Annotated in this window: 45 protein-coding genes and 1 pseudogene (2 of these 46 running past the window's edge); 17 read left to right on the top strand and 29 right to left on the bottom strand. The window is 46.3% G+C overall.

What is annotated here, in order from left to right:
• Window positions 1-1,927: the 3' portion of an alpha amylase C-terminal domain-containing protein gene (locus ACJJI4_RS18300; RefSeq protein ID WP_444926057.1), read on the top strand. Its footprint begins 623 nt before the window's first position; 1,927 of the gene's 2,550 nt are visible here — the last part of the coding sequence; its start codon lies off the left edge, out of view; the stop codon is at window positions 1,925-1,927.
• Between the two features lie 86 nt (window positions 1,928-2,013).
• On the opposite strand, the gene ACJJI4_RS18295 is transcribed toward ACJJI4_RS18300, so the two are convergent.
• The 5 genes from ACJJI4_RS18295 to ACJJI4_RS18275 all read right to left on the bottom strand — a co-directional run bounded on the left by ACJJI4_RS18295 (window position 2,014) and on the right by ACJJI4_RS18275 (window position 14,648).
• Window positions 2,014-5,094, bottom strand: coding sequence for an FG-GAP repeat domain-containing protein (locus ACJJI4_RS18295; protein WP_444926056.1), 3,081 nt, complete (start codon window positions 5,092-5,094; stop codon window positions 2,014-2,016).
• Between the two features lie 712 nt (window positions 5,095-5,806).
• Window positions 5,807-8,920 (bottom strand): PQQ-binding-like beta-propeller repeat protein, encoded by a 3,114-nt coding sequence (locus ACJJI4_RS18290; RefSeq protein WP_444926055.1) that lies wholly within the window; start codon window positions 8,918-8,920, stop codon window positions 5,807-5,809.
• 467 nt (window positions 8,921-9,387) lie between these two features.
• Window positions 9,388-10,026: a hypothetical protein gene (locus ACJJI4_RS18285; RefSeq protein ID WP_444926054.1), complete on the bottom strand. Its 639-nt coding sequence runs from the start codon at window positions 10,024-10,026 to the stop codon at window positions 9,388-9,390.
• 215 nt (window positions 10,027-10,241) lie between these two features.
• Window positions 10,242-12,155: an alpha-amylase family glycosyl hydrolase gene (locus ACJJI4_RS18280; RefSeq protein WP_444926053.1), complete on the bottom strand. Its 1,914-nt coding sequence runs from the start codon at window positions 12,153-12,155 to the stop codon at window positions 10,242-10,244.
• 51 nt (window positions 12,156-12,206) lie between these two features.
• A complete protein-coding gene (locus ACJJI4_RS18275; protein ID WP_444926052.1) occupies window positions 12,207-14,648 on the bottom strand; it encodes a glycoside hydrolase family 31 protein in 2,442 nt (813 codons plus the stop codon).
• A 186-nt stretch (window positions 14,649-14,834) separates the two neighbouring features.
• Between ACJJI4_RS18275 and ACJJI4_RS18270 the strand changes: the two genes are divergently transcribed.
• Both ACJJI4_RS18270 and ACJJI4_RS18265 read left to right on the top strand, forming a co-directional pair.
• The gene (locus ACJJI4_RS18270; protein ID WP_444926051.1) at window positions 14,835-16,352 is read left to right on the top strand and encodes an MFS transporter; all 1,518 of its coding nucleotides are present in this window, start codon (window positions 14,835-14,837) and stop codon (window positions 16,350-16,352) included.
• A 177-nt stretch (window positions 16,353-16,529) separates the two neighbouring features.
• A complete protein-coding gene (locus ACJJI4_RS18265) occupies window positions 16,530-17,933 on the top strand; it encodes an alanine/glycine:cation symporter family protein (RefSeq protein WP_444926050.1) in 1,404 nt (467 codons plus the stop codon).
• Window positions 17,934-18,000: 67 nt separating this feature from the next.
• On the opposite strand, the gene ACJJI4_RS18260 is transcribed toward ACJJI4_RS18265, so the two are convergent.
• The 3 genes from ACJJI4_RS18260 to ACJJI4_RS18250 all read right to left on the bottom strand — a co-directional run bounded on the left by ACJJI4_RS18260 (window position 18,001) and on the right by ACJJI4_RS18250 (window position 19,565).
• Window positions 18,001-18,447: a L,D-transpeptidase family protein gene (locus ACJJI4_RS18260; RefSeq protein ID WP_238152069.1), complete on the bottom strand. Its 447-nt coding sequence runs from the start codon at window positions 18,445-18,447 to the stop codon at window positions 18,001-18,003.
• A complete protein-coding gene (locus ACJJI4_RS18255) occupies window positions 18,405-18,728 on the bottom strand; it encodes a hypothetical protein (protein ID WP_444926049.1) in 324 nt (107 codons plus the stop codon). Before ACJJI4_RS18255 ends, ACJJI4_RS18260 begins: the two co-directional genes overlap by 43 nt.
• 597 nt (window positions 18,729-19,325) lie before the next feature.
• The gene (locus tag ACJJI4_RS18250; RefSeq protein ID WP_444926048.1) at window positions 19,326-19,565 is read right to left on the bottom strand and encodes a hypothetical protein; all 240 of its coding nucleotides are present in this window, start codon (window positions 19,563-19,565) and stop codon (window positions 19,326-19,328) included.
• 43 nt (window positions 19,566-19,608) lie between these two features.
• On the opposite strand from ACJJI4_RS18250, the gene ACJJI4_RS18245 reads away from it, so the two are divergent.
• Entirely contained in the window at window positions 19,609-21,009 is a 1,401-nt protein-coding gene (locus tag ACJJI4_RS18245; RefSeq protein ID WP_444926047.1) for an aryl-sulfate sulfotransferase, read from the top strand.
• Between the two features lie 80 nt (window positions 21,010-21,089).
• Here ACJJI4_RS18245 and ACJJI4_RS18240 read toward each other — a convergent pair whose 3' ends face one another.
• Window positions 21,090-22,148: a hypothetical protein gene (locus ACJJI4_RS18240; protein WP_444926046.1), complete on the bottom strand. Its 1,059-nt coding sequence runs from the start codon at window positions 22,146-22,148 to the stop codon at window positions 21,090-21,092.
• A 298-nt stretch (window positions 22,149-22,446) separates the two neighbouring features.
• Between ACJJI4_RS18240 and ACJJI4_RS18235 the strand changes: the two genes are divergently transcribed.
• Together ACJJI4_RS18235 and ACJJI4_RS18230 are read left to right on the top strand one after the other, a co-directional pair.
• Window positions 22,447-22,761 carry a cupin domain-containing protein gene (locus tag ACJJI4_RS18235; protein WP_444926045.1) on the top strand — a complete coding sequence of 105 codons (315 nt, stop codon included), beginning with the start codon at window positions 22,447-22,449 and terminating at the stop codon, window positions 22,759-22,761.
• 916 nt (window positions 22,762-23,677) lie between these two features.
• Window positions 23,678-25,483 carry an Ig-like domain-containing protein gene (locus ACJJI4_RS18230; protein ID WP_444926044.1) on the top strand — a complete coding sequence of 602 codons (1,806 nt, stop codon included), beginning with the start codon at window positions 23,678-23,680 and terminating at the stop codon, window positions 25,481-25,483.
• A gap of 403 nt (window positions 25,484-25,886) precedes the next feature.
• Here ACJJI4_RS18230 and ACJJI4_RS18225 read toward each other — a convergent pair.
• Window positions 25,887-26,676 (bottom strand): annotated as a pseudogene (locus tag ACJJI4_RS18225) (helix-turn-helix domain-containing protein).
• 247 nt (window positions 26,677-26,923) lie between these two features.
• Here ACJJI4_RS18225 and ACJJI4_RS18220 point away from each other — a divergent pair.
• Window positions 26,924-28,735 (top strand): Ig-like domain-containing protein, encoded by a 1,812-nt coding sequence (locus ACJJI4_RS18220; RefSeq protein WP_444926043.1) that lies wholly within the window; start codon window positions 26,924-26,926, stop codon window positions 28,733-28,735.
• A gap of 91 nt (window positions 28,736-28,826) precedes the next feature.
• Here the strand turns inward: ACJJI4_RS18220 and ACJJI4_RS18215 are convergent, their stop codons facing one another.
• The 9 genes from ACJJI4_RS18215 to ACJJI4_RS18175 form a co-directional block, all read right to left on the bottom strand.
• Window positions 28,827-29,660: a polyphosphate kinase 2 family protein gene (locus ACJJI4_RS18215; RefSeq protein ID WP_444926042.1), complete on the bottom strand. Its 834-nt coding sequence runs from the start codon at window positions 29,658-29,660 to the stop codon at window positions 28,827-28,829.
• 39 nt (window positions 29,661-29,699) lie between these two features.
• On the bottom strand, window positions 29,700-32,225 hold the full coding sequence (locus ACJJI4_RS18210) for a plasma-membrane proton-efflux P-type ATPase (protein ID WP_444926041.1): 2,526 nt from the start codon (window positions 32,223-32,225) through the stop codon (window positions 29,700-29,702).
• A 734-nt stretch (window positions 32,226-32,959) separates the two neighbouring features.
• Complete coding sequence (locus tag ACJJI4_RS18205) at window positions 32,960-33,607, bottom strand: outer membrane beta-barrel protein (RefSeq protein ID WP_444926040.1); 648 nt, start codon at window positions 33,605-33,607, stop codon at window positions 32,960-32,962.
• 640 nt (window positions 33,608-34,247) lie between these two features.
• A complete protein-coding gene (locus ACJJI4_RS18200; RefSeq protein ID WP_444926039.1) occupies window positions 34,248-34,610 on the bottom strand; it encodes a hypothetical protein in 363 nt (120 codons plus the stop codon).
• 240 nt (window positions 34,611-34,850) lie between these two features.
• Entirely contained in the window at window positions 34,851-35,069 is a 219-nt protein-coding gene (locus ACJJI4_RS18195) for a hypothetical protein (protein WP_444926038.1), read from the bottom strand.
• Window positions 35,070-35,149: 80 nt separating this feature from the next.
• The gene (locus tag ACJJI4_RS18190) at window positions 35,150-35,434 is read right to left on the bottom strand and encodes a hypothetical protein (RefSeq protein WP_444926037.1); all 285 of its coding nucleotides are present in this window, start codon (window positions 35,432-35,434) and stop codon (window positions 35,150-35,152) included.
• Window positions 35,431-35,919 carry a hypothetical protein gene (locus ACJJI4_RS18185; protein WP_444926036.1) on the bottom strand — a complete coding sequence of 163 codons (489 nt, stop codon included), beginning with the start codon at window positions 35,917-35,919 and terminating at the stop codon, window positions 35,431-35,433. Before ACJJI4_RS18185 ends, ACJJI4_RS18190 begins: the two co-directional genes overlap by 4 nt.
• A gap of 154 nt (window positions 35,920-36,073) precedes the next feature.
• Window positions 36,074-36,457, bottom strand: a complete 384-nt coding sequence (locus tag ACJJI4_RS18180; protein ID WP_444926035.1) for a hypothetical protein — start codon at window positions 36,455-36,457, stop codon at window positions 36,074-36,076.
• An 84-nt stretch (window positions 36,458-36,541) separates the two neighbouring features.
• Entirely contained in the window at window positions 36,542-36,943 is a 402-nt protein-coding gene (locus ACJJI4_RS18175) for a hypothetical protein (protein ID WP_444926034.1), read from the bottom strand.
• A 663-nt stretch (window positions 36,944-37,606) separates the two neighbouring features.
• On the opposite strand from ACJJI4_RS18175, the gene ltrA reads away from it, so the two are divergent.
• Window positions 37,607-38,878, top strand: coding sequence for a group II intron reverse transcriptase/maturase (ltrA, locus tag ACJJI4_RS18170; RefSeq protein ID WP_444926033.1), 1,272 nt, complete (start codon window positions 37,607-37,609; stop codon window positions 38,876-38,878).
• Between the two features lie 83 nt (window positions 38,879-38,961).
• Here the strand turns inward: ltrA and ACJJI4_RS18165 are convergent, their stop codons facing one another.
• The 9 genes from ACJJI4_RS18165 to malT form a co-directional block, all read right to left on the bottom strand.
• A complete protein-coding gene (locus tag ACJJI4_RS18165; protein WP_444926032.1) occupies window positions 38,962-39,795 on the bottom strand; it encodes an acyl-CoA thioester hydrolase/BAAT C-terminal domain-containing protein in 834 nt (277 codons plus the stop codon).
• Window positions 39,796-39,913: 118 nt separating this feature from the next.
• The gene (locus ACJJI4_RS18160; protein ID WP_444926031.1) at window positions 39,914-40,291 is read right to left on the bottom strand and encodes a hypothetical protein; all 378 of its coding nucleotides are present in this window, start codon (window positions 40,289-40,291) and stop codon (window positions 39,914-39,916) included.
• A gap of 31 nt (window positions 40,292-40,322) precedes the next feature.
• Window positions 40,323-41,165: an IS3 family transposase gene (locus ACJJI4_RS18155; RefSeq protein ID WP_444928245.1), complete on the bottom strand. Its 843-nt coding sequence runs from the start codon at window positions 41,163-41,165 to the stop codon at window positions 40,323-40,325.
• An 11-nt stretch (window positions 41,166-41,176) separates the two neighbouring features.
• Window positions 41,177-41,485 (bottom strand): transposase, encoded by a 309-nt coding sequence (locus ACJJI4_RS18150; RefSeq protein WP_444926030.1) that lies wholly within the window; start codon window positions 41,483-41,485, stop codon window positions 41,177-41,179.
• 1,264 nt (window positions 41,486-42,749) lie between these two features.
• Entirely contained in the window at window positions 42,750-43,064 is a 315-nt protein-coding gene (locus ACJJI4_RS18145; RefSeq protein ID WP_444926029.1) for a hypothetical protein, read from the bottom strand.
• A 118-nt stretch (window positions 43,065-43,182) separates the two neighbouring features.
• A complete protein-coding gene (locus tag ACJJI4_RS18140) occupies window positions 43,183-43,482 on the bottom strand; it encodes a hypothetical protein (RefSeq protein ID WP_444926028.1) in 300 nt (99 codons plus the stop codon).
• A gap of 546 nt (window positions 43,483-44,028) precedes the next feature.
• Window positions 44,029-44,979 carry an IS5 family transposase gene (locus ACJJI4_RS18135; protein ID WP_444926027.1) on the bottom strand — a complete coding sequence of 317 codons (951 nt, stop codon included), beginning with the start codon at window positions 44,977-44,979 and terminating at the stop codon, window positions 44,029-44,031.
• A 641-nt stretch (window positions 44,980-45,620) separates the two neighbouring features.
• Window positions 45,621-47,264 carry an alpha-amylase family glycosyl hydrolase gene (locus ACJJI4_RS18130; protein WP_444926026.1) on the bottom strand — a complete coding sequence of 548 codons (1,644 nt, stop codon included), beginning with the start codon at window positions 47,262-47,264 and terminating at the stop codon, window positions 45,621-45,623.
• A gap of 209 nt (window positions 47,265-47,473) precedes the next feature.
• A complete protein-coding gene (gene malT / locus ACJJI4_RS18125; protein WP_444926025.1) occupies window positions 47,474-50,188 on the bottom strand; it encodes an HTH-type transcriptional regulator MalT in 2,715 nt (904 codons plus the stop codon).
• Window positions 50,189-50,622: 434 nt separating this feature from the next.
• Here malT and ACJJI4_RS18120 point away from each other — a divergent pair, with 434 nt between their 5' ends.
• The 9 genes from ACJJI4_RS18120 to ACJJI4_RS18080 all read left to right on the top strand — a co-directional run bounded on the left by ACJJI4_RS18120 (window position 50,623) and on the right by ACJJI4_RS18080 (window position 57,355).
• The gene (locus ACJJI4_RS18120) at window positions 50,623-51,516 is read left to right on the top strand and encodes a hypothetical protein (protein WP_444926024.1); all 894 of its coding nucleotides are present in this window, start codon (window positions 50,623-50,625) and stop codon (window positions 51,514-51,516) included.
• Window positions 51,517-51,566: 50 nt separating this feature from the next.
• On the top strand, window positions 51,567-52,217 hold the full coding sequence (locus ACJJI4_RS18115) for an MBL fold metallo-hydrolase (RefSeq protein WP_444926023.1): 651 nt from the start codon (window positions 51,567-51,569) through the stop codon (window positions 52,215-52,217).
• Between the two features lie 55 nt (window positions 52,218-52,272).
• Entirely contained in the window at window positions 52,273-52,887 is a 615-nt protein-coding gene (locus tag ACJJI4_RS18110) for a DUF2799 domain-containing protein (RefSeq protein ID WP_108734663.1), read from the top strand.
• 82 nt (window positions 52,888-52,969) lie between these two features.
• The gene (locus ACJJI4_RS18105; protein ID WP_444892114.1) at window positions 52,970-53,398 is read left to right on the top strand and encodes a hotdog fold thioesterase; all 429 of its coding nucleotides are present in this window, start codon (window positions 52,970-52,972) and stop codon (window positions 53,396-53,398) included.
• A 33-nt stretch (window positions 53,399-53,431) separates the two neighbouring features.
• Entirely contained in the window at window positions 53,432-54,139 is a 708-nt protein-coding gene (locus tag ACJJI4_RS18100) for a M48 family metallopeptidase (protein ID WP_444926022.1), read from the top strand.
• A gap of 41 nt (window positions 54,140-54,180) precedes the next feature.
• A complete protein-coding gene (gene rlmD, locus ACJJI4_RS18095; protein WP_444926021.1) occupies window positions 54,181-55,542 on the top strand; it encodes a 23S rRNA (uracil(1939)-C(5))-methyltransferase RlmD in 1,362 nt (453 codons plus the stop codon).
• A gap of 61 nt (window positions 55,543-55,603) precedes the next feature.
• Entirely contained in the window at window positions 55,604-55,972 is a 369-nt protein-coding gene (locus ACJJI4_RS18090; protein WP_108734659.1) for a DUF2750 domain-containing protein, read from the top strand.
• 55 nt (window positions 55,973-56,027) lie between these two features.
• The gene (locus tag ACJJI4_RS18085; RefSeq protein ID WP_108734658.1) at window positions 56,028-56,402 is read left to right on the top strand and encodes a VOC family protein; all 375 of its coding nucleotides are present in this window, start codon (window positions 56,028-56,030) and stop codon (window positions 56,400-56,402) included.
• A 23-nt stretch (window positions 56,403-56,425) separates the two neighbouring features.
• The gene (locus ACJJI4_RS18080) at window positions 56,426-57,355 is read left to right on the top strand and encodes an SDR family oxidoreductase (protein WP_413663457.1); all 930 of its coding nucleotides are present in this window, start codon (window positions 56,426-56,428) and stop codon (window positions 57,353-57,355) included.
• Between the two features lie 6 nt (window positions 57,356-57,361).
• Here the strand turns inward: ACJJI4_RS18080 and mnmH are convergent, their stop codons facing one another.
• Window positions 57,362-57,671 carry the end of a tRNA 2-selenouridine(34) synthase MnmH gene (gene mnmH, locus ACJJI4_RS18075; RefSeq protein ID WP_444926020.1) on the bottom strand. It continues 794 nt past the right edge of the window, so 310 of the gene's 1,104 nt are visible here — the last part of the coding sequence; its start codon lies beyond the right edge, outside the window — the gene reads right to left on this strand; its stop codon occupies window positions 57,362-57,364.

Here is a 57,671-nt window from a genome sequence, read left to right as displayed (position 1 = left end):
CAGCGACATGTACGGAATAATGAGCAAGGCCGGCAATCCGTGGATTTTTTCTGAGGTAATCGGCGCAGCTGGCGAAGCTTCTGAGATCCAGCCGTACAATTACACTTTCCTGGGCCATGTGACTGAATTTAAGTATGGCACTGATGTGGCCAGTAATTTTAATGGACAGATAAAGAATCTCTCCAGTCTCGGTGAAAGTTGGGGGCTGCTTAACTCTGGCGAGGCCGTTACTTTTATTGATAATCATGATCGTGAGCGCGGTCATGGTGGTGGGGGCAACCTTACTTATAAGGACGGGGCGAAATACAATTTGGCTAATGTATTTATGTTGGCACACCCTTACGGCTATCCCAAAGTGATGTCTGGTTACGAATTTACCGATGAAAATGCCGGGCCACCGAGTAATGGTCCCGATAGTTGTGAAAATGATGAGTGGGTCTGCCAACACCGATGGGGCAATATTGCCAATATGGTGGGTTTCCGTAACTATACCGATGGCACCAGTATGGAAAATTGGTGGGATAACGGAGATAACCAGATTGCCTTTGGACGCGGTGATAAAGGCTATGTCGTTATCAATAACGAGGGTAATTCTTTCAGCCAGACACTGTATACAGGCCTTCCTGCAGGGGACTACTGCAATGTCCTGGCGGGAGATGATGAGTGCAGTGGCGATGTTATTTCCGTAGGCAGCAATGGCTATGCCACCTTCAATGTTGCAGCTTATTCCGCTGCTGCCATTCACGGTGGGCAGCTATCTGGTTCCTGTGGTGAAGAATGTTCTGGGACGGGTTTCCCCAGCCTTTATTTCCGTGGCACAGCTAATAATTGGGAAGCAACAGCTTTTGAATTGGTAGCAGATAATACCTGGCAATTGGTGGTTAATTTTGATGGCCAGGCAGACCAACGCTTTAAGTTGGATATCTATGGTGACTGGGCCGAAAATTACGGTGACGATGGTGCTGATGGCACGTTGGATCAAACCGGAGAAGATATTTATACCTCTGTAACCGGTAACTACCTCATTGAAGTAAATGATGAGACTCTGGCCTATTCGATCACCGAGGTCTCTTCCCAGCAGGCACCCACTGCAACTGTGACTCCAGTATCCAGCACAGTAGAAGTCAATCAGAGTGTCACCCTGGATGCCAGCAGCTCTACTGATAGCGACGGTAGTGTGATTTCCTATAGCTGGAGCAGTGGTGGTAGTTCTTCCTCGACGACTTTGAGCTTCGCCAGTGCGGGCACTTATACCGAGACAGTCACTGTTACTGACAATGATGGCCTGACCGATAGTGTTACGGCAACCATTACCGTGACTGATCCCAATGCTGGTTATGCTCAAAACTTTACGGCATTAAATTTCCGCGGTACGCCCAATAGCTGGAGCACCCAGGCGATGACCCTGGTTGCAGACAATACCTGGCGTGCCACTGTAGTGTTTGATGGCAGCAGTAACCAGCGCTTTAAGTTTGATGTCAGCAGTGACTGGGCTGAAAACTACGGGGATAACAATGCGGACGGCTCTCTGGAGGAGGGTGGGGATGATATCTACACCGATGTATCAGGTACCTATATTGTTGAGGTAAATGATGAAACCCTGAGCTACAGCCTGACCTGTGCAGACTGCGGTAGTTACGCATCCAACTTTTCCTCACTTTATTTCCGTGGCACACCAAATAGTTGGGGTGCTGAGGCTATGGAATTAGTTGCCGACAATACCTGGGAAATCCAGGTAAATTTTGATGGTCAATCTCAGCAGCGTTTCAAGTTTGATGTTAATGCTGACTGGAGTGAAAACTATGGCAATAACGACTCCGATGGCGACTTGGAGCAGGGTGGATCTGATATCTACACTTCTGTAAGCGGAAGCTACAAGGTGCAGGTGAATGATCAAACTATGATGTACACACTGATCACTTTATAGCTTCTGGAGCCAAGCAAGTTGGAATTACGACCTGCTTGGCTTGTAGTATTTAAAGTGTGGAGGCTGGTTAATTAAGAAGTAGAATTCTATCGTGTGATATTTATCGAGCCCTCTTCAGTGAGCCAGCCTAACTCATAAATACCATCATTGTTGCTATCGACAAATCTTAAGCTATTTTCGATCATCATAGGGCCTAGTTCCGGCGATGTGGAAATGATTTTTCCGGTCCATGGGTCCATTTCGACAATATGATGCCTCTCGTTTTTTTCGATATTCAGAATTATATTTCGGTGTGAAACACCGTAATTTTGTACGGCAATAGAACGAACTTCATATCCGTCTAGATAAGTTAGTCTCATAAACTCCAGTTTATTATTGAGTAACATAATCCATGTCTCGGATCTATATGATATTACGGCAAAAATTTCATCGATGAAATCTCCATCTAAATCCCCTGTGCTTATTTTAGTAATACCTGCATATTCACTAAGGGAGGGAGTTTGATTTTCAGGAATGTCAGTAAAAATATTGAACTGTGCAGAAATTGATTGGTAATCATCATCGCTAGTGAGGAGGCTGAGAATTTCCTCATCAGCCACTACAATGTCTAAATACCCATTGTTGCTAGCATCAAATAGCTTTATATCGACACCACCACCAGACTCATGATTCCAGAGTAATTCGTAGTTTTCCATATCGTAAGCGTAGATATGAGCGTCTTTAGTGGTTGCTATCATACTGGTATTTTCATTGCTACCAAGCTTGCCTGCTGTGAGAGCAACTATTTTTTCACTCATGGGGCTGCCGGACCAAATAATAGATTCCGAAAAAATGTCATAAAGCCCGGGGGTTTTCTCATTAACAAAAGCAATTTCTTTAGTGTTGTCCTTTTGAAGGTCTAGCGTAATACCTGCTGTTGTTTCATTTTCAATCTCCGGTATTGCAGCGCTAAAAGTGATAATATTTGTTTTGGGGTTTAAAGACATTATGTGAGAGTTTTCCCAAGGGATCATCCCTAAACTTAAAGAAGATATTTCAGAGTTATCTGCGGATATTGATTGTATATCAACAAGTTCATCTTCGAGGAATCTGGGATTAATTCCAATTTCCCACTCTAGTTCTAAATTATCGTCACCAGATAGATTTGAATAGATTTTTAATTCATGGCGATTGTTAAAGAAATATTCTAGTTCCGGATCATTGTCCAGATTGGCCACTCTCATATTGTCCCCCCAAACTGAGGGCGATGAAGTCCAGTTAGGGATAAGTTTATTGGAATCCATATCAAAAGAATAGAGTTGCGGTCTACTAGCACTATTCTCCGTTGCAAGAATCCTTGGAGTTGCATCATCTGGAGATAAAAAAGTCGTGAAGTAATAAGAATTGACTTCATTTTCAATTTTAATTGTCTGAGTATTGGCGTCGAAAAGAGTTAAGAAACCTGAGGTTGGGTGGACGCTGATTATTTCACCGATCCCATCCATGTTGATATCTACAATATCAAGATTTGGATTGTCCTTATCAGCATCTGTAAATCCATCTTCATAGCGCCAGCTTAAAGCATAATTGCCATCGATGTAGTCAAACACATAACCGCCGCCAAGTACAATTTCTAACTCGCTGTCACTATCTAGATTACCAACAGCAAATATTTGGCCTAACTCGAGAATTTCAGATTTCCATTCTACCGAATAGTTATCAGTGTTAAGAATAACCAGTTGCATTTTATCTTTCATTACATTGTACATTCTGATTAGGACAATAACTTCTAGATCCTGATCGTTATCTATATCTGTAACGAATATTTGTTCTACTCCATTACCTGTGAGAGTAGCTACTCTTTTTGGTTTTAAGTTATCATCAAATAGAAATAGCCCTGTCGTATCATGGGCGGTATAATTGTCTCCAATAAGGCCAGCAAAAAGATCATCTTTCCCGTCGTTATTCATGTCTGCAAGGGTTAGGCTAGATATATATAAATTATTATCATCTTCTTCTGAGTTAGTGCTTTCACCATTAATTAAAACATAGGGGTGCTCCCACTTAATGGAATATTCGCTCCCATTATAGCCAAAGGCAAACAATCTACGTTTACTATTAGTAGCTACAATTTCCTTGACTCCATCGCCATCAATGTCTCCAATTGCCACATGCTGTGGTCTGGCCGTAGTTATAATATAACCATTTGATAAAGGTATTTTTCGTTCTTCATCTACGACTTTTAATGTTCTACTTTCATTGTGAATGTAATCATTTTGTGACAATGAAATTTCCCAATGAACATCCATTTCTGTATCAAACATCGGCCCAGTAGGCGTCCAATCAACATTACCCTCTTCATCAATTTCCATGCCATTTGGACGAGCTAGAAACTCTAAGTTATAGGGATCGTTATCGAGGTCCTCTACTATCACCTGAAAGGCTGTTGGAATTCCATACTGGACAACGTCCGGCATATTGACAATAGACATTACAGGTAGTGTATCTTGAATCTCCGTACTAGTCGTTGCTTCACTTGTAAGCTCTCCATCCGAAACAATCACTTTTACTGCTACTTCATCATTCTTCAAGAAATGAGTAGAGGATAAAAGATTAGTTGTGATATCAGAAACTTCCTCATTGTTGACAGTCCAATAATATTCAATATTTAAGGGGTCGTTATCTATATCTGAAATACTGATTATGGCTTCAATATCAGTATTCGTGAAAGCAGGTAAGTCTGAGAAACTTAAACTTTCAATTATGGGGGCTCTATTTTGAATAATGATGGAAGTAGTTTGCGAAACAGAATCTTCACCGTCAGTGATATAAGCTTCTATACTAATTGTATCCCCGTGATTAAAATGGGATGCAGCTAGTTTAGATTCTGTTACTTCACTGATAGTTTGATTGTTATTTTTCCAGGTATATGTAACTTCCAGTTGATCTCCGTCTTCGTCTGAGGCGTCAAGTTGAACAGACAGAACACTATCGTTATAGGCTGGGTTTGGAGTGATAGATAAACTGTTTATAACCGGAGGTGCATTACTAGCTCCACCGCCTTGTCCCGATCCTCCACTATTTGAATCACTACTGGATGATCCTCCGCCTCCACATGCGGTAAGTATGGAAGAAATTAGCATGATGCCTACGGTGTTAGTAATAAGTTTATCATGAAAAATACACACATCACTCTCCATATGTAAGTGTCAAGTTTAGTTCTTTGAGCTGATAAAGAATTGGTATTTTAGTTCCGGTTCTGATGGGCTTGGAAGTACACATTATGAACAGATAACAATTTAATTTATATGCGTGTTGATTGGATAATTGTGGGACTTATCACACTTTATTAATGAGTTTAATTTTGGGTGATGTTTATTGGTACGTTTGCCTTATATATTTGCGTAGTGAATTAAACTAATCTGAGCGTAATCTGGATAAGTTAAGTGACTGATTTTTACCTAAGTGTTGCTTTTTAATAATTGTTCTGTGCTTTTCTAAATCGTTAAATTCATCAGTCTTATTTATTATTAGCTGTCTCATTTAGATGTGTAATTCTATAAATATTGAAGCTGCCCGGAAGTATAGTTGGCGGAATGATATTCTTGAGTTTGTGACGGCAGCACTAAGGATTGATGGATTGAGGTTAGCGGTTAATATCAGTATAAGTTTAAATCTGAAGTGGGTTATGACTGAGATTAAACTATTGTGATAAGGACACCGACGCTGACTTAAACTAGGGCTTGATATCTGCGCTTCTATAAGCATGAATTGCAAAGTGTGGGTAAATGATTCAACCATCTATTAATTATGTAGCTCGTTCTGAAATCAAGCAGACCTGAATTATGATCTGCTTGGCTTTTGAAATGTATAGAATTTTATTAGTTTAGCAATTGCATTCTACCGCGTTATAGTTACCGATCCTTCTTCCGTCAACCAGCCTAATTCATATTGTCCATCATTGTTGCTGTCGATAAAGCGTAAACTATCATGAACCATTCTGGGGCCTAGCTCAGGTGAGGTCGAAATTACTTTTCCGGTCCATGGATCAATTTCTATAATATAGCGCCGGCCATCATTTTCAGAACTGAATAGTATATTTCGATGTTGGGTGCCGTAAGTTTGCACTACAAAAGAGCGAACATCATGCTCTCCTAGATAAATTAGATTCTCGAACTTTAGGTTGCCGTCTAGCACCATAAGCCATGACTTGTAAACTCTTTTTATTAAAACAATAATTTCATCCACAGAATCTCCATCTAAATCAGCTATGTTTATTTGGGAATTCTTTGAGAATTCATAAATGGGTGTTTCTTGACCTTCAGGGATATCATTGAAAATGTTGAACTTTGTTGAAAATGATTGGTAATTATCATCGCTGGTTAGCAGCCTGATGTTTTCATTGTCAGCCGCGACTACATTGAATTGTTCTGTGTTTTTTGTGTCAATTAGTTTTATATCGACACCGCCACCAGTATTATGGCTCCAGAGTAATTCGTAGTTATCAATGTCATAAGCATATATGCCATTATCTTTAGTAGTTGCAATCATGCTGGTTTTTCTATCATTGCCGAGTTGGCCAGTGGTGAGGGAAACTATTTCTTCATTTATAGGGTTGCCAGACCAAATAATAGACTCTGAAAAAATATCGTAAAGGCCTGGGGTTTTTCCGGTTACAAAAGCAATTTCATTAGTGTTATCTTTTTGAAGGTCTAATAAAACAGCAGCTGTTGTCTCATTTGTAATCCCCGGTATTGTGGGGCTAAAAGAAAAGCTATTCGTAACAGGATTAAAGGCCATTAAATGCGAGTTGCCCGAGGAAATTGTTGCTAGACCTAAGGCGTACAAGTTGGAAGTGTTTGTAAGTGTAGATTTCACATCAACAAGTGTGTCTTTCAAATTTGTTGTATGTTGTTTAGGTTGCCACTCTATTTCTAGCTCACCATCATCTGAAGAGTTTGAGTAAATTATAACGTCGTTTCTATTGGTAAAGTAAAATTCCAGTTCTGGATCATCATCCAGATTGCCTACTCTCATATTCTCACTAAAGACCGAAGGTGATGAAATCCACTTAGGGATCAATTTTTGTGAGTCTATGTCAAATGAGTAGAGTTGTAGCTTTATAGGAGAGGTCTCTCTTACGAGGATTCTTGGTGTTGCGTCCTCAGGAGAAAGAAAAGTTACAAAATTACTATGTTTAATTTCATTCTCAAGTTTAATTTCTTGAGTGTTTGCATTGTAAAAAGTCAAAACTTTGGAAGTTGGATGAGTGCCGATGATTTCACCGATTCCATCCATGTCGATATCTGCGATATCAAGACTTGCACTATCATTATTTGATGTAAATCCTTCTTCATAATGCCAGCTTAAAGTATAACTACCATTGATATAGTCAAATACGTAACCTCCGCCAAGTACAATCTCTAGTTCACTATCGCTATCGAGATTTCCGACAGTAAATGTTGCACCTAATTGAAGAATTTCGGATTGCCATTCCACTGAGTAGTCATCAGTACTTAAGATAACCAGTTGCATTTGATCTTTAAAGTCATCTGGCTCTTCCCCTCGAAAAGAATTGTATAAATCAACAAGGGCAATAATTTCTAGAGTCTGGTCGTTATCTAGATCTGTCACATAAATTTGTTGAACTTCGTTGCCTGTGAGAGTAGCTACTCTTTTGGGTCTTAAGTTATCATCGAATAAAAATATACCTGTCGTATCATGCGACCATATAGCGTGTCCTTGCAATCCTGCTAGGATCTCTTCCCTTCCATCATCGTTGAGATCTATGAGGGTTAGGCAGGAGTAATATAAATCGTTGTAATCATGATAGGTGGGGCCTTCGCCCTCAACTAATGCATAGGGGTGCTCCCACTTAATAGCATATTCATCACCGTCAGAGCCTAGTGCAAATAATCTACGTCGACCATTGGTAGCCACAATCTCCTTGATTCCGTCTCCATCAATGTCTCCAACAGCTAAATCTGGAGAGTCAAACGTAGTTTCAATATATCCATTTGATAAAGGCACTTTTCGCTCTTCATCCAAAACTTTTATCATCCTACCTTCGCTATGTGAGTAGTCCTCTTGTAACAGTGAAAGCTCCCATTGGATATCCATCTCTTTTTCGAACATTGGTCCAGTCGGTGTCCAACTGATATTATCATCTTCATCAATCTTCATACCATTTGGGCGGGCTAGAAACTCTAGGTGATAGGGATCGTTATCTGGATCTTCTACTACTACCTGGAATCCTACAGGTTCACCATGCTGAACAGTGTCTGGCATGTTAATGACAGACATTACTGGTAGTGTATCCTGGATATGAGTGCTAGTCGTTACCTCAACGGTTAAATCTCCATCTGAAACGACTGCTTTTACAGCCACTTCATCTCCTTTCAAAAAATGATTGGAGGGCAAAATATTAGTTATGACATCGGAAACTAACTCTTGATTTACAGTCCAATGATACTCAATTGTTAGGGGGTCATTATCTACGTTTGAAATATCGATAGTGGCTTCGATATCGGTAGTGGTAAATATAGGTAAGTTTAGAAAGCTTAGGCTCTCAATAATGGGGGCTCTATTTTGAATTGTAATAGATGTGCTTTGTGATACAGAGTCTTCACCGTCTGTGATGGCTACTTCTACACTGATTGAATCGCCATGATTAAAATAGGATGGGGCTAGATAAGGTTCTGTTACTTCATTGATCACTTGATCATTGTTTTTCCAGGTATATGTAACTTCTAGCAGATCTCCGTCTTCGTCTGAGACATCCAGTAGAACAGATAAAGTGCTGTCATTATAGGCTTGGTCTGGTGTGATGGATAAATTATTAATAACTGGGAGAGTATTATTGTTAGTGCCCCCTTGACCTGGATCGCCACTAGAAGGAGTTTCGGTGCTTGAGTCATCGCTGGAGGAGCCCCCGCCTCCGCAGGCAACTAGTATCAATGAAATTAGTATAATGCAAAGGTTATTCACTATACTCTTATAGTAAGAAATAGACACATCACTCTCCATATGTAGGTGCCAATTTTAGATTTTTTCACCTATTAATAGGTGGTAAATGGGTACCAATTTTTTTGGTGTTAATTCTCTCTATTATGGATAGGTAAAAATATAAATCATATGGAAGGCAACTAGGTATTTGCGGGGTTTATCACATTTTTTAATAATTTTTACTTATTTGTAAATGTTGGTACGATCGCTTTGTGAGTATTCTGATAAGGCTGTGTCGTTTAAATCTACGGAGGGATATTGGCCGATAGGATTAATAGTATGGTCTTTAAGTGTATAATTTTTAAAAAGCTACTAACCAGTTGGTTGGGTAGCTTTGTTGGTAAGAGTTCTTTCTAATTCACGTTAATGGTTTGAATTATTTTTCAATAATATTGAATAAGCAAGTTGTGACCTTAGGTTGCTTACTCTTTTCTTGTTTAAATTTTAAGTTTTACTAAATGAATTTTATGGATAAATTACTTGCTCACTTTATCCTTAGCCAGCAGAGCTTGTTGTAGCGCCTGCAATTTTGCAATCTCTTCTTGATTTAACTTTGGGTTCGATTCACAACGAGGATCGGTTTTTTGCAACAAGGCCAGTATTTCTTTTGTCAGTGGTATGGGTTCACAGCCGTGTCCGGTCTCGCAAATTAAATCCCATTGCGGTTTGGCCTGGATATGGCAGGCAAAGCAGTTACCTCCAAAACGGTTAACTACATCAACAAAACCTCGCTTACGGATTTTGCTACCTTCTTCAGAAACATCCAGTTCAAAAAACTCCCAATCTTTAGTGGCGGGGTTAAAGCCTTTTTGGTGTTTGACCATCACTTCCCCGGGGACTAACTGGACCACTGATCCTGGAGGATAAACACCTCCAGTGCTGGAGTTTGCGACCTTTAGAGTCCCATCCAGATCTCCCAGTAAATTATCCACATAAAACCCCCGCACCTTGGTCATATCTCGGATGCAGTTAAAAGTCTCGTCTGTCACCTGGATAGGTGCTTCGCTCTGTTCGGCCTTGTCAGTTTCAGTCATTGTAGGAAGTGCTACTGATACTAAAAGTGCGGTTAAAAATAGATTTAGTGGTGAAAAATAGCGGCTATGTTGTCGGTTCATAATGTCCCCTTGCATATCAATTTCGGCTTTTATTTAAATTGTGCACAATATAATTGTGAGCAATATACATGGAGTAGTGTTTATGTCAAGCGAGTTACCTGATGAGTATGGTTAGGGATTGTCGGGAATATGTTGTGAGAAAGGGGATAAGGTGGGTATAAATTGCTGTGCTTAAGCGTTCTTGGAGGGGAGTAGTCCCCTCCAGGGCTGAGTGGCTATTTCTGGGGAACAGCGGATATTGCAAAGATATGGCTTTCGTAGGGTGCCAACTGGATCTTTGTGGAGGCTTGGTCTTTTTCCAAGATAAGGTTTGCCACCTTATTGGATATCTGGCTTTCAGCCAGGTAGCTGCCCGGTTGTAGTTTCCAGGCCTCTAGAAGTGCTGTAGGCAACTGAAAATTAAACTCCACTGCCCTGTTATCGAAGTTGGCGATTACCAACAATTTTTCATGTTCGCTCCAGCGGGCAAAGGAAAATTGTTTTTCACCATAGCCAGAGTTTTGCTTGCGGTTGTAGCTGTGCAAGTCCAGGTAATCGCCAAGTAAGGCCGGGCTCTGTTTGGAGAAATTAAGCAGGCGCTGGTAGAAGCTGCGCAGCTCTTTTTCTTCTTTTGTCAGCAGTGCAGTGTCAAAAGCGCCCTCATTGTTCCAGCGGCGCACACTGGGTACTGACCAGTAGTCGAAAATGGTGGTGCGGCTGGCTTTACCGAAGCCGGCATCTTTGTTGGCGGGCTCTCCTAACTCCTGGCCAAAGTAAACCAAAGTAGGGGCTGGAGAGAGCGCGGCAGATACCAGCATTGCAGGTTTGCCTGCCTCTGGGTTGCCAGAAAATTGTGGGCTGGCAATACGCTGCTCGTCGTGGTTCTCCATAAAGCGCAACATATGAGAGGAGATATCTACCAGGCTTGCCTGCACCTCTGCGATTTTATCTGCACCGCCCTTGTTCTCCATGACCGCACGAATAGCGTCGTAAGTGCCGACTTTATCGTAGAGATAATCCATTTTGCCCAGGTGCAGATAGTCCCGATAGCGTTCCGGAGTATAGATTTCGGCAAGTAACAGTGTGTTGGGGTTGCGTATTTTGATGGAGGAATTCAGGTAGCTCCAGAATTCTACCGGCACCATACCGGCCATATCATAGCGGAATCCGTCCACGCCAAAGTCCAGCCAGTAGTGGGCGATATCGCGGAATTTTTCCCAGGTGTCCGGGACTTTCTTGTCTGCCCAAAACTGGGCGTGGGCCCGGTAGTCGCGCTCGGCATATTCCTGGGGTAGCTCAGAAAAATTCTTGCTGTCATCGGGGCGAACGCCAAAATTAATTTTGACGGTTTCATACCAGTCGTGCATGGCAGGTTGTGCACTGCGCGCGCCATTACCGGTCCATTTAGCTGGACTCTCTACAAACTGCCCATCGACAAGATCATTGGCTTCGCCATTGAGTGGCTGATAACTGTCTTCTGCAAGGGGCACGCGGAAATCTTCGCCCACCACATAGTAGAAATTGTTGTTGCGGGCGTAGGTGACCTGGGTGTTGTCGCCAGCTCCAAAATCCTGCACGCCTTGGGGTTTATCGAGAGAATGATAGGCGCGGGCTACATGGTTGGGCACTATATCGATAATTACTTTCAGGCCGGCCGCGTGGCTGCGTTCCACCAGTGCGCGGAATTCCTGTAATCGCTCTGCTGGGTTATTGGCCAGGTCTGGGTTTACGCTGTAGTAATCCTTGATGGCATAGGGAGAGCCGGCGCGGCCTTTGACCACATCTGGATCATCGTTACTGATACCGTATTCCGTATAGTCGCCAACGAGCGCGTGGTGCAGGGCGCCGGTGTACCAGATATGGGTGGCGCCCAGCGCGTGGATTTCATTCAGTGCTTTTGGGGTAAAGTCGGAGAACTTGCCCACACCATTCTCTTCGAGTGTGCCCCAGGGTTTGTTGGTACTGTTAGTGTTGCCAAATAAGCGCGGTAGCACTTGGTAGATAACGGCTTTTTTCTCCGCAACTTTTTCAGCGGGCTGTATTTCTTCCGGGCTGCTCTCCTGGCTGCAGCCGGCAGTGCCGAATAGAGCAGCGCCCAGTAGGGAAGCCGAAAGGAGTTTGGCAATAAACAGGGAATGTAACTTCTTCATTGTTTCCTGATGACTTTAAATTTTTTTGTCAGTGAACAGCGGTTTGCTGAGTTATTGATTTTTGAGCACTAAATCCAGCGGTTCTTTGTGCCAGTCAAATTTAATCAGCAGTTGCTGCTTGCGCTTGTTGTACCAGGCCCCACGGGGTGCCTGAGCAAAGTCTTTTTCACTGTCGAAAATAGGCAGGGATTCGCCGGTAACATCAAGCTGCGCAGGCACTTGTTGCCAGTTGTGGATCTTTAAATTGACCTTGCGGGATTCCGGCATACCGGTATAACCGTCTCCTTCACGCTTAAAGGCGAAGGTTAAACCCTGCTGTTTGTTTTCAGCTGAGAAATGCAGCTTCTCGTATTTGCCTTTTTCAAAAGCCTGCGCGGTAACGCCATCATCTTCATAAACATAGCGCTCGGACTTTACTGCTGATGGGTGCGCGTAGTAGTCCAAGGTCAGGTTTTTACTGGAGTAATCACGACTGCTGTGGACATCGTCAATGGTGGGAATAATGGCGCCGGCCCGCACCAGTACAGGAATCGTTTTCAGGTTCACTTCTACCAGGGCCTGATCGCCAGAATATTGTTCATCAGTCCAGTAATCGAACCAGGTGCCGCCGGGCAGTTTTACCGCGACCTCATCCACATCTTCTTCCACGACCGGGGCAACGAGGAAGTCCTGCCCCCAAAGGTAGGCATCCTTGTAGTCCAGGAGAGATAGGTCACTTTCGTTTTCGAAAAACAGCGGGCGCATCAGCGGCATGCCGGTCTGGCTGTTTTCGAAGGCGAGGGTGTAGTTGTAGGGCAGCAGGCGATAGCGTAGTTTTACATACTCGCGCAGGATATCGCGGGTGCGACGATCGTGGAAAACCGGTTCGGAAGCAATATGCTCCTGGGCGTGCGGGCGATAAACCGGTTGGAATACGCCGTACTGTAACCAGCGGATGTAGAGTTCGCGGTCAAATTTCTCGCCGCCGGCAAAGCCTCCCAGGTCTGAATGGGTGTAGCCAAAGCCCAGCAAGCCCATACTCAGAGCCAATTCCACCTGGGGCTGTAAGCCACCCCATTCCCGAGCGACGTCGCCGGTCCAGGGGATCATTCCGTAGCGCTGGGAGCCGGCAAAACCGGCGCGCATCATAATAAAGGGGCGGCGCTCAGGGTGCTTTGCCGTTTGGCGTTCGTGCAGTAATTGCGCCCAGGCGTGGCCGAAGGCGTTGTGGATTTCATCGGCCATACCGATTGCGTGAACGGTATCGGAGGGATGAACTTCCGGTTCACCCAGGTCGCCCCACCAGCCGGCTACGCCCTGTTCCAATAACCCGTCGTAAATATTCCAGAACCAGTCGCGGCCATCTTCGGAGAAGACATCGATCAGGCCGGTATTGCCGAAGTAGAAATCAAAACGCTTGGGCTCTCCGGCCAGGTTTTTGGCCAAGGCATTATTCGCCACGGCTTCCTGCCAGCGCTCGGAGGTGGAGAGGACAAAAGGCTCGGTCACCAGGATGGTATTGATGCCGCGTTTTTTAAGGTCGGCCATCATCTTTTCTGGTTCGGGAAAGGCTTCCTTGTCCCAGGCAAGATTGCCCATATGACCTTTTATATCTGGGCCAAACCAGTAGAGGTCCAACACCAGGGCGTCCAGGGGAAAATCTTCTTCGGCAAACTTATCCACGGTTGCGCGGACTTCAGCTTCGCTGTGATAGCCAAAGCGCGAGGCGAAGTTACCCAGGGCCCAACGGGGTGGCAGGGGCTGTTTGCCGGTGGTGGATACATAATTTTCCAGCAACTGTGGATAAGTCTCACCGGCTACCACGATGTAAGCGGTGCGCCCAGCTACAGCTTCAAATTGCAGGATATCTTCTTCGTTTGCGCCCAGATCCAGGGTGCCGGTGGCAGAGTTGTCGAACAGCAGAATGTATTTGTTGCTGGACAGTACTGCTGGCAGGGAAAAATACATCTGGTTGGATTCGGTGGTGTATCCGTAATGGGCACGGTTATATAGGGGCAGGCGTTGACCGCGGCGGTCCATCCCCATAACCCGCTCTCCGCCACCCAGCAGTTTTTCCTCTGGCGACAGTGCAAAACGGAATCCGCGCATCGTCTCGGTGGCAAAGAAACCACTCTCTTCACTCAGGATTTGTTCGCTACCGCGCAAGTACTCGATTCGGAAGGGAGACTTGTGGATGACTGCAGTAAGCGAGCCAGTGCGGTAAACGAGCTTGTCCCCTTGTTGCTCCAGCGTCGCCTCGGATCGGCCAGCAGAATTGGTGGCCAACGCAAATGAGGGCAACTGCTTCAGGCCTTCGCGGCGATAGTGCACCGATAGCGCTGACGGACCAACCGGGGTGAGGGTGACCTCGCCCTCACTCGTCTGTACAGTTAGTGAGTCTTCGCTCATGGTGTGATCGCGGTAGTTGCGCTGTTCAGCGGCCAGGGATTGAGCGCTCAGGCAGAGTGTAGCTGCGAGACACACCAGGCGCAGGAGTGGGAGTTTTAGGATCATCGCGCGGGACTTCAGTTGCTTGATTAGGATTCACAGTTTCGTGTTGGCCCGGCGTATACGCATGGGCCTGAGTTTATCCTAAAGCGAAGGATCTGGCCCGCATCCTCCCCTATGGGGGAGGATGGATGCTCCGGGAGTGCGTGTGAGAATGGCAGAATAAGCATAACTAGTGATGCGGTGACCTCTATGACCCAATCAGCAAGCAGCGCCGTTGCGCCGCAAGCCCAGCAACCGCGCTTGCCCTTTTGGCAGGTGTGGAATGTCAGTCTCGGTTTTCTCGGGGTGCAATTTGGCTTTTCTCTGCAAAATGCCAATGCCAGTAGAATCTTGTCTGATCTGGGGGCGGACCTTCATTCTCTATCCCTGTTCTGGATAGTAGCGCCGCTCATGGGACTGATCGTACAGCCGATCGTGGGTTCGGCCTCGGATCGAACCTGGAGTCGCTTCGGTCGCCGCAACCCCTTTATCCTTTTTGGTGCCATCGCCGCAGCCCTGGGGATGGCGTTTATGCCCAATGCCGGGATTGTGGTGGCGATAGTGGCCCCAATTATTTTCGGCGGCGTTATGTTGGCCCTGATGGACGCGGCCTTTAACGTGACCATGCAGCCTTTCCGCGCCCTGGTGTCCGACATGGTGCCATCAGAGCAGCGCACCCTGGGGTACTCGATACAGTCTTTGCTGATTAACATTGGCGCCATCTTCGGCTCCATGTTGCCATTCATCTTGACTAATGTGATCGGTCTGGAAAATACTGCCCGTGCGGGAGAGGTGGCGCCCTCCGTTATATGGGCTTTCTATATCGGCGCCACAGTGCTTCTGGGTAGTGTGTTATGGACTGTGCTGCGTACCAAGGAGTATCCGCCAGAGCAGTACAATGCCTATAAAGGTCTCGACTCCGCGCAACTGGAGCGGGAACGACAGCAAAAAGCCCCACTGGCAAAGCGCTTGATCGGTTTTTTCCAACTGCTAATTAAAATGCCGCGCACTATGCGCCAGCTGGCCCTGGTGCAATTCTTCTCCTGGTTTGCCCTGTTTATTATGTGGGTTTACACCACGCCTGCGATCACTCAGCACGTTTGGGGAGTGGAAGCCAAGTGGTTTGATCCCGCCTATCTGGAAAGCGCCAAAGAAATTCCCGCACATATCGCTGCCGCTAAGGGTGCTGCCGGTGACTGGGTAGGAATTATTTTTGCTGCTTACTCCCTGTTTGCAGCGATCTTCTCTATTGTCCTGGCCCGTTTGTCTCAGGTACTGGGGCGTAAGCTCACTTACTCCCTATCGCTGGCACTGGGCGGTTTGGGATACATCAGCTTCCTGTTCTTCCAGGGGGGTGATCCCACACAGGTGAATCTGTTGATCACTGAAGTTTCCGTACCCAGCGGCGCCCTGGGATTATTGCTACCGATGGTGGGTGTGGGCATTGCCTGGGCCGCTATTCTGGCGATGCCCTATGCGATCCTCTCCGACTCGCTGCCGGCGGATAAGACCGGTGTTTATATGGGGATTTTTAATTTCACTATCGCCGCACCACAGATTGTTTCTGCCCTGGTAGCTGGCTTGATATTGAAAACAGTTTTCGAAAACCAGGCAATTTACATCATTGTTTTGGCGGGGGTGTGTATGTTGCTTGGCGCTATATCGGTGGCGCTGGTGAGGGAGAGTTCAGAACCCGAGCCCGCATTAAAGGCAACTACTACAGCTTGATAAAAAGTTGTAAAAGATCGTTATAAAAGCCCCTATTTGGGGCTTTTTTATTGCCTGGATTCCAGGTTTTCCCAAATTTTTCGCATTTATGGGGCTGCAGAGTTTTATGGCGACATTTTGACAGTCTGGTGTGAGCGTACCTAGACTGGGCGGATCTCACCGGAAATGAATTAAATTATGTCGATATTCCCTGCAATTGATCAGGCATTAGAGGCTTTTGCCAGTTTTGTCTGGGGTCCCCCCTTATTAGTGCTACTCGTTGGTGGAGGCCTCGCGCTATTAATCTATTCTCGTGGCCGTCCCTATCGCCATCTTGGGCACAGTATTGGGCTTTTAAGTGGTCGATATGATGATCCCAATGACCCTGGCCAAGTGAATCACAGCCAAGCGCTATCCACAGCGCTGTCGGGAACCCTAGGGTTGGGCAATATTTCCGGGGTTGCCATCGCAATTACGATTGGTGGACCTGGGGCGATTTTCTGGATGTGGGTAACCGCCCTGGTGGGGGTGGCTACCAAGTTCTATACAGCGACGCTGGCGGTGATGTTTCGCGGTCGCGATGCCTCCGGGGAACTGCAAGGAGGCCCCATGTATGTTATTCGCGAGGGGTTGGGCCGACGCTGGATGCCGCTCGCGGTACTGTTTGCCGTGGCGGGACTCTGCGGTATGTTGCCGGTGTTTCAGTCCAATCAAACCACGCAGCTATTGCGCGAGTCTTTTGCTGAGCCCTTGGGTTGGGTAGCACCCGGAGGTTCAGTCACTTTTGATTTTGTTATTGGCTTATTAATTGCTGTTGCATCGGCCTACGTTATTGCCGGTCGTATCCAGCGTATCGGTAAATTCTCCGCAAGAGTAGTGCCGGGCATGGTGCTGTTTTATCTGGGCATGACCCTTGTGGTGATTGCCAGCTTCTGGGAGCAGGTACCGGCAGCATTTGCGCTGATCTTCTCGGATGCTTTCAGCGGTCAAGCTATTGCTGGAGGTACTCTGGGTTCGGTAATCACAGTAGGGGTAAGCCGGGGCGCATTTTCCAATGAGGCGGGTATAGGCACGGAGTCTTTGGCCCATGGTGCAGCGAAAACCCGTGAGCCCGTTCGAGAAGGCGTGGTTGCCATGCTGGGCCCTATTGTAGATACACTGGTTATCTGCACTTGCACTGCCCTGGTGATACTACTAACTGGCGCTTGGCAGCAGGAAGGGGATATTGCCGGCGTTACCCTGACTGCACAGGCATTTTCTCAGGTGTTTGGGCAGTTCGGCCCAATTTTGCTACTGCTAATGGTCCTTCCGCTGGCTTTCAGCACTATTGTTACCTGCTGGTATTACGGCATGAAGTGCTATGTTTTTCTTTTCGGCTGCCGCTGGCAGGGTCTTTATACCGGACTCTACATGGTGCTAATTACATTGGGTGCGGTGGCTTCTTTAAGTGCCGTAAACAGCATCATCATCGGGATGTATGCAGTAATGGCGATTCCAACAATGGTGTCTACTTTATTGCTGGCGAGGCATGTTAATCGAGCGGCTCACGATTATTTTACCCGTATGGATTTAACAAAGAGAAAAGAGGCCGAGGCTTCCTAATTAAAAAAGGCGGACTAAATAGTCCGCCTTTTTTATGGTTGGTAAAAATTTACCTGTTACTTCCAATTCAAGGCACCACGGACACCTTGGTACCAACCTTGGCGTGGGCATAAAAAATCTTAGCCATATGCCAGGGGATACGAATACAGCCATGAGAGGCGGGATATCCCGGGACATGGCCAGCATGCATGGTAACGGGGCCATTGATACGCATCATGTAATCCATAGATGCCCCGCGGAATCGAGAACCCGCAGGTTTGCGGTGGCGGCGCACATCCACATTGCTGCGCATTACATAGCCCCGTGGGCTGATGTAGTGACCGTACAGATTTGATCGGTGGCTGTATTTCTTCTGTGAAATACGGAAGTTACCGGTCGGTGTGCGGTGTCCGGGTTTACCGGTAGATACCGGAGACATACCGGCCAGGCGTCCGCCCTTATAGAAGTATGCCATTTGGTCACTGAGGTCGATCACAATACGCGGTGTTCCCTGAATATTGGATTTAAACCACATATGGCGGCTATGCCGTGGATTCGCCGCGTATCTGGAATGTGTTCCGTATCTGGAGTGAGCCCGATAATTCCTGTTGTATCGGGAATGCGTCCTGTAATTTCTGTTGTATCGGGGGTGTGCTCTGTAGTCCCGGTTGTGCCTTGAGTGCGATCTGTAATTCCTGCTATGCCGTGAATTTGCTCGGTAGTCCCTGCTATACCTGGAGTGTGCTCCGTAGTTTCCATGTCCATGTTGAGCGCTGTATCGCGAGTTATAGCGGGAATTGGAATAATCCACGGCATAGGTTAGTGGGGCAAGAATTGCTGATCCCACAATCACTACGGCAGCGGCGAATGATGATTTTTTGCGTAGAGATCCCTTCTGTTTCGTGGAAATGGATTGATGATTTTGCAGCGAAGATCGGCTATGCATTACACACCTCTCTACTACCAGTGGGCCGTGTAAACAACCGTGGATTTTGAATCCAGCTACAGTTTGTCTTAGAGCAAGTATTTCTGCCCTTCTACAGGGACAAGTCCATAGCTGGTGATTTCCCCAAAGCAGATAACCGTATACTCGGCCTCGGCTGCGGGTTGGTACTGCGGCGGTATGAACCACTACAAGTCCAAGGGATGGTAAGGTGGGTCTTAAGGGCTGGTGACAACAAAAAGGAATATACTGAGGTTCTCTTAGAGGATGCTCTTCTAGTTGTTGGTGATTTTGAGGAATTTTGTCTTAGTTGCTAAGGTTTTATGAGTTATCTACCGTAACTTGCGAGTCAATTTCCAGCGTTCTTGAATCACGCCAGAATAATAGAAATAGCTTTCAAAAAGTTATTGTTATTTATTTCATCTTAGTAAGTGTCGCAACTATACCGTTATCCACATTTATCCCATTTCTCATATTTGTTGTGAAGGCCTTTGCGCATTAGAAAATTTAATAAAGAAATTTTCTTTTCGGGATCGCTCAAAATATTTCTTTCTGGTTTGAAAACCAAGTAAACGAATCCACCCTTTTTGCGTTATGTGATAGCTGATTATTGGAAGCTCCCCTGAAAATGAAATACCAGGGTAGGGATGATTACTTTTAATATTTATTAAATAGGATTTGGCTATGACTGGAAGATCGACATTACCCATATTTTTTCTAGTATTTATTGTAATGCTTTACAGCAATCCGGGCGTGAGTGTTGAGGTAGAGCAAGCGAATGAAACGCTGCTTATTTTGGATGACGAAGTAGAATTAACCCTTTCGATGCATCCACTAAATAGTTTAATGGTTAATGCACAAGTATCGACTAGCAGTGAGTCGCGAGTGGCGATCAGGATCAATTCGGCGGTAACCGACCGTCGGCGAACAAATTATACCGATTGGGGCACAGAGCATGATATGACCCTAGTAGGTTTAAGGGCCGAAACCACTTACCGTTTTACTGCACTGGCAATGCTGGAAAGTGGAGACGTTGTGCAGAGCTCGACTATTTCTTTCAAGACTGGTTCGTTACCTGAAGGCGCTCCCCCAGTTGAGGTAACTACATTTACAGAGCAAAGCGAAGGAGGTGTAACTATTTTTGCACCTTCAGGTGACAGGGATAATACCTTTTGGGGATTCGATGAAGAGGGTGAGGTTGTCTGGTACCTCCACGGAGACATTCCTCTCACCGGGGCACCGGTAGTGCGCAATTTACAGGATGGCAATTTAATGTTGCTGTTGGATCAGGAAGCAAGGATTATCTCCTTTGCTGGTGAAACGCTGCAATCATTTGAGCTGCCAGCCTATCACCACGATGCAATTCTTCTTGAAAATGGAAATCTACTGGTATTAACAAACGCCTATGAAACAATTGATGGTCAATTGATAAAAGGAGATGCGATTCTTGAAGTGGATGGGCAGGGCAATACTGTATGGGAATGGTCTGCATTCGATCATCTCGATACTCAGCGTTTCCCCGGTGAGTTAGCCAGTCGAGAAGCGAGCAATGGTGCGCTGGATTGGACTCACTCTAACTCGTTACACTATATTTCTGCCGATAATTCGATTTTACTGTCAAGTCGCTCTCAAAGCTGGGTGGTCAATATTGATCATGATAGTGGCGAAGTAAACTGGATTATGGGTAGGGATTTGGATGCTTCCGAGGGATTTCTTGAGAAATTATTTTCATTGCAAGATGGCACCTGGATGGCTTCTCAGCATGCAGCTATGCTTGCGTCAGACGGAGACATTCTGATTTACGATAATAGGAATGAGTCCGAATACAGTGGTGAGATCTATAATAGCCGCGCAGTGAAATTCTCTTTAAACACAGAGGAAATGGTGGCAGTGCAAACTTGGGAGTACGTTGCACCAAAGTACACCAATTCTTTAGGGGATGTAGATGAACTTCCCGGTGGGAATATTCTACTTTGCGTGGGCGGCCCATCCAGTGCTAGTACCGGCAACAATAGAGATGCATATATTGTTGAAGTCGCCGACGATCAGACTGCAGAGACGGTTTGGGAGATGAAAGTCAATGATACGAGTGTATATCGTGCTGAGCGTTTTTCTTGGAATGATATATCAGTGGTAAGTGATTTATCACTTTAGACCCTCTAAATAGTTAGGCGCCAGTAACATACTTTGTTGCTGGCGATTCTTATTAAAGGACTTCTAACCAGATTTGGCAATCAGTGCTCTATAGCATTGATTATGTTTCTAAAGCGGTATTCCCCCAGTAACTGTTGAATATCACTAGATAGGGCTTGAAGTGTTTTAATTAAATATGGCTTTAGCGTGATAATGTTAGACTTTTTTTGGGGAAGTGTATGATTTGATGGGAAAAGTTCTTCACCTCCTTCGAGGAACTCATCATTTATTTTTTTATTTTCCTGTGAATATCGATTTAAAAAATTAGCTCTATCTTCATCAGAGTTCCATAGGTGTGGTGATCTTGGCAGTGTTCGCTTGATTATATTTTGTATATTGCCAGATTTTATCCATTTTAATAGTTTTGCATTTTCAGATTTTGAGTGTATTTGCTGATTTAATATCTGCTTTAAAGCGGCCTCTTCATTTGAAAGGCTCTCCCTTATAATTTTGTTTGAGTTTGGTAGGCCAGAGATTCCTAAGGTGCGAAAAAAATTAACTGGTAGATCTCCATTACATAACTGTTCGTAAATAATTATTTTGATATCGGGAAAAAACTTTTTGAAGGCTGCTATGTTTTTATAAAAGTTCAGGTTTCTACTCTCTATCTTTAATAGGAACTCTTTGAATGATAGTTTCGCTAGTGGAGATACTCCTTTCATAATATGTTCTTTGTAAAGAGACTGGGCAAAATTATCTTGTCTACGCAAGGTTAAGATGATTTTGGTTTGCTCTGGGGGTATTGTATTGGAGAGTAGTTCTAAATAATGATGCCGAGCCTCAATCCAGGAGCAATCTTTTGTTTTGTAAGTATGCCGACAAATAGGCTCTGCACTAATTAATAGATCAAGGTTATTTTTCTGCGACTTTGACTTCCAATCATATGCTAGCAACTTTCCTCTGGATATAGGCGGGCTCTCAGGGTGATCGGAAAATGAGTGTGCAAAAAGATGGTGACCCTTGTCTATACTAACTAAATTTCGATGAATAATGGGATATAAAATACCTTTACTTCTTAACAGCCTTCTATATTTATAGGCGTAACATTGTATTGCTGTGGTGCCGGTTTTATGTAGCCCTGAATGTAAATATATAGTCATTATATGTTCTTTGTGTTTTATAGATCGTGATCTGGTATCTACTGCTGTTTAATAGGTGCTCATATCTATTTCGAATGATCTATTTTATATTTTATGTGAGTGTTGTGTTTTTGGGGGCGTCAAAGAGCCAATATTGAAGGTTTAGTAAAAGATATTCTATTTTCTGGTCTCGGGCTCATTTTGATTTCGGTTGGCGTATGTTTTTCTATCTTAATCCCATTTGTAGAGTCTATTGATTTTAGTATAGTTGTATTTTTGTAAATTGTTTTTTCATGCCGATTTAATGTTAGGGGAGACTATGGGTAATTTTTTCACTCAACTACCAGGTGATCACTCTAAGGAGCATTTTGAGAGTTTACTAGAGGGGAAAAGCTGCAGGATTGAGCGGATTATATCTTACGGGCAGTCCTCGCCGGAAACAGGGTGGTATGATCAAGATGAGCATGAGTGGGTGTTAGTACTTTCCGGTTATGGTGTTATTGAAATGGAAAATGGTGAGAGGCACCACCTGGGGAAGGGGGATAACTTGTTGATTAGGGCAAATCAAAGGCATCGGGTGGTGGAGACAGCTGCAGATGAGGCCACTATATGGTTGGCAGTTTTCTTTCAGTGAAGCAGTTATCTTTTAAGATATAAATCTTATGAGCTCCTATCGAGAGTTCTATACCTGCCAATGTAAATCGGATCTAAAGTCCTCTGACGAGTTAGTATTGTTAGCTTTAAGACAGGTGTGTCTACTGACTGGCAGGTCAGCCTGTACATATCTCCATATACCGAAGAGGCCTGTTAAAATTTTCGAGGCTTTGCTTAAATTAGATAGCTTTAATTTGGTCTGATCGTTTGATACCAAGTCAAATCCTTTTCTGCCAGGTGGTTTATGCTACCTGGTTTTTTATTTTAGTATTATCTCAATTAACACTGACCGAAAAAATCATATAGAACTTCCAGATTTCTATAGCCAGATCAGCGGCTAGGTTATTAGGTGGTTATCCCCCATATACTTCTATTCTAGAGATCTTTCTTTTATAGCTCAGGTTTCGGGAAAAGTCAGTGTATAAGAGACACGTTGTGTATGAAAAATATCTTTCTTTCTTTCTTTCTTTCTTTCTTTCTTTCTTTCTTGCTTGGCTGTGATAAATGTAATTTAGAATATCTTCTCTGTCGGTAAGGCAAACTCTAGATCTGTTATTTGAAGGGATAGAACTGTAGTAGATAATGCTGCTCTCATTTTAATAGTGGCGAAATCAAGCGCGAACAATTGTCTTGAGTTGATCACGCTTAGATTGACATCAGTGAGCTGAAATTAATTCCTTTTCACTCTGGGGGAAATCCTTTCATCAAAAGCCAAATATGGTTGTGGGGCACTGGTACTAATTAGAAATATTTACTTAAGGTTTTGCGCCAATTTCCGCCATTAAACGCGTTACTTCTGACAATCGATACAAATTGTTTGTTCACGTGTCATTTCTTCGTGAGAAATAAATTAGCATGTTCCTGTGTTGATAAGTAAATATTTTCTTGGGGAAGAAATGAAAGTTCAGTTTTTAAAAGCAACTCTCTGCCTTGCTATTGTCTCATCACTATACGGTTGTAACGGAGGATCAAGTGGAGGCAAATCTCCTGAAGAGACAGGTGATATTACTGCACCAACCTTAACCCTTATTCCTGCAGGTGGCAGTACTATAGAAGAAGGTGACAAGGTGTTACTGAATTTTGATGAACCTGTAGAGCTAGGTGATATCTCACTGTCTGGTTCTATGCAGGAACTCGGGGAGCTATACCAAGTTAGTGAAGATTCATTAGAACTTAGGCCGAACGATGTTTGGGGGGAAGGGGAAGAGCTATCCCTAGTAATTAATGCTCAGGACGGCGCGGGTAATCAAATGACGGAGATTGCCGTCAAGTATCAAGTTGAAAACATTGCCCCTACTGTAAATAGTATACTTCCGCAGAATATTCGCCTGGAAAAGAATGATTCTTTCAAACTGCAATTTTCTGAGACTATGGATATAGATAGTCTTCAATTAAGCGGGATGTTACTTGAAGATGACTATAAGGTTGTTTGGTCTGCTACCGTCGTTAAAAATGATACGCTAACAATTACTCCAAAAGAATACTGGATCGCCGGACAGAAACGCACAATCAACGTTGATGTAATGGATTTAGCAGGAAATCCCATTCCTACAGTAAACAGCATTTTTACTGTGCCGATGTACTTCGAGAACTTTACTCCGGCGTCAGTGGTGATAGGCCAGGATGAGTTTTCAGACAAAGATGCAGGGCTCAGTGCTAAAAATCTTGGAGACTTTCCTACTGGCAGTCCTGCTGTTAGTTCTGATGGAAAACTATTTATAACGGATCGAGGAAACAATCGTGTCTTGGCCTTTAATGAAATACCTTCCTCAAATGGGGCTTCTGCTGATTTTGCTCTAGGTGTCGATAGCCTGGATAGCTCCGATTCATCGAATGATAGAAAGACGCTTCAATGGCCAATTCAAGCTAGTATTAATGACGGTAAGTTAATTGTTTCTCAGGCGATGGGGGAAAGACGGCTTTCGCTTTATAATCAAATCCCTATGGACGGGGCAGCAGTCCCTGAAGTGGTTTTAGGACCATGGGGCGAGGCAGACGATGGATGTAATAGCTTTAACACACCAGCATCTGCCATTTTAGTTGACGGAAAAATTATAGCTGTAGATGAAGTTAACTCTCGCGCGTTGGTTTGGAATAGTATTCCAACAGAAGATAATACAATTGCAAGCTTAGTTATTGGTCAGCCTACAATGGAGAGTTGCTCCCCTAATACCAGTTTGGATGGTAATAGTGGGGGGCCAACAGCTCAAACTCTTGCTTACCCTAGTGCAGTTTGGGGTGATGGAGATAAGCTTGCAATTTTAGATTCTGAAAACAATCGAATTTTGCTCTGGAATGAATTCCCCACAGAAAACTATGTCGCGGCAGATGTTGTACTCGGGCAGGAAAATTTTGGTGCTGAGGAATGGCCGGATGATGCAACGGAGAAAGATTTACGTTATCCATGGTTTGGAATTTGGTCAAATGGAATGCAGCTATTCGTTACTGATACAGAGAATAACCGAGTGTTAATTTGGAATCAGTGGCCTGAAGAAAATTATACTGCAGCAGATTTTGTCTTGGGGCAAAGTGATTTTGTGAAATCTGCTTATAATGACTCTAACCAAAATGGAGTTCATGATACCGATGAACTACCCAGTGCATACACTTTAGGTGCTCCAACAGGAGTTTTTGGTTATAAAGATAATCTGTTTGTTACTGACTCAGGGAACAATAGGGTGTTGGTGTTTAAGTCGCAGTAGTGCTTTCTAGATTGACTTGACTGGATGGAAACTATGGCTAAGGGAGGTGGTAAATAAATTTATCATCTCCCTTACTTTTTAGGATTTTAGTTTATTACAATTTCTTAAGTTGGTGATACTTGATTTTTATTCTTTTCAGGTTAACAGTGGGGCAGGAAACTAGAGCATTAATTTTTTAATGCTTCAGAAATAATTGATGCTATGGCCAAGTCCATGAACCAATTGTGATTTGCAGGGATAACAAACCAGGGTGCATATTCGGTGCCGCATTGACTTAGCTGTAGTAGTTCAGACTTGATCTGACAGTTACCGGTTTTTCAGGAGGTGCTCCGTAAGGTCAAATTCAGTTTTCGAGCTTTTCCTTCCAGATACTTTTTCCATCTTCAAGAGTTGCTAACGGTGTTCAACCGCAACACTTCTTACCCTGATGGCTTCTCTAATTATTGTAATATGTGAACCACTCGTCCAGATTCTTTTGTAACTCTTCTATTGATCCATAGATCTTGCGGCGTAATGAAGGTTGGTAGAACTCTTGTAAAATGGTCTTATGGAAGCGCTCACAGATCCAGTTAGTTTGTGGATGTCTGGCTTTTGTCTTGGTGCGTTCTATTTCGTTCACACTTAGATATAACTGGTAGTCGTGCTGTTCCAATTTACCACAATACTCAGTACCGCGTTCAGTTAGGATATGCAGCACTGGTAGATAATGTAAGGCATAAAACGGTAGTGTACGGTCATTGCCGCAGTGATTGGTATTTTGGTGGTGTACAGCTTGCAATGAGCCACCTTTGCATAGGTATCGGCATAGGTTTTTTGGTAAACACGCCCGACGCCCTTAAATGTTCCTACATAGAAGGTATCCTGCGAGCCCAGATAACCTGGGTGTTGAGTATCAATTTCATCACAGGCTTCATCATCATGCCGTTTTCTCTCCAAAGCCTGAATCTGTGACTCTGTGAGGATCAGTCCCTCCTCTTAAATTACTATGTCAACACGGTTCTTGTGGTTGGACACACGCCGGCTCTTCTCAAGAAGGGCGTCCATGCCGGCACTAAAACGGTTTCCTTATACCGATAGAAAGTATCTCTCGATACACTTAGCATCTTGAAAGCTTTGGAGATGTTGCCAAGTTCTTCTGCCAAATTTAGTAATCCGGTCTTGTGTTTGATGATGCGATCATTAGTATGGATCATGGGGTTTATCCTTATTTTTGTTTTTAGGTTTAGGCATCTTCATCAAAACCGGTAAACCCACTCTTTTTCAAGAGAATGTGTCAGATTTGGTCTGAACTAATCCAGCTTAAGGTTGTGCGCCAATTTTCGACATAAAACGTGCTATTCCTGACAATCTATATAAGTTGCTTGTTCTCGTATCATTTCTTCGTGAGAAATAAATTAGCATGTTCCTGTGTTGATAAGTAACTATTTTCCTGGTGAAGAAATGAAAGTTCATTTTTTAAAGGCAATTCTTTGTCTTGCTACTGTCTCATCGCTATACGGTTGTAATGAAGAAATTGGCGGAAGCAAATCTCCAGAAGAGATCGGTGATAGCACTGCACCAACTTTAATCCTTATTCCTACAGATGGTAGCACTATCGAAGAAGGTGATAAGGTGTTACTGAGTTTTGATGAGCCAGTAGAGCTGGCTGATATCTCACTGTCTGGTTCTATGCAGGATCTTGGAGAACTATACCAAGTTAGTGAAGATTCACTTGAATTGAGGCCAAACGATGTTTGGGGGGAGGGGGAAGAGCTATCCCTAGTAATCAATGCTCAGGACGGCGCTGGTAATCAAATGACGGAGATTGCCGTCAAGTATCAAGTTGAGAATATTTCCCCTACTGTAAATAGTATACTTCCACAGGATATTCGCCTGGAAAAGAACGGTTCTTTTAAAATCCAATTTTCTGAGACTATGGATGTAGATAGTCTTCAATTAGGCGGGGTATTACTTGAAGATGACTATAAGGTTGTTTGGTCTGCTACCTATGTCGAAAATGATACGCTAACTATTACTCCAAAAGAATACTGGATCGCTGGGCAGGAACGCACAATAAACGTTGATGTAATGGATTTAGTGGGAAATCCTATTCCTACAGTAAACAGCAGTTTTACTGTGCCGATGTATTTCGATAATTTTGCTCCAGCGTCAGTGGTGATTGGTCAGGATAATTTTTCAGACACAGTTTCTGGGATCAGCGCTAAAAATCTTGGAGTCTTTCCCGCTGGTAATCCCGCTGTTAGTTCTGATGGGAAACTATTTATAACGGATCGAAGAAATAAGCGTGTCTTAGTTTTTAACGAAATACCTTTCTCGAATGGGGCTTCTGCTGATTTTGCTCTAGGTGTCGATAGTCTGGATAGCTCCGATTCGTCGGATGCTAGAAAGTCGCTTCAAATGCCAGTTCAGGCTAATATTAAAGACGGAAAATTGATTATTTCTCAAGTTGAAGGAGAAAGACAGATTTTGATTTATAACCAAGTCCCTATGGACGGGACGGCAGTCCCTGAAGTGGTTTTAGGAGCATGGGGCAAGGAAGTTGATGGATGTTATAGTCGTGACGATGACAAAGCAACATCTGCCATTTTAGTTGATGGAAAACTTATAGCTGTAGATGAAATTAACTCTCGCACGTTGGTTTGGAATAGTATTCCAACAGAAGATAATACAACCGCAAGCTTTGCTGTTGGTCAGCCTACAATTGAGTTTTGCACCGCTAATACCGGTCCGGATGGTAATAGTGGGAGACCAACAGCTCGAACTCTTGCGGACCCTTCTGCAGTTTGGAGTGATGGAAATAAGCTTGCAATTATAGATTCTTTAAACAATCGAATTTTGCTCTGGAATGAATTTCCTACAGGGAATTATAGTGCAGCAGATGTTGTTCTTGGGCAGGAAAATTTTAGTATTGATGATAGGTCGGATAATGCAACGGAAAAGGATTTAAGTTATCCCTGGTTAGGGATTTGGTCAAATGGAATTCAGCTATTTGTAACCGATACCGAGAATAACCGAGTGTTAATTTGGGATCAGTGGCCTGAAGAAAATTATACTGCTGCGGATTCTGTCTTGGGGCAAAGTGATTTTGTGAAATCTGCTTATAATGACTCTAATCAAGACGGAGTTTATGATACCGGTGAACATCCCAGTGCGTCCACTTTACGCCTTCCAACAGGGGTTTTTGGTTATAAAGATAGCCTATTTGTTACTGACTCAGCAAACAATAGAGTGTTGGTGTTTAAGTCGCAGTAGTGCTTTCTAGATTGACTTGACTAGATTGAAAATATGGCTAAGTGAGATGGTAAATAAATTTATCATCTCCCTTACTTTTTAGGGTTTTAGTTTATTGCGAGTTCTTAAGTTGATGATACTTGTTTTTTATCTCTTCCATATTGATGGTGGGGGCAGGAAACTGGGGATTTAATTTTTTTAATGCTTCAGAAATAATCGAGGCAACGGCCAAGTCCCGGAACCATTTGTGGTTTGCGGGGATAACAAACCAGGGTGCGTATTCGGTGCTGCATTGATTTAGCATATCTTCAAAAGCACAGATATACTCGTCCCAATACTTTGCCTCAGTATAATCACTTTCGCTGATTTTCCACTGTTTGGCGGGATCATCAATACGTTGCTTGAATCTCTCCAACTGCTCATCCTGACTGATATATAGGAAAAATTTCAGTATTATTGTGTTGCTTTCAGAGAGTAATTTTTCAAAGTTATTAATTTGATCATAGCGTTCACTCCAAATGTCCATTGGAACCAGGCTATGCACTCGTTCAATCAGTACGCCCTCATACTGAGAGCGGTTGAAGATTGATATATGCCCCCGGGCAGGGGTTACTTTGTGATATCGCCATAAGAAATCATGCTCGCTCTCTTCTTTTGAAGGTTCCTTAAAGGAAATCGCTCTACACATTTGTGGATTTGTTGCGCCTAATACATGCTTGATGGTGCCATCTTTCCCCGAGGCATCTATTCCCTGCAAGCAGATAAGTAGAGATGTTTTACGCTCAGCGTAAAGCTTGTAAGTGAATGAACGTATCTGCTCATCTATACGCTGGGTATCTGGGAGTGCCTCTTCACGACTTTCGTAACAATGTTTGAAGCCCGGATCTATTTCGGAGAGCTTTATCTTGCTGTCAGGCTTTACCCTGAAATCTTCGAAACAATTCATAGTTCGACTGCCTACCTTTTTTAGGCTTTTGTAGATGGCTCAGATATCACTTAATCTTCGATAAAGAAGTTTCTTGACCAGGTCCAGGAAAAACATCCAGATAATCATGTATAGCCATACCAGACCGATTATGGTCCAGGGTATTGCCGGTACCAGCAAGCCGAATCCGCACATCAGCACGGTAAATGCTTGGGTACCAACAATTGCGATAAACAGAGGGAATGCGGGTAGTGGTTTGGAAAAGAAAGCTGTACGAGAGCGCACAACGAATAACAGTAGATGTCCACCCGCTACGATCTGTAAAAATACGATAGTTTGAATTTGCTCTTTATTTAATGCGATCCAGGATTGCCAGTTGGTGTTATTGAGCCATTCCATTCCAATAAAGAGAATACCCATTGTTTGAGCAATAGAAAAAAGGCCGATAATGCTGGAGCCCAGTAATAGGTCTCGCATTTGCCAATGCACAGGTTCCTTGGGAAGCAGAGTATTATCGTAGGCAATGGTCATAATGGGGATGTCATCAAGAAGAGCCACTAGTACGATCATAACCGGGGTTAGGGGCGAGAAGCCGAACATTATGGTAGCAAAGACAACCACCACCATAATATCTAGAGTCATGGATACCCGGAAAAGTACGTAGTTAATAATGCGTTCAAATATTTTTCGGGCTTCATCGATGGCATCGACGATGGTAGATAGTCCGGGAGAGGTCAGGATAATGGCTGCAGCCGCGCGTGCGGCGTCGGTAGCTCCGCTAACGGCGATACCACAGTCAGCTTGCTTAAGGGCCGGCGCATCGTTCACACCATCACCAGTCATGGCAACCTGGTGACCCCTGCCCTGCAATGCTTTCACAATGGCATATTTATGTTCGGGAAACACTCGCCCAAATCCATCTGCACGCTCAACGGTATCGACGATAGTAGATGGCAGGTGGTCCATATCCTGGGACTTTGTAAACACACTACTGGCAGCGAAAATATTTGTTCCAATACCGACTTGGGTGGCGATTTCCTTGCCGATAGCCACATCGTCGCCCGTAATCATTTTTACTTGAAGCCCGTGTTCCCGTGCGCGCTGAATAGTGTCTTTGGAGTCATCCCGAGGTGGGTCTTCAAGAGACAGAATACCCAGGAATTGCCACGGTGAGCCGTTTGCCTTCTGCGCAACACCCAGGGAGCGTAGCCCCCTGGAGGCCTGTTGTTGCACACAAGCAGTGGCTTTGTCGGCCTCGGCACCACTCAAGCTACATAAGTCGACAATAGCCTGGGGGGCCCCTTTGCTGAAATATAGGGTTTGCCCATCCTGATTCTGTACCTTGACTTCAGTGCGTTTGCTCACCGGATCAAAGGGAGTGAATTCATCAACCTTATATTTCTTCAGTTCTTCCTTATTTTTCAGGCCGGTAAAAATTGCTTGATCAATTGGATCGCTGGCGCCTGCTTCAGATGCGATAGCGGCGGCAAGGATCAGCTGGTCGTTGTTTTCCGCACTGAATAAGGTAGGTTCTTCGAGGCACAATTGGTTCTTGGTGAGGGTGCCAGTTTTATCTGAGCAGAGGATATCAACACCAGCCAACTCTTCAATGGACTCCAGCCGCGAGACGATCGCTTTTTTACGGGATAGCGCCAGGGCACCGAGAGCATTGGTCACAGTGATGACCGAAGGCATGGCAACGGGAATCGATGCGATCAGCAACACCAGTACAGTGCGAAGAATATTGATGATATCTGACCAGTGCCATGTTTCGGCGACCACGATATCGCGGTATAGCTCTGTGCCTACCAGAATAACGGCCAACACCAAACACAGCACGATGAGGAAGTCACCGATATGGGTGACGGCTTTCTGCGAATGTGAGGCATTTTGCCCTGCGCCGGCAACAAGTTGGGCGGTGCGCCCAAAGAATGTATTGTGCCCGGTACCAATGACAACAGCGGTCATCTCCCCCCGTTTGGCGATACTGCTGGAATAGCCAATATCACCGATGCCCTTACTGACCGGTAGGGATTCTCCGGTAAGGGCGGCTTGATCAATACTGATGGACTTCCCTTCAGTAAAGCGCACGTCAGCAGGCACGACTTGCCCTAGCTTGATTCGCACTATATCCCCTGGGACCACCATCGCGGCATCGGTAGATTGATACTCCCCATCCCTTAACACATTGGCTTTGGGCGCCATACTGGCCTTCAGTGCTGCCAGCGCATTGGCAGCTTTGTGTTCCTGCCAAAATCCGGCAATCGCGTTGTACAACAGCAGGGCCATAATGATGGCGAAATCGGGCCAGTGGCCAATTAATGCAGAGAGCAATGCGGCCGCTTCAATCATCCAGGGAATGGGGCCCCAGAAAAATCGCAAAAACTTAGTGAGTGCGCTTTGCTCCTTCTCCTGAATGGCATTGGGGCCATATTTTTGCAGGCGGGCGCTGGCTTCATTTTTGGTGAGGCCGGCGGATGATGTGTTTAGCTCAGTGTAAACTGCATCAATATCAGCGTTCTGCAAATCCAGAGATTGCTGGTCGCTGTTGTTTTGATTATTTGGCGATGATTCTTGACCTTGCACTTTGGGTTTCCCAATGACAAAGGTTTACCTGTGGAGTCTTTTCCAGCACTAGATAACTCAATCTAGCAGTTTGCGCCATTCGCTATGTGGACATTGGTGACGGTGGTTAGGGAAATTTGAAGGAATAGAGTTAAAGGTTAAAGAGTCGGTATTGAGTTGGGGTGAAAAACCACTATTCCTGTGAGCCATTGAAAGGGGTATATCAGTGACAACTGATCAAATGCAGGATCAGTCTGTCTCGATAACGTCGCGGTTTTTCTCCGGGGTTTCGAATATCAAATCCTTGCTGTAGTCCTTGGCCAACAGGCCTGGGTATAGGCCATGTGCAGGTGCTTTCCGCATATGCCTAAGTTCTCTTTAGCTTATAGTGCACTTCACGATAGGCCGAAACCTAACCATATAGGGTATCTACTATTAGTGGGTAAGTTCTAACCCTAGTGCTTAGGCGAACAGCACTAATTTGTTAAGCATCTATCTATCAAGAGCAACATTGACTCAAGGATGCCACGTACCCATCTCAGTTGCTTGAACCACTGGCTGTTAAGTGAGGACTCACAGCGATAACGGTGTACATTTAGATTGCTACACAGCGCCTAGTTTTTTCTAGACTTGTTATCATATCACTCGATCTATCCGTGAGAATTGGTCGGGATAGAGATATATTAAGGATTTGAGACTATTTAAAAATAGCGCGGCCCTCGATGAGGCCGCCTTCGAATCTGTAAACTGATTATTCAGAAATTATAGCTAAGCGCTAATGCAGAGAAAGATGGGGTTTCATTATCGACGTTATAGATTGTGTGTTCCAGGCTTATGGCCCAATTCTGATAATTCCAACCTGCTGCTATCCCATAGTACCAATCGTAACCATCGTTGCGCCATTTGCTTGATTCTGAGTATTCAACAGGTCCCCCAGTACCTGGAGCTCCAATAACAGTTGGAGCTGCAAGGTACTCCAAATACTCCCCTTTGAATTTATATTTAACATCCCAGCGCTGATATCCAAATCGAAGCCCTGTATATAATGCTTTTGTCGTATCAGTAGAAATAGATAAGCCTAGTGTCTTTAACTTAATCTCTGAACTGAGGTTTTCTGTAATGCTAAAGTTAGTATCTGTACTTGAGTAGTGGTACATTCCACTAGATTTCCCTAAATCGCTAAATCCACCTTCTAAAGCGAGAAACCTATTGATCCGGTAACCGGCTGAAAAGCTCCAGCCTTCTGAATCTGACAGTGAATAATCATAACTATCTATAACTTCTTGGACTTCAATATCTGTGTCAACGCTGCCATAAGATATTCTTAAGTAGTAATTGTCTTCCTGAGCGATGGTATTACTTGTGGCAAATAGAGCGAATAAAAAAAAGGTTGTTTTTTTCAAGAGTGTCTCCGTAAGTAACGCTTCGCACAAAGACAGTCAAATAGCGTAGCGTCTTGACTGTCTTTGAGATCAAAGAGAGCGATTGCTGCGACTTGTATGGTTGTTCTTAATCGATTCTGATGTTGAAAATCCTTTTCGCTAACGGGTAAATTGAGATCCACCTTCTGCGGCCACCGAAGGCCTTGTTTGTCACGGTTCGTTGCTGCACCGGTTTATAAAACAAGTAGGAACGTGACAGACACTCACTAGGCATAACTTGAATAGTCATGTGGGCCTCTAGCCCGGATAGCAAGGCGGAGATAGCTTATCTTATGGAACCTCAAGAGATCAATGTCAGTATCGATACCGGTAGCAAACAACTGGATATTTATGTGAGACCTACTGATTAATTCTTTAGTTTTACCAGTGATAAAAATGGTATTAAGGATACCATTAAACAACTACAAACTCTTCGCCATACAATATGATCCCATACTAAAGCCGATGTATAAGCGATTAGTCGACTCTGGCAAACCTAAAAAGGTGGCTCTGATTTTCTGCATGAGAAAGCAGATTACGACCCTGAATATGATGGTAAAAAATAACACCTATTGGAATGAAAGTATGGCTTAAAAGCTTGATGAGCGACCATAGTCACTTATTATGAGCTACTGTACTCTCGGCTAAAATTTATACCTCCGCGTAATTTGTAATTCAAAGCTTTCCTACTCTGTAAAATTGGTGCTTTACGAACGTACATTTTGAAACCAGTGGCGCTTATTTTAAATTCCCCTTCCTGGCAGTCAAAACGAAAATCGTGCTCATCGAAGCGACCATTCTTTGTTTTTCTCTCATTCACCATATGCAGATCGGCGACTTCTAGCTCACCTTGCCTGGATTCAATGTCAAGTAAAATATCGTAAGCATTTTCAAATACCATCGTAACGGGAGCAACCCAGAACTTAAAATATGCTTCCCCTTTTCTTGGATGAATCCATTGAAAAATGTAATCGAGATCTATCATAAACTCGAAATTCTCCGTATCAGCCAGGAAACCCCATATTTTGGAGTCGTGCCCCCCATTAGGGAGAAGTCTTTCTCAGACCAAATGTTCTTTTCAAGTTCGTAGGTATACACTCTTATGTCTCATAACGCCCGCAGTATGCGAGGCTTTAAAATCAAGGCAAGGCCGAAATGGAAAAGCTGTCGATGTGCCTATCTCTCCATCAGCTTATAACCTTGGTAAGATTTCGAGTTGTCATCACTAACTATTGTCTAAAGTTCTCGATTTACCATAAACCATCCCCAAGTAAGCTACCGGCCAAACGAGGGCGCCAACAATGTATCCCTTCAAAATGAGCGAGTAGTTGGTTTTTTCCCTTATCCAATCACCAAATAGGGCAAAGAACATCGCAATCGCCATAACACTTAAAAAATACATCAGGAAAGCTTTTACTACTGGATGTACCGATTTAATCTGCATCGAAAGACTCTAGAACATAACATTCCCAAAATGGCGGAGGTCCAGCAAATATGTAGTGTTTGCGATCATGCCTGCGCTTGTCATATTTGATTACGATTAGCTTTAACTTCATTCATGACAACATGAATAAAGCCTCGTGCGAATACTACGATAGCAAAGACCAAAATTGAAATACCTAAAGCAGCACTATCGCCAACTATACCTACATCATAAATCGGATCACTTTCACGCTCCGTTTGCAAGAAAAAGATAAGCCACAATAAAAACCATACGGCAGTACAATAAATCAGTAGTTTTTCACCCCAAGGCAATACTAATGGGGAAAATACTGTCACCGAAAGAATGCCCAATATGAAAAGTGTCATAAAGTCCCTTTACACATGACGCAAAGTGAAGGAGGGAGAGCGTAGCTCTGTGTCCCGCTTGCATGGATTGTTAGCTCATTCGCAAGCATCGGCTTTAGTGCCGCGTTAATCCAAGGGGTGACGTAACTGTTATTTGCTCCACCCTCAAGGATGATTGAACCACTTATGCTATCGGAGTGATACTCCAATCGGTAGCTAGGGCCATCCATTATAATGATCTCTGACTCAGCCGGCTTTTTAATGCCAACAAATATCTCTGTTGTTTCAAATATGGCACGTTTAATTTCTTTGATGCCAATTTCTATTTGAGGGCAGTCTGAAACTTTGATAATGCGCTTGTCGAGGCCAACTTCCGGAGTATAAGCAATATAGAGCACGCCATCATTTATGTGGTAACCGTACTCAGATCCAGGTGCATACCAAGGCCCTGTTAGGAAGGTGATGCCACTAAAGTAATCAAGGTCATCCCCGTATGCGGACTGCAATACATCCTCTTTATTCTCTTGTGACGTACAAGAAGACAAGATCATCGGTATCAGAAATGTACATACTCGAATCTTCATAGAAAGCTAACGTTACCAGCTGGGGCCGAAAAATCAGAGCGAAGCGGCGGTTTTTGGCCGCCTCTGGCGGACTTAGTTATGTTTGTACTTGTTTATATGCATAATACTTGAACAGCATTGCTTGAATTAACGCAAAAGAACCATAAGTTATTGCCGTCTCTGCTACACCTGAGAAAATATATATAACGACAGTAAAAGCCACTGCCGCGCCGAAATATAGAAAATAACTTCCATTGCCGTACCTGCAAATTAACCAATGAACAGGAAAACCAAATAATAGCCAGCCAACGATTGAGAATAGTAAGTAAACCCCCAGAAAAATTAATGAGAACAACCCAAAGCCCGCCCAACTATATAGATCTTGAGGAAGTCCAATTTCATACAATGTATAGATGAGAACAAGGAACGCGGGGAAAAACACGCTCTTTAAAATTGCTGAATCCCACCTTCTTAAGTTCATCGGATGCACCCAAAAATAAAACGTCTTGCCTACAGGCTGACCGTCAGGGCGGTACAGCCCGGAGGGCGACTGTGCGGCAACTGGTTATGTTTTGATTGTAGTATAGTCATCTACGCTTTGGACTTTAAAAACTTTGTTATTTGAGAACTTAAACTCTATTTGCGCACCACCAGTTATGCGGTTTGCTGAAACTAATTTTATAACTGTACCTTCAATACCTAACGTTTTGCCCCAATCTATTAACGGGTAGCCAAAATCTGTTTCTCTACTGGCTTTAGGGTCTTCTAGGCCATTGTTACCTGAGCGCCAAAATAAAATTTCATAATCGAAGTAAACTCTGATCCAATCACCTGAAACTTTTATATAAAGGATATTGGCTTGATCTTCTCTTTTATTCTTACACCAAAATTCTTGAGCGATCAGCTTCTCAAGTTCTTTGTTTTCTATTTCTGGCCAATCGTCATTAATTGAAATTTTATCCATCACTTATAGAGCATAAGCCCTGCTAAACGGCGCGCGCCTTTCGCGCGTCCAGTGGAGGCCGTTTTTCGGTCGGAACGGTGTTTGAGTACCTTGGTACGCCCAGCATGGGCGTGAACTAATGGGGTGAAAGTCCCCTGTAGGAGGATCACCGTTTAATGGATTCCATTAAATGCTAACTACTAGCGAATGGCAACTGCAACACCGTGAGGTCTTGTGGAGAGGAAGCCGCTAGCAAAGCTACGAGCTGACGGACAGAAACATCATATAAGGCTTAGCCTGGAGGCGAGGTGGCCAAGAACACCGAAGCCATGTGATCTAACGGGTAAAGTAAATGATGCAGTTGTGTAGTGAAAGTTCACGTTCTTATCTGGGGAGATCTGTTCAACCTGCTGCTGTAAAGCTGTCAGCGTGGCCGCTGACTCATAAGTAGGCCCAGCCCGCTAGCCACCATCGAGGGGGTAAACAAAATTGGTGGAACACAGCGGCGCCTCGGCCAGTAATGGCCAAGGTGATTGAACAGAAGTCAGCCGACGGCATAGTAGCCTAATGCCAAGATTAATACCTTGGATACGGTGAAGGCTTGAACCCAAAATCCACGAGTTAAAAGACAGGGCTAGCCTACCGATGTGTTGCCAGCCGGATATAAAATTGACGTAGCGCACTGCCATGACACTCAACTCAAATGAAAATCTGCTTGAAGTCATCCTCAGCAAAGAAAATCTTAATGCTGCATGGAAACACGTGCGAAGCAACAAAGGTGCAGCAGGCATTGATGGGGTCACCGTTGATGATTTTGTGCAGCACTTCAAGGTAGTTGGGAATGAAATTATCGAAGCCATTCGGCAAGGTCATTACCAGCCGTTGCCTGTTAGACGCGTCTACATTCGCAAGTCAGATGGTGGTCAGCGAGGGCTAGGGATACCTACGATTTTTGATCGTGTTATTCAGCAAGCTATCGCGCAAATCATCAACCCTATTTTCGATGTGACTTTTTCAGAGTTTAGCTATGGCTTCCGGCCAAAGCGATCACAGCATCACGCGGTGAAAAAACTACAAAAGTATATCGAGGGTGGCAAGCGAATAGCGGTGGATGTCGATCTATCCAAGTTCTTCGATCGAGTGAATCATGACTTTCTCATGAGCTTACTCGGCCAAAGAATTAACGATAAGCGTTTACTCAAACTGATCGCAAGCTACTTGCGCGTAGGCTGGGTAGAAGATGGATGTTGGCAAGCGTGTTATGAGGGGGTGCCGCAAGGTGGCCCTTTATCGCCGCTGCTATCCAATATTGTACTCGATCTGCTCGACAAAGAGCTGGAAAAACGCCGACACAATTTCGTCCGCTATGCGGACGATTTCGTGATTGTCGTTTCCTCTAAACGCTCAGGTGAACGGGTTATGGCCAGCATCAAACGCTTTGTTGAGCGCAAGCTTAAACTCAAAGTTAACGATGCTAAAAGCCAAGTAGTCCCCGTTAGCCGGTGTAAGTTTCTGGGGTTTTCTTTCCGTGGAGCAAAGCTTGTCTGGCATGATAAGTCGCTGCGCCAATTTAAATATCACGTCCGTCAGATTACAGGGCGATCCCGTGGTATTTCGATGGAGAAGAGAATGAAAGAGCTTACCGTATTCCTCCGTGGCTGGATTAATTATTTTGGTATAGCACAAGGCTACCAAAAATGTATTGATCTAGACTGCTGGATACGGCGGCGATTAAGAATGAGCTATTGGAAGAATTGGCGTAGGGTAAGAACGAAAGTTCGAAATTTGCTACGCATGGGTGTGAGTGAATCGCTGGCAGTTACCTGCGGCTCGTCTGCTAAAAGTTACTGGCGAAGCGCAAAAACTGAGGGTATTCATATTGCGCTTAATAATGAGTTCTTCGAAGAGATGGGCTTGATCTCATTGCGAGATCGTTGGGTAGAGATTCATTACGGATAGGGAACCGCCCATTGCGGACCCGCACGATGGGTGGTGTGGGGGCCGGTAGTTAGAAACTACCGGCTACCCGATTTAGCACTACACTACAATGTGCTCACAAAGTGATTAATTATAGATTTTTTAATTTCAGGAGCAGTCTCTTTACTGAAACCATGACCTGTTTTGTAAGAGTTATGCACTACTTTATGTTTAAACTGCTTACTTTTTAAATAAACTTCGATGTCTTTAGACATTTGAAAAGATGGCCAAACTTGATCGTTTTCTGCTGAAATCATTAATATCGGACCATTAATATTTTCAAATTTGAATAAAGATTTATTAACGTTAGTTTTATTTTCTAATGCGACTGTAAATCTGTCAAGTAACTTAGCATTTGAATCTAACTCTAAACCTAAAGCTGGAATATCTTGACCGCCAATTGTCCAAGCTGACTTCGGCACAGTTAGTCCGTACCAAGCAACCTTACTTGGAGTAGTAACCACTACGGATTTAATACGAGAATCCATACTTGCCAATAAAAATGCAGCCTCTGAACCTCTAGAGCCACCAACTACACCAATTTTAGAGGAGTCTATCAAAGGGTGATTTTCTAAATAATTTATTGCTTCAATGAAATACTCCATTGGTATTTGATCTAGTGTTTGTGAAATACCTTTTTCTTTAAAGTAAGCTAAACCCAGAACAGCAACACCGTGAGGGGCGATCATTTCACCGTTAGCATTACCTGTATCTAATCCCCCCTCAGAACCTCCAAAAGCAATAACTACAGGAAGTTTTTTTTCAGTTTTAGGTAAATACAAGTTTGCAACTAAGTTCTTATGCTCAACTTTACTTACCTCATATTCGTGGTTTTCAGCTTGTAATGAAAAAGGAACTAATGAACCAATTAGAAGTAAAAAAGGTATGAAATTATGCACGAAATCTCCTTGTAGTGCTAACGCCTTGCTCAACCGCCACCGGAATGGAGCCGCTTTGTGCTAGCGTAGCGTACAGCACACAGCGGGCGGAGTGTAGGTGGTCGGATGCAGCAATTTGTTAGGTTCTTGGCTGGTTAGGCAAAATCAGGGCAAATACAGCACCTCCGCCAATGCCTGCAATAGCAGTAGCTACAATCCACTCAGCTTCTTTAGTAACTATGCACAGGGCCAGCATTGGTATACTCGCTATGATCCCTGCACCAACAAACCATGTTCTATTAATTTTCTTAAGCTTAAATAAGAAATACAAAATCGGAAACCCAACTACGGAAAAATATATACCCGAAAAAAACCCAACCAGCAACCAAAGTATCGCGATTCCTTTTACGTAACTCATTGACAGCTGTATGCCATCTAAATGAAGCACAGTAAGATAAACGACCGTCACAAATAGCCAGCTTAAAAATACACTAACCGTCAATCGCATATTCAACACTGGTCTTGCCCACAAAAAGTAGACACTCTAACTATGCGTATTTTCGCTCATACTCTGCTGGACTTACATAGCCCAATGCAGAGTGCCTACGAACCCTATTGTAGAAAATCTCAATGTATTCAAACACTGCAGATTTTGCTTGCTCTTCGCTTTCGAATGCTCTGGCATAGACCATCTCGACTTTTAGCCTGCTAAAGAATGATTCCATTGCCGCATTATCCCAACAGTTAGCCTGGCGACTCATACTCGGCTTGCACTTACTTTCAGACAAGAGATCCTGGTATTTCTGCGATCGATATTGCACACCCCTGTCGGAGTGAACTATTAGTCCAGGCTTTATTTGTCGTCGCTCTAGGGCCATTTTCAACGCTCGGTGTGTCAACTCATCGGTCATCTGGGAGTCAAATGCCCAACCTACAATACGTCGAGAGTACAGATCCATAACTACCGCGAGGTACAACCACCGCTCCAGAACCCAGATATACGTAATGTCACTGGTCCAGCGGCAATTTGGTCGATCCACATCGAAGCAACGCTTAAGTAGGTTGGCGGCGACATTGATATTCCTCTCTACTGGCTGACTATATCGAAAGCCTTTGCCGTTTCTCGCTTTAATATGCTCTTGTTGCATAAGCTTAGCGACGTAGTTCCGCGAGCATGACTCGCCTAATTCTTGAAGCTCGCAAGCGATTCTAGGCGCTCCATAACGACCTTTAAGCTCAGAAAACGTCTCTCGGATTTTCTCGATTGTTCGTATCTTTCTAATCGTGCGAGCAGATGGCAACCGCCCCCGCCATCGATAATAACCCGATCTTGAGACTTCTAAACACCGACACATCAAGCTAACCGGGAATGACCCTACATGCTCTTGTATCAGCGCGTACTTTACTCTTGGTGGTTCGCAAAGTACGCAGCTGCCTTTTTTAGAAACTCAACCTCCTGACGAGCTTCATGCAGCTCCTTCTTGAGCTTGCGAACTTCAGCGCTTTCCTGTTTGGAATAGTCGACACCGTCTAAACTATTGAACTGCTTATCAGACAGTCGATTAAATTGACGACGCCAGTTGTAGATCTGCTGTGCGCTGACGCCTAGTTCTCTTGCCACAGAAGCCGTTGTTACTCCAGGCTTTTCCGCTCTCTTAACTGCTTCTCTACGGAACTCCTCCGTATACGCCTGAGTTCTTTTCTTACCCATGATACACCTCCGTGTTAGGCCTAAACCTAACTATACAGGGTGTCTACTAAACGTGGGTAAGTCTTACACCTAACGCCGCTAGCAAGGGCAGCCGAAGCAACGCGTAGGCTGTCCAGCCCAGCCCCGAAGGGGTTGGGCGAGCTTGCCTAGCCTGGTTATGGTTGGCGCGCTCGAGACCGACTACTAGCACTTTGCCAGCCATTGTTTGGCTGGCCGCTGCCCAATATTTACGAGGAAAGAATACCGCACTTTCCCCAACCAATTCCTATCTTACTGGCACTCCACGAAATTGCACCGGACTGCCTCTTTTTACAACACCCGAGCGAACACTCTAGGAGCGAGACTGCTTGAATAGCAATCTGTAAAATTGCTCAACACCGGATGCTATTTAGTAGCACTAAACCTTCAGTTACCACGGAAAATCAATAAAACCGACCGCCACAATAACGTTGCCAACAGGGGCAGCCGGAGCGTTTGCGTGCGAAGCGCGCTGCGTAGGCTGTCCAGCCTAGCCCTACAGGGGCTGGGCGAGCCTGCTTGGCCTGGTTATAGCTGGCGCGCACTGAACAACCTACTTGCCCTCTGCCAGCCAACTTTGGCTGGCCACTGCCCAATATTTACGAAGAAAGAATACCGCACTTTCCCCAACCAATTCCTATCTTACTGGCACTCCACGAAATTGCTGTGGACGGCCTCTTTTTACAGCACCTGAGCGAACACTCTAGGAGAGAAACTGCTTGAATAGCAATCAATAAAAACTGCTCAATACTGGCTGCTAATTAGTGGTACTAAACTTTCAGTTACTACGAAAAATCAATAAAATCGACCGCCACAATAACGTTGCCAGCAAGGGCAGCCGAAGCGAAGCGTAGGCTGTCCAGCCCAGCCACCAGCTGGGCGATCTTGCCTGGCCTGGTTATAGCTGGCGCGCACTGAACGACCTACCTGCTCTCTGCCAGCCAACTTTGGCTGGCCACTGCCCGATAAATTTACAGGGGAAAGTACCATACTTTCCCCACCGGTTAACTATCTGATTGGCACTCCACGATGGTGTAGCTGGCTTGCAGGGTTTGCTGACATAAAACGATGGCACTGGAACGAAACTGCGGTACCAGCTCACAGAAAAAGAGTGCTCAGATAGAGATTGATGCTTGCAGCAGCTACAAAACATCTAAAAATTGACCGCCACAATAACGCCCCAATAACCGGCAGCCGGAGCATAGCGTAGGCTGTCCGGCGGAAGCCCGAAGGGCTGGAGTGAAGTTCATTGGCTGGTTATGAGTGTACTGACTAGCAACAACATTGCAAATATTAAAACACATAAAAGAGATGCCTTATATTTCTTAGCTACGCTAGTCCGTAACCGCAGAATTTCATCAGAGAAATTTTCTCGACCAAACTTTGTCTTACTTAAAATTAGGATCCAATAGTAATACGAACCATTTAATGCTGAGAAATATTTCTCATGCACTTTCGGCCGCTCTTTTTTAATCAAAGCAATAAGTGCTTTACCGGAAGCTGTTGCCCATAGGAAAAGCACCACACTCAATAGGAAAAACAGCAATGCAAAGATTAACATCGACCTATTCAACACTCATAACGCCCCGCAGCACAGGCCGGAGGTGCGAAGCACCGGAGGTCCAGCACACGAAGTGTGCGATTGTGCCTGCGTTTGTTAAGTGACTCACATACAGTTACTAAATACGCCACCATACCTCATCACCAGATATACATAGCATTACGTCTTTAAATACACGTTTATCCGACATACGCACCAATTGCAGTTTTAAATTATCAATTGCAACAAAGGTATCTTCTGATTCTTCAGAATCGAATTCTTCGGTTTCTATAAATTTCTGAGCTTTTTCAAAGAGATTACGGTATTCATCAAAAGGCGGAGTTGGAACCAACACACCTATGAACCAAGGCTGATCAAGGTCTATTTGTGTTAAGTCGGCCAACTTTTGGTCTTCTTTGTATAGTTCCCAGATATTCATTTTTCACTTAACAGTTAATTCAAAAGAAGCGTCTTTATATCACCCTTCTATATAATTCTGCTGCAGTCATCCAAGATTACCCAAAAAACATAGCAATATCAGTAGGTTAGAGGCATTGGCGCAATCCTCAATAGGTAGATATATAACAGCGGCTATATATCTACCTGCTTTTCTTGCTCGTGACAATAGTGCCACCCCCTTTAAAGTCAATGACTTAGCTAGCTCTCTCCAGAAATAGGAGAAGCTTCTCTTGAATTCTGATATTGAAAGTAGAACAAGATATGAAATGCTGTATATAAGACAGTTTGAATAGCAATGTTATGGAAGATATTCGCGGTTAAGTACCAAGTAAGACTGAATGCTTCACGGGAGTCTCCTGGTAGCATATTTGAAATTAAGGACCCTCTGATCAACGAAGCATTTTTCCAGAATTAAGCTGAGCTGCTTGAAAAATTCACTTTATTACGCTCAAGCGCGTAATTTTCGCGTAATAGTCCCCTAATTTTTCATCTGAAATCCTCAAAGGCGGATTTCAGGCGCCCCCCCCTAGGTAGCCAAGTATTTTCTCCCTATTAATAAGTTGGTAAAGCCTGCCAGTAAGCACAGCCTCTCAGTATTTTTTACCAGTCCCCGATAGCGGACCTTGTCATAACCAAATACCTGTTTGATGTAGCGGAAGGGGTGCTCGACCTTCGCTCTTATCTGCGCCTTGATCTTTTCCGCTTTACGGAGTGCATCACGCCCTGGAAGAGTTTTTAGCTTGCTCGGCTTCATTGCTATATACCAATCCGCCTCCCGCTCTTTCAACTCTTCACGTTTCTCCGCACCAATATACCCAGAGTCTCCCCAGATTCTTTTCTCCTCCCCGTGGAGAACTCGCTCTGTGGTTGTGACATCATGCGAATTCGCTGCTGTTGTATCTATGCTATGTATTACTCCGAGCACATCATCAACCCCGATATGCATTTTCATTCCAAAGTGCCACTGATTGCCTTTCTTTGTTTGATGCATTTCTGGATCACGCTCTTTCTTTTTATTCTTAGTTGAAGTTGGCGCAGAGATAATAGTGGCATCTACAATCGTGCCTTCACGCAGTACCATGCCATTCTCAGCAAGATGTTTGTTGATTTCATCAAAAAGAGCTGCACCTAGCTGATTGAACTCCAGTAAGTGGCGAAAGTTAAGAATCGTTGTTTCATCGGGAATCGGGTTACTCAAAGTCAATCCAGCAAAACTACGCATGGATTCAATTTCATACAGTGAATCTTCCATAGCGGGATCACCGAGATTGTAAAATAGCTGCATGCAATGAATACGAAGCATGACACTCAATGGATATGGCTGTCGGCCACGTTTGCCTTGTGGGTAACAAGGAGTGATCTGAGCTTCTAGTCGCTGCCATGGGATGAGGATTTCCATTTGAGAAAGAAACTTCTCTCGGCGAGTTATACGGCGCTTTAGCTTATATTCTGCTTCGGCAAAGGTGACTTGGTGCATGATTCATCGTAGTCTTGATGGGTAGGTGAATATTACCAAATTGACTCAGAATTATTCAGAGGTTCCTTAAGTACGGTTGTTTTAGAAAGAAGAGGTAAACTTATACTCACTGGGAGAAGCAATTCATATATTTTGTTAAGGAAACTAGTCTCACTGATAGGGTGGGAAGGTTGCGAGAAGCCTCTCTCACCTTGTACTTCAAGGAAGGACAGTCCCATTTCGAAGTAGCTAAAATATAAGTCCTATTATCGGTTTTATATAAACGTTTTGATTTTTTCAATTTTTAATTTGAAAAATCATATGACGTGACTCTCCAGTGGTAGTGCTTTAAATTGAGACTGAAGGATTCTTAACTCGATGGGTTGGTATTTTTCATTAGTTGATGATTTTGGCCTTGTATTTGGTTATTTCCAATAGCGAAGACTTACCTTGAGAGGGGAGCCACACCGGATATCTTTATCTGGTTTTTTTATATTGCAGGTTATAGATGATGAAGTGCTGGAGTTAAGGAGAAAAAAGCCGGCATTGTGCCGGCGGGAAAGCAGACGTCGAAAGGAAGAGACGTTGCAGAGAGACTGTAATTCTTACTCGATGCCCAGGCTCGAATATGAGCTGGGCATCTTTTAAATATTGCTAATCAATCAGGCTTTTTTACGCAGCAGCACACAGGCGTCTGCGGCAGCTAGCTCTAAGCTATTTCCTTCCGCATTGCCGGAAAATAGTGCCGGGGTAATATTGTCCGCACCGGAGAACTCGGCAGGTAATTCCAGGGTGCCATTGGTTTGCCCAAGGTTGAGAACAACCAGCATTTCTTCGCTGTCACTGCGCCGTACAAAAGCAAATAAATCACTGCCGGTGTCGATCACTTCCTGCTCGGCTGTCGCGAGCGACTGGGGTAGTTCCCGGTGCCATTCGATCAGTGCGCGGAAGCGGTTGAGCATGGAGCGCTGGGCGTCCTGCTGAACCTCTACCGCTCGTTGCTGGTGCTCCCCAGAGACAGGTAGCCAGGGTTTTGCTATGGAAAAGCCCGCGTTGTCGTCGCTGGTATTGGTCCAGGGCATCGGTGTGCGGCAGCCATCGCGGCCTTTGAATTCCGGCCACAGATTAATGCCGTAGGGGTCTACCAGGTCTTCATAGGCAATTTCCGCTTCCGGCAGGCCCAGTTCTTCTCCTTGGTAGAGGCAGACACTGCCGCGCAGTGCCAATTGCATCAGCAGGAATAATGGGGCTCTGGTATCGGCTTGGTCGTCGCTAAAGCCTTTGTTCCAGCGGGTTATTGAGCGGGGTACATCGTGATTGCTGATCGACCAGCAGGGCCAGCCCTTGTCGATTACGTCGCGGTTTTTTTCCAGGGTTTCGCGCAGGAAGCCCGCACTGCAGTCCTCGGTCAATAGATCGAAGGAATAGGCCATGTGCAGACGTTTTTCCGTGGTGTACTCGGCCATGATTTTATGGGTATTGTCGTCGCCAACTTCACCTACGGTCACAGTGCCGGGATATTGATCCATTAACTGTCTTACCCGCTGGAGAAACACCAGGTTTTCCGGCTGGGATTTATCATTCTGGTGCCACTGGTAGTCGTAGTGATTGACTGGCGGCAGGCCTTTCTCGTCGAGCTTGAGCGGGCGAGCCGGGTTATTGCTCAGGGCCTTCTGATGGAAAATAAAGTTGACCGCATCAAGTCGGAAACCATCTACACCGCGATCGAGCCAGAACTTCATATCGGCCAGCAACTGCTCCTGGACTTCCGGGTTGTGCACATTCAGGTCCGGCTGCTCTTTGAGGAAGTTGGCTAAATAGTACTGGCGGCGGCGGGTACACCAGCGCCAGGAGCCTCCTCCGAATACGGAGACCCAATTGTTGGGAGGGGTGCCATCTTCTTGGGGATCAACCCAGACATACCAGTCCGCTTTGGGGTTGTCGCGGTTGGCGCGGCTCTGCTGGAACCAGGGGTGCTGGTCTGAGGTGTGGCTGAGGATTTGGTCGATAATCACTTTCAGGCCGCGCTCGTGGGCCGCTTCGATCATCCGGTCGAAATCTTCCAGGTTGCCAAAAATAGGGTCTACATCGCGGTAGTCGGCAACGTCATAGCCAAAATCCACCATCGGCGATTTAAAAAAGGGTGAAATCCAGATGGCGTCTACGCCGAGGGATTTTACATAATCCAGTTTTTGCGTAATTCCGGGAATATCACCGATGCCATCTCCGTTGGCGTCGCAGAAGCTGCGTGGGTAAATCTGATAAATAACGCTATTGCGCCACCACTCATAGCTGTTGCCGCTCATGGATTACTGCCTTGTTTCATTATTTGAAATGTGGAGATAGTCCACCTTTAAAGGATAGGGTGAGTATGGAGCAGTCATTGGCGGGCTTCCTCCTCCCCGGCGAGGGGGGAGAGGGAGGTAAAGGGTGACCGGCCTGGGGTGGCTTGGTATCGGCGGGCGGGGGATGAGGAGCATAGCGGCACGTCCCTGTGCCGCTGGAGCAGGACTGTTTAAGGCTTGTCCTGGACTGAGCGAAGCATTTGCTCGGCCAGGGCGATGGCCTCCTGGCGATCCTTGACGTCCAGCTTTTGGTAGAGGCTGCGAATATGGGTCTTGATGGTGCTCGGCGCCACCTTAAAGTGACGGGCGATTTTCTCGTTCGACAGCCCCGAATGAATCGCATTGAGTACCTGCCATTCCCTTGGGGTGAGGGGGGAGTGGCGCAGGAAGTCCGGCACGGCATCGCTGGCCAGTATCTCGCGGATAATGGTGTCATCCAGTTCGATGCGAATACCACCGTCCAGCTCTGGCTGCTGTTGTGCTGCTTTGATCAGTTGTTGGGCTTTGCTGGACTCCGCCTCTCCCAGGCCATTTTCCAGGGCGGCTTTCAGGATAACGATTAAAGGTTTGCCGATCTGCAGGAAGCTGGCGCGAAAATCCCGTTCGTGGGAGAGAAGCAGGGCTTCACTAATAGCCTCTACAGACTGGGGGTATTGCTCGCGCAGCCACAGCAGGTGAGATTCCAGCACCCGGTTACGCAGGCGATCTGTTTCCAGGCCGCACTCGTTGGCGACTTGCTTCAGGCGGCTCAACAGGCGATTGGCATCGGACCAGTGGTGCAGCTCAATCATCGCGCGCACATGGTTGCGCCCGTGGCACTGTTCAAAGTGATTGCTGGGCCTGTCGGCGACGGGAGTAGCCTGTTCCAACCAGCTTGCGATGGCCTGCTGATTGCCCAGGGCGCGCCAGGTGCGGATGCGGGTGGCATCGGCGTTGGCGATCCAGTCTCGGTGGTAGCGTCCGTCAGTGAGCAGGCGCTCGATACGCTCCAGCCACTCCAGGGACTCCTCTTTCTCTCCTCGGGCCTGGGCGATTTTTAACAGCAGGGTGTACTCCGGCAGCAGCCAGTGCTCGCCGACCCGGCGGTTGATTTGCATACCTCGGCGAGCGGATTGCTCGGCACCTTCCAGATCGCCGGACTCCCATTGCAGCTGGCCGCGCAGCCGGCACACAAATTCCGAGATGGGCAGTGTGGACAGGTGATTTTTCTGCACCAGGGTCTGCACCTTCTCCTGCAGCGTGGACGCTTTCTTCAGCAGGCCCTGGGCAAAGGCGATCTCTGTCTGTTGGCAGATGGCCCAGGCGGCGCTGGGGATATCCCGTTCGGCGATCGCCAGGGCTTCAACTTCCTGCATATAGCGGTTGGCCTCTTGCAAGGCACCCAGGCAGAAGCTGGTCTCACCGGTGACCAGCAGAGCGGAGATTCTTTCGCCTAGCTGGTCTGCGCGGAGTAGGGCCAAAGCTTCTTCGGCATACTCCTTGGCTTGCAGTGTCTGCCCTCGGGCAATGGCCACCTGGGCGCGCATGGTGGCAAAGGCGCCCTCAAAGTCGCGCCACTGTGCCGGGTCCTCCCGCTGCAGCCAGCTTTCGGAGGCCGCCAGGTTTTTCTCGCACAGGTCGTATTCAAAATTCTCCCGCGCCATTTTGGCGGACAGGAGGGTAAAGCGGGCGCTGTGTTGCAGGGCTTCGTCACCGAGCCAGTCGAGGCAGTCCCGCAGCAGGCGCGATTGCCCCGCGCGCAGAAGCTGTTCCCCCCGATCGTTGAGCAGTTGCTTTAACCGCTCGCGGTCGCCCCCGGCCAGAGCGTGGCGCAGGGCCTCCACTGGCTGGTCTAATTCTTGCCAGGTATCACAGGCAGTGCTGTGCAGTTGCAGCAAGTGTTTGCGGTCATTGATTTGCCGCTGCAGGAAGCGGGCGAAGACTGGGTGGAAGCGGAACCACTGGCGACTTGAATCCAGCGCCTGCAGGAATAACCCGCGGCGCGCGGCTTCTTCCAGCAACTGTTGACCATCTTGCCGACCGGTAAGGCGCTCCGCCAGCTGGGCGTTAACCCGGGTGAGGATGGATGTGCAGGAGAGGAGCTGGCGCAGTTGGGGCTCCAGCCGTTCCAGCACTTCCTCAGCCAGGTAGTCGAGAATATGACTGTGGCCCTGCTCCAGTTCTGCCAGATAGCGATCCACTTCGTTGCTGTCGCGCACAGATAAAGTAAATAGCTGTACGGCGGGGGGCCAGCCCTCACTGAGGTGATGCAGTTGGGCTGCGCGGTCGCCGTCGAGATTAAACGGTAGGCGCTGCTTGAGCAGGGTGGCGATTTCCTCAATGTTGAGGGCCAGCTCATTACTGCCCAATTCCAGTAATCGCCCTTGAACTCGCAGGGTGGCCAGACCCAGGGGCGGTTGGCTGCGACTGGTGAGAACAATACCGACACCGGCGGGGGCGTGGCGCAACAAAAAGCGGGTAGTGTCATGCACCTGCTGGTTGTCGATCTGGTGGTAGTCATCCAGCACGATGCGCAGTTCGCTGGGCAGGCCCCGCAGTTCCGACAGCAGGTGGCTCACCAGGGTTGAGGGGTCCGGGCGCTGGGGCGCGGACAACAACTGGTGAGTCTGGGGGACACCATTGCCGGTCGCCCTGTGCACACTTTCCACCAGGTAGCGGCAAAATTGACTCGGTTCATTATCACTGGCATCCAGCGTATACCAGGCGACCGGGTTGTCCTGCTGTGAGGCCCAGGAGGTAACCAGCGTGGTCTTGCCGTATCCCGCAGGAGCCGTCACCAACAGCAGTTGATCGCTGTGGCATTGGTTCAGAACCGACAGCAGGCGCGGGCGCGATAGGGCGTGCTCGGGGCAATCCGGCAGGCTGTATTTGGAAGTTAAAAGCATCGCTGCGGGAGGGATTGTTATAAATGTTTGATTTTTGTACAGCCACTATTATGCACCAGGACCCGGGTATTGTTACAGCACTGTAATAGGCCAGCTTTCTGGTGATTCCGCCTCTTGGGTGGCAAATTGGAGTGGCGCCGGTTTAGCTTTGGGCAGTATATTACTATTCGGGTTAAATCGGTCATCTCAACCCGTCGCAATGCAGTTTCTGCGGCTCACTAGTGGGTACGTTAGTTCATATTTACTGTGATGTATCCACACCGGCTCGTAAAGGGATGCATGACTGTGCAGCTTCCCCTCGCGCCATTTTCAGTATTTTTTCGATTTTTCTTTGGCAGTGAGAATGCCCCTTGTGCGGGTTTTCATCAATGTTCATTCATTTAAAAAAGCCGAGCGCTGCGAAGGCGCCGATAGAATAATAAGAAGAGGAAGCCATGGCGGATATCGTAATCCTTGCTGCTGCGGGTATGGGGGCTGTGGATAACACGTTTGCAAAGCCACTGTTTTCGGCATTGGAAACCGAGCTTGGGGAGGAGTGGTCGCGTCTCTACTGCGCTGAATTACCCGGCCTGGAGCACTTCCAGAGCAATATCGAACGCACCTTTGAGAGTATGCAGAAGCGCGAGCTGGACTTCCTGCGTGCACGAAAATATTTACTCCTGGGAATGTCGCAGACGGCGGCGCAGTCCGGCAATGTGGATCGCCGGGATAGCAACTACGAAAAGACCCAGCGCGAGATCTATGCGGCGCTGGCCAAGGCCGCTGATCAAGTTGATGAGCGGGCCCCGGTGATATTGATCAGCCATTCGGTGGGTTGTATCAACCTATCTAATTACCTCTGGGATGCCCAACGCCCCAATGTCAGTTGCGGTGTTTGGCGTGATGGTGGTCCGGCAGGGGTACACAAAGGGTCGGCGCGTGAGAGGTTTTTGCGCCTCAAGACCCTGAGCCATTGGTACACCCTGGGGCCGACAATGCCCCTGTGGTGTTCCGATCGACCCCGGGAGCAAATTCAGGCGGTCACCTCCAATACCCGGGGATACAATTTTCGCTGGAAGAATTTTTATCACCCCAATGACCTGTTTGGCTGGCCCCTCAAACCCCTGAGCCCCTCCTATAACCAGGCGGTGTGCCGTGATTATGAGACTTGTTCGCTGAGTGATCACGGCGCTTTGAGTTCAGTGGCTTTTCCCTCGCCCCCTGAGGATTACTGGCGGAACCCGATAGTTGTTGAGCAGCTGATAGAGGATGTGCGCTCCCTGCTCAAGACGGTGAATAAGCCCGCTCATCGGCACCCACAACCCTCTCAGCAGGCTCTCGCGGTATAATCCCCAATTACCTCAACAGTCTCCTGTAAAAGATGAAGGGCCGCTTTCTTATGTCGCTGCAATATCACCTGGTTCCGGTTACTCCTTTCCAGCAAAACTGCTCGCTGCTGTGGTGTGAAGACAGTAAGTGCGCGGCTGTTGTCGACCCCGGTGGCGATCTCGATAAGATTCTGGCGGCGGTGGAGGAGCGCGGTCTCAAGCTGGAGAAAATCTTGCTGACCCACGGCCACCTGGACCATGTAGGCGGCACTGCGGCGTTGTCCAAGCAGCTCCAGCTGCCGATAGAAGGGCCGCATAAAGGCGATGATTTCTGGATTCAGCAGTTGCCCATGCAGGCGCAGATGTTTGGTTTCCCCGCTGTCGAAGTATTTACTCCAGACCGCTGGTTGGAGCAGGGAGATACGGTTACTGTAGGGGATCAGGAACTGGAGGTGCACCACTGCCCGGGCCATACCCCCGGCCATGTGATTTTCTTCCACCGCCCCAGCCAGTTGGCTCTGGTGGGAGATGTTTTGTTTGCCGGTTCGATCGGACGTACGGACTTCCCCCAGGGAGATCACGATACCCTAATTCGCTCTATCAAAGAGCGCCTATGGCCGCTGGGTGATGAGGTTCAATTTGTACCGGGGCATGGCCCCATGTCCACTTTTGGCCAGGAGCGCCAAACCAATCCTTTTGTCGCCGACAAGCGCTTTGGTTAAGTGATACCTGGATTCCAATAACAGGCGGGAAGTACAGCGCCGGGAGTCCCATTTTATGTTTGCAGGAAAAATACGTCTTTTTCTCGTTTTGCTGGTGCTGGGGTTAAGCGGCTGCGCAGTAATTTCCGAAGAGGAGTGCCGCGCGGGGCTCTGGTATGAGCGGGGCCTGCAAGACGGCGCTCGCGGTCGCTCACAGTCGCTGGTGTACGATATTGCCCAAGAGTGTGACAGCTACGACATGCATGTGGATAGCGATGCATGGCTGCAGGGCCATGAAGAGGGTATAGAGACTTACTGCACTGCGGAAAATGGCTATCATCAGGGGCGTAGGGGACGTAATTACCAAGGAGTTTGCACTGGCCCTACTGCTGATTTGTTTTTACAGAATTACGAGCGCGGTCTCGCCGAATACCGCATAGAGCAGCATTACCAGCGCCTTTTGTGGCGCCGGGATAATTTAGAGCGCGAGTTGCTCTCCCTGCATTACGCCTATCGGAACACTGATAGTGAAGCCCAGGCCCAGGCATTGTACTTGCAGCGCAGCCGCCTTCGCTGGGAGCTGCGGATGTTGGATATGGAGTTGTTTCGTTATGGCTTGTTTGGCCCCACTCATTTAACGCCCGGCTATTATCCCCCCGGATTTTTTTCTGCCAGATTATTTTATTGGTAAGTAAAAAATTTATTGGTCCTAGATTGAAGTAAAGAAGTCCGGGTTAATGCCCCGGTATCACACGCACAAGAGATTTATTGTAATGGCAATTTGGCATTTAGATCCTTCACTGGAAGAACTGAACCAGGGAATATCCCAATGCATGCCCGGCTACCTGGGAATGGAAATTACGGAAATTGGCGATGATTACCTGGAAGGGACCTTGCCCGTAGACCATCGCACTCGCCAGCCCTTCGGTATTTTGCATGGTGGTGCCAATGTCGTATTGTCGGAGACGCTGGGTTCCATAGGTGCCAACCTATTAGTGGATACCGATAAATTTTATTGTGTCGGTCAGGAGGTTAACGCCAATCACCTGCGCCCTGTCCCTGAGGGAGAGGTTCGCGGTCGTGCGAAACCCGTGCATATTGGGCGCAGCAGCCAGGTGTGGGAAATTCTGATCTATGCGCCCAATGGTAAACTCAGTTGTATTTCTCGCATTACCATGGCTGTTGTAGCTCATGGTGCCTAGTATTAGCTCCTGGGTTGCGAGTGGAGATCCCGCTTGAAACAGGCCCAGGATTTTATTTTTGAAGATATTCCCTATCGCTTGGTGCGTTCGAACCGGCGCAAGCGTCTGGGACTGGTACTGTCTTCCGGTGGTGTGGAAGTGCGAATTCCACAGCGTTGTGCAGCCCGTTATGGGCATGAATTCCTGCAGGAAAATATCCAGTGGGTGAGAGCGCAGTTACTCGCAGCCGACCGGCGCGCTGCGCAGGTGCCGCAATATCAGTACGCTTTTGGTGAGAGTTTTCCCTGGCTGGGACAGCAGCTTCCCTTACAGCGTGCGACAAGCAGTAAAAGTGCCGGTATTGGCGATGGCGCTATCGGGCTTTATACCCGCTATCTCCAGCCCGATGACACGCAGCTGCAAACTGCTTTACAACGCCTTTACCAGCGGGAAGCATTGGCATTGTTAACGCAAAAATCCCATGTGTTGGCCGAGCAGCTGGGGTTAAGTATTTCATCAGTAAAAGTTCGTCGTACCAAAAGCAAGTGGGGTCACTGTAGTATTCGCGGTGAGCTGCAGTTTAACTGGCTTGTTTGTCTCGCTCCTGAACCTATAGTGGATTACCTGGTGGCTCACGAAGTCTGCCATTTGCAACACCATAACCACAGCCGCGCTTTCTGGGATTTGGTCCAAAGTGTGTGCCCCAGATTTAAAGAGTTGCGCCGCTGGTTGCGCGATAACGGTCACTGTCTGACCTTGTAACTTTTCTATTCTTTAGTTGTACTGAATTCTCCCAATTAATTATGAGTAAGAAGCCCCGTTTTATTACTGGCCGCAAGCCAGTTAAAAAAAACTTGCCGAGCCGCGCTGAAGCAACAATAGAAAAATTTAGTCACGATATGCGCGGTATTGCCCGGGTAGGTGGCAAAACGGTGTTTATTGATAGTGCCTTACCGGGAGAGCAGGTTAAATTCCTCTATACCGCACGGCGCGGCCGCTTTGATGAGGGAATTGTTGAGGACGTCATATCGCCTTCAACGGATCGGTGCGCACCGCAGTGCGCCTATGTGGATTCATGCGGAGGCTGTTCGGTACAGCACCTGGAGCCATCGGCACAAATTATTGAAAAGCAAAAAATTCTTTTGGATCAGTTGTCGCGCTTCGGTGGAATTGAACCCGAAGAAATACTGCCGCCGTTAACCGCTGATCCCTATGGTTATCGGCGCAAGGCCCGTATCGGCATTCGCAAATTAAAAAAGTCCCAGGGTGGTGAGCTGCTTTTTGGTTTTCGAAAAAAGCACAGCAATGATTTGGTAGATATTGATGAGTGCCCGGTACTGCATACAAAAATTGCCGAACATTTAGGGTCGCTTAAAAAACTTGTTGGTGAAAGTGAAGGCCGGGCAAACTTTTCTCATCTGGAAGTGGCGGTTGGAGATGATGTGACAGCTCTGGTGCTCCGCCATTTAAAGCCCCTGTCAGATAAGGACTTGGCGCTCTGGTTAGCATTTGCTAAAAGCACTGGTATACACCTGTATATACAAGGTGGCAGTGATGCTTCACTGGAGAGAATCTGGCCGATAGAAGGGGCCGCTTATCTAAGTTATCAGTTGCCGGAATTTGACCTGACGCTGAGATTTAAACCGCAGGATTTTGTGCAGGTTAATTTTGCGATAAATCGGCAGATGGTGAGTCGAGCCGTTGAGTTGCTCGATCCGCAACCCTCTGAGCGCGTATTGGATTTATTTTGTGGGCTGGGGAATTTTACCCTGCCATTGGCGCGTCGTGCAGCGGAAGTGATCGGAGTCGAAGGTGTCGGTGCTTTAACTCAACGGGGCGAAGATAATGCCGCTTTGAACCAATTACACAATGTGCACTTTTATTCTGCCGACCTAAACGAAAAAATGGCAGGTGCGCCTTGGGCTGAAGCAGGTTTCGATAAAATCCTGTTGGACCCACCGAGGGACGGCGCTCTGGAGGCTGTGCGCGGATTGGCGCGATTTTCTGCCAGCAGGATCGTCTACGTCTCCTGTAACCCGGCCACCCTGGCCCGGGATGCCGGTGAATTGGTGAAGTTGGGGTACCGCTTGAGTAAGGCGGGTGTCATGGATATGTTTCCCCATACCGATCATGTTGAGTCGATGGCAGTATTCGACAGAATTTAGGGCCTATTGAGACCGGGAAAACTAACGTAAACTGCGGTAAAACCGTTTAAGCGAAGTTGTTATGCAAAGCGAAACCCTAACCGATAATTTTGAAGATAATTGCGCGCGCTTTTTGCCTGAAGCTGTAGGCCAGGGCTGCGTCTGGGCCCTGCAGGGTGAGGAGGGCTTTGCACTTTGTGAGTCTGAAAAGCGGGCCGATACCGAGGTTATGCCCTTTTGGTCGCAAAGAGAATTTGCACAAGACCACTGCGAAGGAGACTGGGCTGACTATGAGGCAGTGGCAATTGACCTGGAAGAATTTATGGATGACTGGCTCACCGGCATGCATGAAGATGTCTTATTGGTGGGGATAAACTGGAACGCCGAACTGGAAGGGGTTGAGGTGGAGCCCCTGGACCTACTGGAGCAGTTGGAGCAAGAGCTGCAATAAACTGCGCCATAGTGCCCCACCCAGTGGATAAAAATTACTCAACGGGGTGTCTCAAATGGGGCAGATTCTTGGCTTGCGCAAAACAGTCTACGGAGTTGCCAACATTACCGAGGCTGTGGCTTGGTATACGCAGGTACTCGAACAGAAACCCAGCTATGAAAGCGATAGCTATGCGGCATTTAGTATTGGTGATTGCGAGCTCGGATTAAATGCCGATGCGCGCAGTGCGATCAGCCGGGCCGATGGTGTAGTTGCTTACTGGCAGGTTTTGGATTTGGCCGCGCAGATTGAGCGACTCGGTACTATGGGGGTGCGGCAGCACACGGATATAGAGGAAGTTTCTGGACGTGTGCTGATGGCGAGCTTTCTCGACCCCTATGGCAATGTTTTCGGATTGATTGAGTACCTGCAAACGCCCATTGAGAGATAGGACCATTAAACGGAGCAGTTCCTGTGGATAAGCCGCCCATTTCCAGATTTCGTTCCCCCAATCGAAGTTTTGCTGCGGAAAGCCTTGCGCAAATTGGGCGGGGTTATGTGGTTCCGGATCGAGTGGCTTTAATTACCGGCTGCTCAAGCGGTATTGGGCGGGAGCTGGCTTTGGCGCTACATCGCCGGGGAACCATAGTGATTGCCACGGCGCGCCGCCCGGAAAGTTTACAAGAGCTGGCGGACCTGGGAATTGCCACAGAGGCCTTGGATGTGAATTCCCAGGCGGATATCAATCGAGTGGTTCACGCAGTAAAAGCGGCATACGGGCGGCTCGATATTTTGGTCAATAACGCCGGTTACGGTCAGATGGGGCCGCTGCTGGAACTGGACACGCGAGCACTGGAAAAGCAGTTCCGAACCAATGTATTTGCCCCTCTCGCTTTGATTAGAGCCTGTGTACCTTTAATGCGTTCGGAGCAGGGCGGAATTGTGTGTAATATCGGCTCGGTTTCCGGGGTAATGCCTACACCTTTCTCCGGTGCCTATTGTGCTTCTAAAGCGGCCCTACACTCCATTTCTGATGTTTTGCGACTTGAACTAAAACCCTTTGGCATTCGGGTAATGACGGTGCAACCCGGTGCGATCGCATCGGAATTTGGTCGCCACGCTGAGACATCCCTGCGCGGTCTTTTGCCGCCGGACTCCCTGTATAAACGTCAGGAAGAGGCGGTTAGGGCCCGAGCCCAGGAGTCCCAACAGAATGCTACATTGGCAAGCACGCTGGCTAAAAAATTGGTGCGTGAGCTGCTGCGAAAACGCGCTCGTCCTTTGGTGCGTATTGGCAACCGCAGCAGCCTGTTGCCCTGGATGGCCCGCTGGCTGCCGCGCAGTTTTAGGGACTGGTTTTTAATGCGGAGATTTAAATTAAATCGCCTCGCTCACAAAAGCTGAGAATTGTTATTCTGGTTTTTGCAGTGAGTGGTTGGACTCCTTCAACCACTGTTGTACTTCGTTGTAGTTGCCTCGATACAGAACTTTCTGTTCCGATTTCTTCATAAGATGGTCGTAGCTGCCGTCATAGTATTCCCGCAACAGTGACACCACGATAGGGATGTACACATCACTATTATTCGTTCTCAGTAATTCTTGGTTAGCTGAAGCTAAGGCTTCGTTGAGCTGCTTGTAGCGCAGCCCTCCCAGGCGTTTACTGATTTTATTGAGATTGAGATGTAATTCTTCCCCCAAAGATTCAGCTGCTGATTTTTCT

Source organism: Microbulbifer maximicatervae (SeqCode) (genome assembly GCF_052467305.1).
Note: the sequence above shows the minus strand (reverse complement) of the source record. Positions and strands in the feature narration are given on the sequence as shown.

Excerpts from the sequence above, each read along its gene's own strand:
- ACJJI4_RS18285 (WP_444926054.1), bottom strand. The coding sequence starts at position 10,026 with ATGAACCGACAACATAGCCGCTATTTTTCACCACTAAATCTATTTTTA.
- ACJJI4_RS18280 (WP_444926053.1), bottom strand. The coding sequence starts at position 12,155 with ATGAAGAAGTTACATTCCCTGTTTATTGCCAAACTCCTTTCGGCTTCC.
- ACJJI4_RS18275 (WP_444926052.1), bottom strand. The coding sequence starts at position 14,648 with ATGATCCTAAAACTCCCACTCCTGCGCCTGGTGTGTCTCGCAGCTACA.
- ACJJI4_RS18270 (WP_444926051.1), top strand. The coding sequence starts at position 14,835 with ATGACCCAATCAGCAAGCAGCGCCGTTGCGCCGCAAGCCCAGCAACCG.
- ACJJI4_RS18265 (WP_444926050.1), top strand. The coding sequence starts at position 16,530 with ATGTCGATATTCCCTGCAATTGATCAGGCATTAGAGGCTTTTGCCAGT.
- ACJJI4_RS18260 (WP_238152069.1), bottom strand. The coding sequence starts at position 18,447 with ATGTGGTTTAAATCCAATATTCAGGGAACACCGCGTATTGTGATCGAC.
- ACJJI4_RS18255 (WP_444926049.1), bottom strand. The coding sequence starts at position 18,728 with ATGCCGTGGATTATTCCAATTCCCGCTATAACTCGCGATACAGCGCTC.
- ACJJI4_RS18250 (WP_444926048.1), bottom strand. The coding sequence starts at position 19,565 with ATGGGTAATGTCGATCTTCCAGTCATAGCCAAATCCTATTTAATAAAT.
- ACJJI4_RS18240 (WP_444926046.1), bottom strand. The coding sequence starts at position 22,148 with ATGACTATATATTTACATTCAGGGCTACATAAAACCGGCACCACAGCA.
- ACJJI4_RS18235 (WP_444926045.1), top strand. The coding sequence starts at position 22,447 with ATGGGTAATTTTTTCACTCAACTACCAGGTGATCACTCTAAGGAGCAT.
- ACJJI4_RS18230 (WP_444926044.1), top strand. The coding sequence starts at position 23,678 with ATGAAAGTTCAGTTTTTAAAAGCAACTCTCTGCCTTGCTATTGTCTCA.
- ACJJI4_RS18220 (WP_444926043.1), top strand. The coding sequence starts at position 26,924 with ATGAAAGTTCATTTTTTAAAGGCAATTCTTTGTCTTGCTACTGTCTCA.
- ACJJI4_RS18215 (WP_444926042.1), bottom strand. The coding sequence starts at position 29,660 with ATGAATTGTTTCGAAGATTTCAGGGTAAAGCCTGACAGCAAGATAAAG.
- ACJJI4_RS18200 (WP_444926039.1), bottom strand. The coding sequence starts at position 34,610 with ATGATAGATCTCGATTACATTTTTCAATGGATTCATCCAAGAAAAGGG.
- ACJJI4_RS18195 (WP_444926038.1), bottom strand. The coding sequence starts at position 35,069 with ATGCAGATTAAATCGGTACATCCAGTAGTAAAAGCTTTCCTGATGTAT.
- ACJJI4_RS18190 (WP_444926037.1), bottom strand. The coding sequence starts at position 35,434 with ATGACACTTTTCATATTGGGCATTCTTTCGGTGACAGTATTTTCCCCA.
- ACJJI4_RS18180 (WP_444926035.1), bottom strand. The coding sequence starts at position 36,457 with ATGAACTTAAGAAGGTGGGATTCAGCAATTTTAAAGAGCGTGTTTTTC.
- ltrA (WP_444926033.1), top strand. The coding sequence starts at position 37,607 with ATGACACTCAACTCAAATGAAAATCTGCTTGAAGTCATCCTCAGCAAA.
- ACJJI4_RS18150 (WP_444926030.1), bottom strand. The coding sequence starts at position 41,485 with ATGGGTAAGAAAAGAACTCAGGCGTATACGGAGGAGTTCCGTAGAGAA.
- ACJJI4_RS18145 (WP_444926029.1), bottom strand. The coding sequence starts at position 43,064 with ATGTTAATCTTTGCATTGCTGTTTTTCCTATTGAGTGTGGTGCTTTTC.
- ACJJI4_RS18140 (WP_444926028.1), bottom strand. The coding sequence starts at position 43,482 with ATGAATATCTGGGAACTATACAAAGAAGACCAAAAGTTGGCCGACTTA.
- ACJJI4_RS18135 (WP_444926027.1), bottom strand. The coding sequence starts at position 44,979 with ATGCACCAAGTCACCTTTGCCGAAGCAGAATATAAGCTAAAGCGCCGT.
- ACJJI4_RS18130 (WP_444926026.1), bottom strand. The coding sequence starts at position 47,264 with ATGAGCGGCAACAGCTATGAGTGGTGGCGCAATAGCGTTATTTATCAG.
- malT (WP_444926025.1), bottom strand. The coding sequence starts at position 50,188 with ATGCTTTTAACTTCCAAATACAGCCTGCCGGATTGCCCCGAGCACGCC.
- ACJJI4_RS18120 (WP_444926024.1), top strand. The coding sequence starts at position 50,623 with ATGGCGGATATCGTAATCCTTGCTGCTGCGGGTATGGGGGCTGTGGAT.
- ACJJI4_RS18115 (WP_444926023.1), top strand. The coding sequence starts at position 51,567 with ATGTCGCTGCAATATCACCTGGTTCCGGTTACTCCTTTCCAGCAAAAC.
- ACJJI4_RS18110 (WP_108734663.1), top strand. The coding sequence starts at position 52,273 with ATGTTTGCAGGAAAAATACGTCTTTTTCTCGTTTTGCTGGTGCTGGGG.
- ACJJI4_RS18105 (WP_444892114.1), top strand. The coding sequence starts at position 52,970 with ATGGCAATTTGGCATTTAGATCCTTCACTGGAAGAACTGAACCAGGGA.
- rlmD (WP_444926021.1), top strand. The coding sequence starts at position 54,181 with ATGAGTAAGAAGCCCCGTTTTATTACTGGCCGCAAGCCAGTTAAAAAA.
- ACJJI4_RS18090 (WP_108734659.1), top strand. The coding sequence starts at position 55,604 with ATGCAAAGCGAAACCCTAACCGATAATTTTGAAGATAATTGCGCGCGC.
- ACJJI4_RS18085 (WP_108734658.1), top strand. The coding sequence starts at position 56,028 with ATGGGGCAGATTCTTGGCTTGCGCAAAACAGTCTACGGAGTTGCCAAC.